This is a genomic window from Betaproteobacteria bacterium, assembly GCA_016720925.1.
Taxonomy (GTDB): domain Bacteria; phylum Pseudomonadota; class Gammaproteobacteria; order Burkholderiales; family Usitatibacteraceae; genus UKL13-2.
This window is the reverse complement of the sequence record JADKJR010000022.1, coordinates 1-57,671: the sequence shown is the minus strand read 5'-3', so window position 1 is coordinate 57,671 and position 57,671 is coordinate 1. Positions and strand designations below refer to the sequence as shown.

48 protein-coding genes, 2 tRNA genes and 5 pseudogenes (1 of these 55 running past the window's edge) are annotated in these 57,671 nt (G+C 58.1%); 28 read left to right on the top strand and 27 right to left on the bottom strand.

What is annotated here, in order from left to right:
* On the bottom strand, positions 1 to 476 hold the 5' portion of the coding sequence (locus IPP88_20375) for an arylesterase (GenBank protein MBL0124966.1). It extends 145 nt beyond the left edge of the window; 476 of the gene's 621 nt are visible here — the first part of the coding sequence; its start codon is at positions 474 to 476; its stop codon lies beyond the left edge, outside the window.
* A 217-nt stretch (positions 477 to 693) separates the two neighbouring features.
* Here IPP88_20375 and IPP88_20370 point away from each other — a divergent pair, with 217 nt between their 5' ends.
* Together IPP88_20370 and IPP88_20365 are read left to right on the top strand one after the other, a co-directional pair.
* Positions 694 to 1,431 (top strand): ABC transporter ATP-binding protein, encoded by a 738-nt coding sequence (locus tag IPP88_20370; protein ID MBL0124965.1) that lies wholly within the window; start codon positions 694 to 696, stop codon positions 1,429 to 1,431.
* Positions 1,431 to 3,932: an FtsX-like permease family protein gene (locus IPP88_20365; protein ID MBL0124964.1), complete on the top strand. Its 2,502-nt coding sequence runs from the start codon at positions 1,431 to 1,433 to the stop codon at positions 3,930 to 3,932. The genes IPP88_20370 and IPP88_20365 overlap by 1 nt, the downstream gene beginning before the upstream one ends.
* 429 nt (positions 3,933 to 4,361) lie before the next feature.
* On the opposite strand, the gene IPP88_20360 is transcribed toward IPP88_20365, so the two are convergent.
* From IPP88_20360 to IPP88_20315, 10 genes and pseudogenes are all read right to left on the bottom strand, one after another.
* Positions 4,362 to 4,438, bottom strand: a tRNA-Pro gene (locus IPP88_20360).
* Positions 4,439 to 4,476: 38 nt separating this feature from the next.
* Complete coding sequence (locus IPP88_20355; GenBank protein MBL0124963.1) at positions 4,477 to 4,839, bottom strand: MerR family transcriptional regulator; 363 nt, start codon at positions 4,837 to 4,839, stop codon at positions 4,477 to 4,479.
* Positions 4,817 to 5,123: pseudogene (locus IPP88_20350) on the bottom strand (integration host factor subunit alpha). The gene IPP88_20355 and the pseudogene IPP88_20350 overlap by 23 nt, the downstream one beginning before the upstream one ends.
* 11 nt (positions 5,124 to 5,134) lie before the next feature.
* Positions 5,135 to 7,508 (bottom strand): annotated as a pseudogene (locus tag IPP88_20345) (phenylalanine--tRNA ligase subunit beta).
* Between the two features lie 14 nt (positions 7,509 to 7,522).
* Positions 7,523 to 8,533, bottom strand: a complete 1,011-nt coding sequence (gene pheS / locus IPP88_20340) for a phenylalanine--tRNA ligase subunit alpha (GenBank protein ID MBL0124962.1) — start codon at positions 8,531 to 8,533, stop codon at positions 7,523 to 7,525.
* 129 nt (positions 8,534 to 8,662) lie between these two features.
* A complete protein-coding gene (gene rplT / locus IPP88_20335) occupies positions 8,663 to 9,022 on the bottom strand; it encodes a 50S ribosomal protein L20 (protein MBL0124961.1) in 360 nt (119 codons plus the stop codon).
* Positions 9,023 to 9,033: 11 nt separating this feature from the next.
* Entirely contained in the window at positions 9,034 to 9,231 is a 198-nt protein-coding gene (rpmI, locus tag IPP88_20330; GenBank protein MBL0124960.1) for a 50S ribosomal protein L35, read from the bottom strand.
* 127 nt (positions 9,232 to 9,358) lie between these two features.
* A pseudogene (gene infC / locus IPP88_20325) lies at positions 9,359 to 9,882 on the bottom strand (translation initiation factor IF-3).
* Positions 9,883 to 10,000: 118 nt separating this feature from the next.
* A complete protein-coding gene (gene thrS / locus IPP88_20320) occupies positions 10,001 to 11,920 on the bottom strand; it encodes a threonine--tRNA ligase (GenBank protein MBL0124959.1) in 1,920 nt (639 codons plus the stop codon).
* A 218-nt stretch (positions 11,921 to 12,138) separates the two neighbouring features.
* A tRNA-Val gene (locus IPP88_20315) sits at positions 12,139 to 12,215 on the bottom strand.
* 134 nt (positions 12,216 to 12,349) lie between these two features.
* On the opposite strand from IPP88_20315, the gene upp reads away from it, so the two are divergent.
* The gene (upp, locus tag IPP88_20310) at positions 12,350 to 12,979 is read left to right on the top strand and encodes a uracil phosphoribosyltransferase (protein ID MBL0124958.1); all 630 of its coding nucleotides are present in this window, start codon (positions 12,350 to 12,352) and stop codon (positions 12,977 to 12,979) included.
* A 118-nt stretch (positions 12,980 to 13,097) separates the two neighbouring features.
* Positions 13,098 to 13,649 carry a DUF599 domain-containing protein gene (locus IPP88_20305; GenBank protein ID MBL0124957.1) on the top strand — a complete coding sequence of 184 codons (552 nt, stop codon included), beginning with the start codon at positions 13,098 to 13,100 and terminating at the stop codon, positions 13,647 to 13,649.
* Between the two features lie 105 nt (positions 13,650 to 13,754).
* On the opposite strand, the gene IPP88_20300 is transcribed toward IPP88_20305, so the two are convergent.
* The 5 genes and pseudogenes from IPP88_20300 to rpoE form a co-directional block, all read right to left on the bottom strand.
* Positions 13,755 to 14,003, bottom strand: a complete 249-nt coding sequence (locus IPP88_20300; protein ID MBL0124956.1) for a glutaredoxin family protein — start codon at positions 14,001 to 14,003, stop codon at positions 13,755 to 13,757.
* Positions 14,000 to 15,509 (bottom strand): annotated as a pseudogene (locus IPP88_20295) (DegQ family serine endoprotease). The gene IPP88_20300 and the pseudogene IPP88_20295 overlap by 4 nt, the downstream one beginning before the upstream one ends.
* Positions 15,510 to 15,582: 73 nt before the next feature.
* Positions 15,583 to 16,548 carry a MucB/RseB C-terminal domain-containing protein gene (locus IPP88_20290; GenBank protein MBL0124955.1) on the bottom strand — a complete coding sequence of 322 codons (966 nt, stop codon included), beginning with the start codon at positions 16,546 to 16,548 and terminating at the stop codon, positions 15,583 to 15,585.
* Between the two features lie 222 nt (positions 16,549 to 16,770).
* On the bottom strand, positions 16,771 to 17,307 hold the full coding sequence (locus IPP88_20285) for a sigma-E factor negative regulatory protein (GenBank protein MBL0124954.1): 537 nt from the start codon (positions 17,305 to 17,307) through the stop codon (positions 16,771 to 16,773).
* Between the two features lie 28 nt (positions 17,308 to 17,335).
* Entirely contained in the window at positions 17,336 to 17,935 is a 600-nt protein-coding gene (rpoE, locus tag IPP88_20280; protein MBL0124953.1) for an RNA polymerase sigma factor RpoE, read from the bottom strand.
* Between the two features lie 326 nt (positions 17,936 to 18,261).
* Between rpoE and nadB the strand changes: the two genes are divergently transcribed.
* Together nadB and IPP88_20270 are read left to right on the top strand one after the other, a co-directional pair.
* Positions 18,262 to 19,854 carry an L-aspartate oxidase gene (nadB, locus tag IPP88_20275; protein ID MBL0124952.1) on the top strand — a complete coding sequence of 531 codons (1,593 nt, stop codon included), beginning with the start codon at positions 18,262 to 18,264 and terminating at the stop codon, positions 19,852 to 19,854.
* Positions 19,758 to 21,462 (top strand): annotated as a pseudogene (locus IPP88_20270) (NAD(P)H-hydrate dehydratase). Before nadB ends, IPP88_20270 begins: the two are co-directional and overlap by 97 nt.
* A 39-nt stretch (positions 21,463 to 21,501) precedes the next feature.
* Here IPP88_20270 and crcB read toward each other — a convergent pair.
* Positions 21,502 to 21,891: a fluoride efflux transporter CrcB gene (gene crcB / locus IPP88_20265; protein MBL0124951.1), complete on the bottom strand. Its 390-nt coding sequence runs from the start codon at positions 21,889 to 21,891 to the stop codon at positions 21,502 to 21,504.
* A gap of 11 nt (positions 21,892 to 21,902) precedes the next feature.
* The gene (locus IPP88_20260) at positions 21,903 to 22,328 is read right to left on the bottom strand and encodes an acyl-CoA thioesterase (GenBank protein MBL0124950.1); all 426 of its coding nucleotides are present in this window, start codon (positions 22,326 to 22,328) and stop codon (positions 21,903 to 21,905) included.
* 60 nt (positions 22,329 to 22,388) lie between these two features.
* Here IPP88_20260 and IPP88_20255 point away from each other — a divergent pair, with 60 nt between their 5' ends.
* The 5 genes from IPP88_20255 to IPP88_20235 all read left to right on the top strand — a co-directional run bounded on the left by IPP88_20255 (position 22,389) and on the right by IPP88_20235 (position 26,754).
* Positions 22,389 to 24,035: an electron transfer flavoprotein-ubiquinone oxidoreductase gene (locus IPP88_20255; protein MBL0124949.1), complete on the top strand. Its 1,647-nt coding sequence runs from the start codon at positions 22,389 to 22,391 to the stop codon at positions 24,033 to 24,035.
* A 61-nt stretch (positions 24,036 to 24,096) separates the two neighbouring features.
* A complete protein-coding gene (locus IPP88_20250) occupies positions 24,097 to 24,525 on the top strand; it encodes a CBS domain-containing protein (GenBank protein ID MBL0124948.1) in 429 nt (142 codons plus the stop codon).
* A 2-nt stretch (positions 24,526 to 24,527) separates the two neighbouring features.
* Positions 24,528 to 25,109, top strand: a complete 582-nt coding sequence (locus tag IPP88_20245; GenBank protein MBL0124947.1) for a DNA-3-methyladenine glycosylase I — start codon at positions 24,528 to 24,530, stop codon at positions 25,107 to 25,109.
* Positions 25,110 to 25,153: 44 nt separating this feature from the next.
* Positions 25,154 to 26,290 (top strand): NAD(P)/FAD-dependent oxidoreductase, encoded by a 1,137-nt coding sequence (locus IPP88_20240; protein MBL0124946.1) that lies wholly within the window; start codon positions 25,154 to 25,156, stop codon positions 26,288 to 26,290.
* Positions 26,291 to 26,310: 20 nt separating this feature from the next.
* On the top strand, positions 26,311 to 26,754 hold the full coding sequence (locus IPP88_20235; GenBank protein MBL0124945.1) for a putative toxin-antitoxin system toxin component, PIN family: 444 nt from the start codon (positions 26,311 to 26,313) through the stop codon (positions 26,752 to 26,754).
* Positions 26,755 to 26,830: 76 nt separating this feature from the next.
* Here IPP88_20235 and IPP88_20230 read toward each other — a convergent pair whose 3' ends face one another.
* A complete protein-coding gene (locus tag IPP88_20230; GenBank protein ID MBL0124944.1) occupies positions 26,831 to 28,081 on the bottom strand; it encodes an MFS transporter in 1,251 nt (416 codons plus the stop codon).
* Positions 28,082 to 28,357: 276 nt separating this feature from the next.
* On the opposite strand from IPP88_20230, the gene IPP88_20225 reads away from it, so the two are divergent.
* The 3 genes from IPP88_20225 (at position 28,358) to IPP88_20215 (ending at position 31,143) form a co-directional block, all read left to right on the top strand.
* Positions 28,358 to 29,224 carry a hypothetical protein gene (locus tag IPP88_20225; protein MBL0124943.1) on the top strand — a complete coding sequence of 289 codons (867 nt, stop codon included), beginning with the start codon at positions 28,358 to 28,360 and terminating at the stop codon, positions 29,222 to 29,224.
* Positions 29,225 to 29,457: 233 nt separating this feature from the next.
* Positions 29,458 to 30,588 (top strand): polyphosphate kinase 2, encoded by a 1,131-nt coding sequence (gene ppk2, locus IPP88_20220; GenBank protein MBL0124942.1) that lies wholly within the window; start codon positions 29,458 to 29,460, stop codon positions 30,586 to 30,588.
* 234 nt (positions 30,589 to 30,822) lie between these two features.
* Positions 30,823 to 31,143, top strand: coding sequence for a hypothetical protein (locus IPP88_20215; protein ID MBL0124941.1), 321 nt, complete (start codon positions 30,823 to 30,825; stop codon positions 31,141 to 31,143).
* A gap of 77 nt (positions 31,144 to 31,220) precedes the next feature.
* Here the strand turns inward: IPP88_20215 and IPP88_20210 are convergent, their stop codons facing one another.
* The 3 genes from IPP88_20210 to IPP88_20200 are packed head-to-tail and all read right to left on the bottom strand — an operon-like array spanning position 31,221 to position 33,781.
* Positions 31,221 to 31,547, bottom strand: coding sequence for an Hpt domain-containing protein (locus IPP88_20210; GenBank protein MBL0124940.1), 327 nt, complete (start codon positions 31,545 to 31,547; stop codon positions 31,221 to 31,223).
* The gene (locus tag IPP88_20205; protein MBL0124939.1) at positions 31,504 to 33,459 is read right to left on the bottom strand and encodes a response regulator; all 1,956 of its coding nucleotides are present in this window, start codon (positions 33,457 to 33,459) and stop codon (positions 31,504 to 31,506) included. Before IPP88_20205 ends, IPP88_20210 begins: the two co-directional genes overlap by 44 nt.
* Entirely contained in the window at positions 33,452 to 33,781 is a 330-nt protein-coding gene (locus tag IPP88_20200) for a hypothetical protein (protein MBL0124938.1), read from the bottom strand. The genes IPP88_20205 and IPP88_20200 overlap by 8 nt, the downstream gene beginning before the upstream one ends.
* A gap of 575 nt (positions 33,782 to 34,356) precedes the next feature.
* On the opposite strand from IPP88_20200, the gene IPP88_20195 reads away from it, so the two are divergent.
* On the top strand, positions 34,357 to 36,339 hold the full coding sequence (locus IPP88_20195) for an EAL domain-containing protein (protein MBL0124937.1): 1,983 nt from the start codon (positions 34,357 to 34,359) through the stop codon (positions 36,337 to 36,339).
* Between the two features lie 317 nt (positions 36,340 to 36,656).
* Positions 36,657 to 38,639: a hypothetical protein gene (locus IPP88_20190; GenBank protein MBL0124936.1), complete on the top strand. Its 1,983-nt coding sequence runs from the start codon at positions 36,657 to 36,659 to the stop codon at positions 38,637 to 38,639.
* A gap of 133 nt (positions 38,640 to 38,772) precedes the next feature.
* On the opposite strand, the gene IPP88_20185 is transcribed toward IPP88_20190, so the two are convergent.
* Together IPP88_20185 and clpB are read right to left on the bottom strand one after the other, a co-directional pair.
* Positions 38,773 to 39,879 (bottom strand): ABC transporter substrate-binding protein, encoded by a 1,107-nt coding sequence (locus IPP88_20185; GenBank protein MBL0124935.1) that lies wholly within the window; start codon positions 39,877 to 39,879, stop codon positions 38,773 to 38,775.
* Positions 39,880 to 40,266: 387 nt separating this feature from the next.
* A complete protein-coding gene (gene clpB, locus IPP88_20180; protein MBL0124934.1) occupies positions 40,267 to 42,843 on the bottom strand; it encodes an ATP-dependent chaperone ClpB in 2,577 nt (858 codons plus the stop codon).
* Between the two features lie 85 nt (positions 42,844 to 42,928).
* Here clpB and nadC point away from each other — a divergent pair, with 85 nt between their 5' ends.
* The 5 genes from nadC to IPP88_20155 all read left to right on the top strand — a co-directional run bounded on the left by nadC (position 42,929) and on the right by IPP88_20155 (position 49,322).
* A complete protein-coding gene (nadC, locus tag IPP88_20175) occupies positions 42,929 to 43,804 on the top strand; it encodes a carboxylating nicotinate-nucleotide diphosphorylase (protein MBL0124933.1) in 876 nt (291 codons plus the stop codon).
* 59 nt (positions 43,805 to 43,863) lie between these two features.
* The gene (locus tag IPP88_20170) at positions 43,864 to 44,634 is read left to right on the top strand and encodes a VacJ family lipoprotein (protein ID MBL0124932.1); all 771 of its coding nucleotides are present in this window, start codon (positions 43,864 to 43,866) and stop codon (positions 44,632 to 44,634) included.
* A 5-nt stretch (positions 44,635 to 44,639) separates the two neighbouring features.
* Positions 44,640 to 44,873: a hypothetical protein gene (locus IPP88_20165; protein ID MBL0124931.1), complete on the top strand. Its 234-nt coding sequence runs from the start codon at positions 44,640 to 44,642 to the stop codon at positions 44,871 to 44,873.
* A gap of 115 nt (positions 44,874 to 44,988) precedes the next feature.
* On the top strand, positions 44,989 to 47,397 hold the full coding sequence (locus tag IPP88_20160; GenBank protein ID MBL0124930.1) for a fibronectin type III domain-containing protein: 2,409 nt from the start codon (positions 44,989 to 44,991) through the stop codon (positions 47,395 to 47,397).
* 500 nt (positions 47,398 to 47,897) lie between these two features.
* Positions 47,898 to 49,322, top strand: a complete 1,425-nt coding sequence (locus IPP88_20155; protein MBL0124929.1) for a chromosome condensation regulator RCC1 — start codon at positions 47,898 to 47,900, stop codon at positions 49,320 to 49,322.
* Between the two features lie 1,298 nt (positions 49,323 to 50,620).
* Here the strand turns inward: IPP88_20155 and IPP88_20150 are convergent.
* Positions 50,621 to 50,785, bottom strand: a complete 165-nt coding sequence (locus IPP88_20150; GenBank protein ID MBL0124928.1) for a hypothetical protein — start codon at positions 50,783 to 50,785, stop codon at positions 50,621 to 50,623.
* A 177-nt stretch (positions 50,786 to 50,962) separates the two neighbouring features.
* A complete protein-coding gene (locus IPP88_20145; GenBank protein MBL0124927.1) occupies positions 50,963 to 51,151 on the bottom strand; it encodes a hypothetical protein in 189 nt (62 codons plus the stop codon).
* Between the two features lie 20 nt (positions 51,152 to 51,171).
* Between IPP88_20145 and IPP88_20140 the strand changes: the two genes are divergently transcribed.
* The 3 genes from IPP88_20140 to IPP88_20130 all read left to right on the top strand — a co-directional run bounded on the left by IPP88_20140 (position 51,172) and on the right by IPP88_20130 (position 54,387).
* The gene (locus IPP88_20140) at positions 51,172 to 52,875 is read left to right on the top strand and encodes a fibronectin type III domain-containing protein (protein MBL0124926.1); all 1,704 of its coding nucleotides are present in this window, start codon (positions 51,172 to 51,174) and stop codon (positions 52,873 to 52,875) included.
* Positions 52,781 to 53,377, top strand: coding sequence for a hypothetical protein (locus IPP88_20135; protein MBL0124925.1), 597 nt, complete (start codon positions 52,781 to 52,783; stop codon positions 53,375 to 53,377). Before IPP88_20140 ends, IPP88_20135 begins: the two co-directional genes overlap by 95 nt.
* 68 nt (positions 53,378 to 53,445) lie before the next feature.
* Positions 53,446 to 54,387, top strand: coding sequence for a hypothetical protein (locus IPP88_20130; GenBank protein MBL0124924.1), 942 nt, complete (start codon positions 53,446 to 53,448; stop codon positions 54,385 to 54,387).
* Positions 54,388 to 54,536: 149 nt separating this feature from the next.
* Here the strand turns inward: IPP88_20130 and IPP88_20125 are convergent, their stop codons facing one another.
* Positions 54,537 to 54,674 (bottom strand): hypothetical protein, encoded by a 138-nt coding sequence (locus IPP88_20125; protein ID MBL0124923.1) that lies wholly within the window; start codon positions 54,672 to 54,674, stop codon positions 54,537 to 54,539.
* Between the two features lie 147 nt (positions 54,675 to 54,821).
* Here IPP88_20125 and IPP88_20120 point away from each other — a divergent pair, with 147 nt between their 5' ends.
* The 4 genes from IPP88_20120 to IPP88_20105 are packed head-to-tail and all read left to right on the top strand — an operon-like array spanning position 54,822 to position 57,661.
* Entirely contained in the window at positions 54,822 to 56,063 is a 1,242-nt protein-coding gene (locus IPP88_20120; protein MBL0124922.1) for a hypothetical protein, read from the top strand.
* Positions 56,029 to 56,289 carry a hypothetical protein gene (locus tag IPP88_20115; GenBank protein ID MBL0124921.1) on the top strand — a complete coding sequence of 87 codons (261 nt, stop codon included), beginning with the start codon at positions 56,029 to 56,031 and terminating at the stop codon, positions 56,287 to 56,289. The genes IPP88_20120 and IPP88_20115 overlap by 35 nt, the downstream gene beginning before the upstream one ends.
* Positions 56,286 to 56,789, top strand: a complete 504-nt coding sequence (locus tag IPP88_20110) for a hypothetical protein (protein MBL0124920.1) — start codon at positions 56,286 to 56,288, stop codon at positions 56,787 to 56,789. Before IPP88_20115 ends, IPP88_20110 begins: the two co-directional genes overlap by 4 nt.
* Positions 56,786 to 57,661: a hypothetical protein gene (locus tag IPP88_20105; GenBank protein MBL0124919.1), complete on the top strand. Its 876-nt coding sequence runs from the start codon at positions 56,786 to 56,788 to the stop codon at positions 57,659 to 57,661. The genes IPP88_20110 and IPP88_20105 overlap by 4 nt, the downstream gene beginning before the upstream one ends.
* Positions 57,662 to 57,671 lie beyond the last annotated feature (10 nt).

The following is a 57,671-nucleotide window of genomic DNA, read 5'->3' as shown; positions in this document are numbered from 1 at the left end:
ACGCCCTCAAGGAGAAATGGCGGCGGTAACACTCGGTTGCTTTTTGCGAGCTCAAAATACAGATCGCGGAATTGTCTTGAATAGTCAATTCCATAATTGGGCGGAATCTGAATCCCGATGAGCACTATTCTCGCCTTGGCCTTCTGAATGCTGTCAATCATCGATTGCAGATTCTTTTTTGTATCCGCAATCGGCAGACCACGTAGTCCGTCGTTTGCCCCCAACGCTAGTACGACTACGTTGGGTTTGATTTTCGCGAGATCGGTACTGATTCGACTCAGGCCGCCGTGGGTGGTCTCGCCGCTGATGCTCGAATTGACCACGATGATGCCTTCGGGCTTTAGCCTTACTTGTAGCAGACTCACCCAGCCATCATTCGGGTCGAGTCCGTACGCCGCTGACAAACTGTCTCCGTAAATCATGACGGTTTGTGCCGTCGCTGCACTTGCAATGGGGATCGCAAGGGCATATGCCATGGTCAGAACTGCGCCAAGAAAAAGCCTGTGCCACCTTGTCGATAGTGAGCTTGTAATACGGCATTCAGACGCAATCTTTATTATTTGGCGCAAATTCAAGTCATTTCCCAATATCGACAATTTGTCAGATTATCGCTGCATAACTGTGGGTGAGCTGGCAATATTCAAATCAATTTTTCAATTTTCACTCACTCCTCCCGACGAACAATCCATTTCAATGCCTGATTCCATGACGTTATCGACCAGTTTTTCCGCTCCGCCCACGAGCATGATCCGTGCTATTGATCTCAGTAAACGGGTCACGACCAATGATGGCGAACTTACTATTGTCAACAATGCGAATTTTAGCGTTGACGCCGGGGAAGCTATCGCGATCGTTGGCGCGTCGGGATCCGGTAAGTCCACTTTGCTGGGCCTGATGGCTGGATTGGACACGCCAAGTCAAGGCAAGGTTTTCATTGGCAATGAAGACTTGTTTTCACTCAACGAGGATGGACGCGCCAAACTTCGCGGACGATTGGTGGGGTTCGTTTTTCAGTCATTCCAGTTGCTGCCATCGTTGACGGCGCTGGAGAATGTCATGCTTCCCCTCGAACTACGCGGTGCCGTAGACGCCGGGAAGAGGGCGCGATCCATTCTTGAACGTGTCGGCCTCGGCGCCCGTCTCACGCACTATCCAAAGCAACTTTCCGGTGGAGAGCAACAGCGAGTGGCGATTGCCCGCGCCTTTGTTACCGAACCAAAGCTGCTATTTGCCGATGAACCCACGGGCAATCTCGACGCGAAGACGGGTCGTGCAATGATCGACTTGCTGTTTGAACTCAATCGCGAACGCGGTACGACATTGATTCTCGTCACTCATGACCTCGGAATCGCGACACGATGCGGTCGGCAACTGAATATCGATGCGGGCGTGGTTAGCACTGAAGCACATCGACAAGAGATGGCGATGTAATGAAACAATTTGCACTCGCATTGCGCATGGTGCGCCGTAATGGCAAATCAGGAGAGGCTCGTGTATTGCTGGCCGCTCTGTTCATCGCGGTCATGAGCGTCAGCACCGTGGCGTTTTTTGCCGACCGGGTTGAATCCGCGCTAAACCGGCAGGCCAATGAGCTCATTGCCGCGGATGCCGTGGTGATCTCGGATAAACCCGCGGCTGCACGCTTTCGTGATGTTGCCGCGCGGCTCAATCTGGCGACCGCGGAATCCGTGACGTTTCCCAGCATGGTGGCCGGTGCTGAAGAGAAAGGGCAGGGCGTCAATCTGGCTGAGCTCAAGGCCATCACACAGGGATTCCCGCTGCGGGGGAAATTCAACATCGCCGATGAGCCAGGCGTTCCCGGCCGCGAAACCAGCGATATTCCGGCACCGGGAACGGTATGGGTGCCGGCAGTCTTACTTGGGCGCACTAACATGAAAGTCGGGGACACGCTCAAGGTAGGCGCGACATCACTGAAGATCGTGGCCGTGCTCACCAAAGAGCCGGACAGCGTACTGGACTACTTTGGCATCGCGCCTCGGGTAATGCTCAACATGCAGGACCTTGCTGCGACGCGGCTGCTTCAGATCGGCAGTCGTGCAACGTATCGGTTTCTCGTTGCCGGCGAAAGCAAGTTGGTGAATGAATTTCGCCTGACATTTGCCGGCAAGCTGGAGCGCGGCGAACGACTGGAAAGTGTGCGTGATTCTCGCTCCGAGGTGCGCGTGGCGCTGGAGCGCGCACAGCGTTTTCTGGGGCTGGCGGCGCTTCTTTCTGTCGTGCTTGCCTCGGTCGCCGTGGCGCTCGCGGCACGTCGCTTCACTGATCGGCAAATGGATAGCGCTGCGATCATGCGCTGCCTTGGTGCGACGCAGGGCGATATTTTCATGCTCAATCTGTGGCAGTTCCTGTTGCTGGCATTTGTGGCCTGCCTGCTGGGAACACTCGCGGGGTTTGCGGCGCAAAGCGTGCTTGCAACCATGCTCACTGGTTTTCTTACGGTCGCGCTACCGATGCCCACGATCATTCCGGCCATTCAAGCCTTCGCAATTGGTCTGGTGCTATTGCTTGGATTTACGCTTCCGCCATTGTTGGCATTGCGTAAAGTGTCCACCCTTCGTGTGCTTCGACGCGATCTGGATCCGTTCGAGGCAAGTGCGGCCTTCGCCTACCTGCTGGGCTTTGCTACATTGGCTGGACTCATTGTCTGGCGCGCTGGCGAGTTCAAACTTGGCGCAATAGCCGTTGGCGGATTTGTCGTGGCGCTGGCCGCGGCCGCCTTGGCAGGATGGCTGCTCATTCATTTTGCCGGGAATCTGCGAGGCGCGACCAGCGGTTCGTGGCGCTATGGCATCGCCAACATGAAACGACGATCGGGCGGGAGCCTGATTCAAATCATGGCGCTGGGGCTGGGCATCATGGCCATGCTTTTGCTAACGCTCGTTCGAACCGACATGATTACGCGGTGGCAGGATAGTCTCAAGGAAGACATGCCGAACCGCTTTGTCATCAACATTCAGAGTGATCAACTTACTGATGTTAAAAGCTATTTTGCCGGTCGCGACATGGCAACGCCAGACCTGTATCCGATGGTAAAGGGAAGGTTAACCGCAATGAACGAAAGGGCGATTGCGCCCGCGGCGTTCGCGGATGAGCGCGCCAAGCGCCTCAGCGAGCGGGAATTCAATCTTTCATGGGCGACCAAGTTGCAGCCCGACAACCGGGTTGTCGCGGGCAAATTCTGGGGGCCGGATACTCGTGAAAAACAGTTTTCCCTGGAGGAGGGTATTGCCAAGACGCTGGACATCAAACTGGGCGATACCCTGACTTTCGATATCGCCGGTTCAAAATTCACTGCTCCCGTCACAAGCCTGCGGAAGGTTGAATGGGATTCCTTCAAAGCCAACTTCTTTGTGCTTGCCAGCCCTGGCGTGCTGGATGACTATCCGGCCAGCTACATAACCAGTTTTCATCTCAAGCCGGGCAATGAATCCATCGTGAACGGCCTCATTCGTCAGTTTCCGAATCTCTCTGTAATTGATCTGACGGCCATCATGAGTCAGGTGCGCGCGATTACCAACCAGGTGGCGAATGGTGTTTCTTTTGTGTTCCTCTTTGCGCTCGCCGCTGGTTTGGTCGTACTTTATGCAGCCATCGCGACCACACAGGATGAGCGTGTTTACGACGCAGCCATCATGCGTACTTTGGGCGCCACTCGCCGGCAAATGGTTGTGGTGCAGCTTGCCGAATTCTTGGCCATTGGCCTATTGTCCGGTTTGGTGGCCAGTGGCGGCGCGCTCTCCCTAGCCGCGATTCTTTCCGACAGGGTGCTTGGGATCCCATTCAGTATTAATTACTGGATACCGGTGATCGGCATTCTCGGTGGCGGAGTTGGCATTGCGATCGCCGGACTTTTTGGAACTCGCAAAGCAGCTGCCACGCCGCCGCTCGAAACGATTCGAGGTATCGCATGAAATATTTGGAATCGTGCACGTGTGAGAACGAGACCGGGCTACCACCTTGCAATTTAACATAATATAAATTATGCGTTACAATCGCGGGGCATTGGTTTCACCGATTTGATTGGTTATCCATTTAAAGGCTCTCGATTTCGCGGCGCTCGGTCAAGGCTGGCCTGCCGGCTTTGGCCTGAAGATCAAACACGAGAACTGGTGCGGCGCTCAGGCGATTTGTGCCCCGAAAGGCGCACCAGTACTTGCGTTTGGCGTTTACGCGAAGTCTATCGCCATTAAGTCGCCCAGTTTGAGCGCAGCAAATTCCGGAAATCTGGAATCTGGCAAGCTCGTCAACATGCCAGCAGCGCACGTTTCGGGAGGCAATCAACCGAAGTTGATCGCTGATAGAAAAATGGCCTGGCGAATATCGCCAAGCCATCAGTGTATTGGTCGGGGCGAGAAGATTCGAACTTCCGACCCCTTGCACCCCATGCAAGTGCGCTACCAGGCTGCGCTACGCCCCGACCGAACTGCGATTATAGCGTTGAAAGCGTGGCCAAGGCTACGCGCTTAGCATGGAGAGGATGCTTTTGAGTTCGCTTTTGACTTCCCTTAGTTCAATTTGTCTTTCCAATCGCAAACTCTTTGAGACCGCGCTGCCCGGTTCGTCAAGGCGATTTCTGGCGCCGTTGATAGTGAAGCCGTGTTCGTAGAGCAATTCCCTGATGCGGCGAATCAGCAGCACTTCGTGGTGCTGGTAATAGCGGCGATTGCCGCGGCGTTTCAGTGGCTTTAGCTGGGTAAATTCCTGCTCCCAATATCGCAGCACATGCGGCTTGACGCCACAAAGCTCACTCACCTCACCAATGGTGAAGTAACGTTTCGCGGGAATCGCCGGGAGGCTACTGGTGAGCAACGGTTCCATTGAACGACTTCTCCACGAGGCTCTTCAGTTTTTGGCTGGCATGAAATGTCACGACACGGCGGGCCGTGATCGGAATTTCTTCGCCAGTCTTCGGGTTGCGACCGGGACGCTGGGGCTTGTTACGCAACTGAAAATTGCCAAATCCGGACAGCTTGACGCTGTCGCCATTTTCCAATGCAAGGCAATCTCTTCAAAAAAGACTCCACCATATCCTTGGCTTCGCGCTTATTCAGGCCAACTTTTTCAAACATCAAGTCAGCAAGTTCCGCTTTCGTGAGCGTCATATGAATTCGCTTTATTTTCTTAGGGTTGCGCCACAAACCTGATTCAACACTTCAACTATTTCGGAAACTTTGGTATCCGCTTCCGAATCTGTCAAAGTCCTGTCAGTATCCTGCATAACTATACGAAGCGCAACACTTTTTTTCCCGTTTTCAAGGTTGGAGCCGCGGTAAATGTCAAAAGGTGCAAATTCGATGACGGACGCCAGTTTTCGGCTCAAAACGGCGTCAAGCATGGTCTGAATTTCAACCGATTCGTTGACTATCAGCGCGATGTCCCGGCGCACCGACTGCATCCGTGAGATAGCGTGATATTTTGGGCCCGATGAACGCGTTAGCGATTCAATGTCAATTTCGAACAAAATGGGCGCTTGCGGCAAGTCGTACTTTTGTTGCCATCGCGGATGTAGTTCACCCAGATTCCGATTTGCTTTCCGTCAATTCGGATTTGCGGAGCGACCGGGATGCAATGCGGGATGGGTGACCTTTTTCGAAGCGAGCAGAATCGTCATTCAGCAGGATTTCCAACGCGCCTTTGACCGTGTGGAAGTCGGCAAGCGCGCCCTTCTGACCGCCTTCACCCCATTGCTCCGGAAAGCGGGGGCCATAAGCTAGTCCGGCAAGTTTTTCGGGCTGCGAATGGATGCTGGCCTCATCGGCGAGAAAACATCGACCGATTTCGAACAGCTTCAGGCGCGCCTCGCCGTGGTTGAGGTTGTGCTTTAGCGATTCGATTAGCCCGCCAACAAGGTTGCTGCGCATCACGCTCATGTGGCCGGCAATTGGATTGGCCAACTTGAGCGGCGCAGTATTCGCCGCAAAATCGGTCTCCCAATCTTCCGGCGTGAAACTGTAGTTGACCACTTCCTGATATCCGAGATCCGCAAGTACATGGCGTAACGCATGACGTGAACGCTGGCCTTCAGGTATCGACATCATCGGCAGTGACGAAACCGGCGGTTTGGCGGGCACATTCTCGTAGCCGTGAACGCGGGCGATTTCTTCGATGAAGTCTTCTTCGATGTTCAGGTCAAAGCGGTATGAGGGCGGCGTAACAATCAGTTTTGTGTCCTCAACCACGACCTTGCATTGCAATCGCGTCAGGGCGCCAATCATGTCATTGACGGCGACCTCCATGCCTATCAGGCGAATGACTCGTCCCGGCCGTACCTTGACCGCTGGTCGCGCAGGCAGTTCGCCGAGCGCTTCGACTACCGGCCCTATTTTCGATTCAGGTGTGCCGCAAATTTCCATCGCCAAACGCGTGGCGTATTCAATGCCATCACGCGCGCCGTCGGGATCGACACCGCGTTCAAAGCGGTATGCGGCGTCGGAATTGATGCCGAGGGTGCGCGTCTTTCCTGGATCACAGCAGGATCAAAATGGGCCGATTCAAAAAACGTGCCGCGTGTCGCTGGTTACCATGCTTTCCAGCCCGCCCATGATGCCGCCCATGCCGATCGGGCCATTTTCGTCCGTGATCAGTAGCATGTCGGGTTGCAGCACGACGTGCTGCTCATTGAGAAGGTTCATTTCTTCGCCGGCCAGCGGAAATCGGACGTCGATTCGTCCTTGCAGTTTGTCATTGTCAAAGGCATGCATGGGACGTCCGCGTTCCAGCGTCACGTAATTGGTGATATCGACCAGCGGCGCAATCGAGCGGAAGCCGGCGCGTTCAAGGCGACGCTTCATCCACTCGGGCGTGGCGACGCGCGTATCGAGGTGTGAAATGACTCTGCCCAGATAGCGGCCACAGGCTTTCGGCGCCGAAATTGAAATATGACGCGCTGCGTCACCGGTAGCTGGATTCGTCGCAATTACTTGAAGCCTCAATGCGGCACCCGTGATCGCCGCGAGATCGCGCGCAATTCCGATCATGGAAAGGCAATCCCCGCGATTGGGGGTCATTTTTAACGTCAAATAGGCGTCGTCGAGATCGAGATATTTGCGAATGCTCTGACCGATCGGCGCGTCGGGCGCCAGCGACAACAAGCCTCCGTGATCATCCGAGAGCCCCAGCTCCTTTGCGGAACACAACATCCCGTTTGATTCGACGCCGCGCAGCTTCGCCTGCTTGATTTCAAGGCCGGGTAGCTTGGCCCCAACCAACGCACAGGGAACGCGCATACCTGGCGCAACATTCGGCGCACCGCAGACGATCTGCAATGTCGCGCCGGTGCCGGCATCCACGTCGCAAACCCGCAGCTTGTCGGCATTCGGGTGCGGAGCGGTACTTTTGACTTCAGCCACGACAATATGATCAAACGCGGCCACCACCGGGGAAATTTCTTCAACCTCGAGACCCGCCATCGTTAGCGTGTGGGCCAACTCATCGACCGACAAATTGATGTCGACCAACTCTTTCAACCAATTTACAGAAACCTTCATCTTTATTGACCTTGCTAACGGAATTGGCTGAGAAACTTCATGTCGTTTTCGAAGAACAAACGAAGATCGTTGACGCCGTACTTCAGCATCGCGAGTCGATCCAGGCCCATACCGAAAGCAAATCCCGAATATTTTTCCGGGTCGATGCCGCCGTTACGCAGCACCTGCGGATGGACCACGCCCGCACCGCCGATTTCCAGCCACTTGATCTTGCCGCCCTTGTTTTCCCACTCCATATCGACTTCGACACCCGGTTCGACGAATGGAAAAAACGAGGGACGAAAACGGATCTGCATGTCCTCGCGCTCGAAAAACGCCCTAAAAAACTGCGTGAGCGTACCTTTTAGGTCTGCCAGGCTGATGCCCTCGTCCACCCACAGCCCTTCGATCTGATGGAACATTGGCGAATGCGTTGCGTCGTGGTCGCAGCGATAAACGCGGCCGGGGCAGATGATGCGAATCGGTGGCCCTCCTTTTGCGATTGCGCCTGCATGTAACGAATCTGTACGGGAGACGTGTGTGCGCAAAACGTGTTCGGAGTTGGCGAGGTAAAACGTATCCTGCATTGAACGCGCAGGATGGTTCGGCGGGGTATTGAGTGCGGTGAAATTGTAGTAATCGGTTTCAATTTCCGGGCCATCGGCAACCGAAAACCCCATGGTGGCAAATAGCGCTTCAATTCGCTCCAGCGCGCGCGTGACGGGATGGAGGCCACCGAGGCCAGGATTGCGACCGGGTGACGTCACGGCGATGGATGCCGCCGCCAGTTTCATTTCGTGTTCGGCGTGCGCAATGCGAGCATCCGGGTCGTTGAGCAGTGTGTCGACCAGCGACGTGATCTCAGGGATCGCTGCGCCAGCGGTTTTCTTCTCTTCAGGGGGCAATTTGCCAAGCGACTTGAGTTGCTCGGTAATTGAGCCAGCCTTGCCGAGATACTTCGCCTTTATCTGCTCGAGCTCAGGCATCGATTTCACGGCACCCAAGGTTGCCGTGGCATCCGTCAATATGGCATGAAGCGTATTCATGGGGAACAATTCACTTTATCGTTGCGGGTCATCGTGCGGGTTCAACAAAAAACAAAAGGCCCGCTGTGGTTAGTCAGCGGGCCTTCTGCGTTTTGATTTTCGTACAAGGCAATTACGTTTTTTGTGCACCTACGCAGCAAGGCCAGCTTTGGCTTGCTCCATAAATCGCGCAAATGCCGGCTTGTCCATTACCGCCAGATCCGCCAGCACTTTACGATCGACTTCAATGTGGGCTTTTTTCAGTCCGTTCATGAAACGCGAATAGGTCATGCCGCCATTCCGCGCGGCCGCATTGATCCGGGCAATCCACAGCGCACGGAACACGCGTTTCTTGTTTCGACGATCGCGGTAAGCGTACTGGCCGGCCTTCATCACCGCTTCTTTGGCGATGCGGAATACGGTGCTGCGGCGACCGCGATAACCTTTGGCCAGATTGAGAATTTTCTTGTGACGGGCGCGGGCAGTTACACCACGTTTAACTCTAGGCATGGTGGCGCTCCTTACGCGTAGGGCAGCATGCGATGCACACTGACCAGATTGGTTGCATGAATCTCAGCCGTTCCACGCAATTGACGCTTGTTCTTGGTGGTTTTCTTGGTGAGGATGTGGCGTTTGAACGCCATGGAGCGCTTGATTGAGCCGCTGCCGCGCGGCTTGAACCGCTTGGCGGCGCCACTTTTGGTTTTCATCTTTGGCATATTTCTACCTTTTGACTACGTTGCCGCAGCAGGTGGTGGAACCATTCCACGCTTGTGACCTGAAGTCGACTTATGTGCACCGTTGGCCGCGGAAAATCGCGGCCGGAGCGGTACGCTCCTTGAGAAATCAGTGTTTCTTTCTTGGCCCGACCATCATCACCATCTGCCGGCCTTCCATCTTTGGAAACTGTTCCACCTGCCCCAGCTCCGTCAAATCTGCTTCCACGCGCTTCAGCAACGCCATGCCCAATTCCTGATGAGCCATTTCACGTCCGCGAAAGCGCAGGGTAATTTTGTTTTGTCGCCTTCTTCCAGAAAACGTTTCAGATTGCGTACCTTGATGTTGTAATCACCATCATCGGTACCCGGTCGGAATTTCACCTCCTTTACCTGAATCTGCTTCTGCTTTAGTTTGGCTTCGTGGGCTTTTTTGGCCTCGCGGTATTTGAATTTGCCGAAATCCATAATCCGGCACACAGGCGGCTTCGCCGTCGGGGCGATTTCCACCAAATCCAGTTCTTTTTCCTCCGCAAGCCGGTTGGCTTCCGCCAGACTTACGATTCCAAGTGGCTCACTTTCAGGGCCAAGCAGCCGAACCTCTGTCACATTGGTGATTTCAGTATTGATTCGGACGTCTTTTTCAGTAGCGATAAAACTCTCCCAGTTGTTGCTGTTTATCTTGGGCGATGATGGTCATCGCCTCAAGGTCGAATGCTGCAAATTTCGGAAAAAAGGCGGGGGAAAATGATGCGGCCACGCCATACTTCTCCTAGCGCCGGGCCGCGATTTCCGCTCTCAAATGCGAAATAAACGCTTCAAGGCGCATCGGCGGCAGGTTTTCACCGCCGCCTTTTCCATCTCGAACGCGTGCTGTTACGGTCTTTGCCTGCAGCTCCTTGTCGCCTAAGACCAGCAAAAAAGGAACTTTTTGCAAGCTATGTTCCCGTATTTTATAGGAAATTTTCTCGTTGCGCAAATCAGGCTGCACCCGAAATCCAGCGGCTTTCAGGCCGGAAACCACCTCATTGACATATGACGCCTGGTGTTCCGTGACATCAAGAGCAACGACTTGCACGGGGGCAAGCCAAACCGGCAGTGCGCCGGCGTGATTTTCAATCAGGATGCCGATGAAGCGCTCCAAGGAACCGACGATGGCCCGATGCAGCATAACCGGGGACCGGCGCGTACTGTGATCATCGACGTATTCAGCTCCCAACAGAATTGGCATGTTGAAATCTACCTGCATCGTGCCGCATTGCCAGACCCGTCCCAATGCGTCTTTCAGAGAGTATTCGATTTTTGGACCATAAAATGCGCCCTCGCCTTTCAGTTCTTCCCACGGCACGCCACAGGTATTGAGCGAATCTGCCAGGGCTTTTTCAGCTTTGTCCCAAAATTCATCCGAACCGACGCGTTTGTCGGGCCTCGTCGACAGTTTGTAGATGATGTCTTTGAAACCAAAGTCGGCGTAAACCTTCTGCAAAAGTCTAGTGAAATCAAGGCACTCCTGCTGAATCTGATCTTCTGTGCAAAAAATATGACCATCGTCCTGCACAAACCCGCGTACCCGCATGATGCCGTGCAAAGCGCCGGATGCTTCGTTGCGGTGGCAAGAGCCAAACTCGCCATAGCGCAGCGGCAAATCGCGGTATGAACGCAGGTCGGAATTGAAGACCTGGATGTGACCCGGACAGTTCATCGGTTTGATTGCATAGTCATGTTTCTCCGACTCTGTCGTGAACATGTTGTCTTTGTAGTTTTCCCAATGTCCGGATTTTTCCCACAACCCTTTCGCGAGAATTTGCGGACAGCGGATTTCCTGATAGCCGTTTTCCTGGTAAACCGTGCGCATGTATTGCTCAACCTGTTGCCAGATGGCCCAGCCTTTGGGATGCCAGAACACCATGCCCGGCGCCTCATCCTGCATGTGGAACAAGTCGAGTTGCTTGCCGATCTTGCGATGGTCGCGCTTTTCGGCTTCTGCGAGCATGTTCAGATGGTGGTCCTGCTCTTCCTTCTTCGCCCAGGCTGTCCCATATATTCGCTGGAGCATCTCGTTCTTCGAGTCGCCACGCCAATAGGCGCCGGCCACTTTCATCAACTTGAACACTTTCAACTTGCCCGTGGACGGCACGTGCGGGCCACGGCAAAGATCCGTAAAATCGCCTTCCGAATAGAGTGAAACGTCCTGGTCGGCAGGAATTGATGCAATGATTTCTGCCTTGTAGTGCTCACCGAGCCCCTTGAAAAACGCGACCGCTTCGTCGCGCGGCAACACCTTGCGCGTAACGGGAATATCGCGCTTGGCGAGTTCGGCCATTCTTTGCTCGATGGCGACCAGATCTTCCGGTGTGAACGGCCGTTTGTATGAGAAGTCGTAGTAAAAGCCGTGCTCAATCACAGGACCAATCGTCACTTGGGCGTCGGGAAACAATGATTTCACGGCATAGGCGAGCAGATGTGCCGTCGAATGGCGAATCAATTCCAGGCCGTCGGCGTCCTTGTCGGTGACAATGGCGAGCGTGGCGTCATTTTCGATGACGAAACTGGTATCGACCAGCTTTCCATCTACCTTGCCGCCGAGTGCCGCCTTGGCGAGGCCCGCGCCGATGCTTGCTGCCACTTCCGCAACTGTGACGGGATCGTCAAATTGTCGTACTGATTTGTCGGGCAAGGTGATGGAAATCATAGCGAGCTCCTGATTCTGAAAATAAAAAAGCGCGGATGAGCCGCGCTTTTTTGGAAGTTCGTCGATTTGCGAAAGACGAAAAGAAACCGCGCAGCCTGGCGTTAGAAAAACTCCCGTGTAGTCAGCGGTGTCATAACCATTTCGTTACCCGCCCGTCTTGCGACGTTTTGGCGGCCCTTTCAGTCGTTTTCGTCGTTTTCGTTCAACAAATCAAAAAATGGTAGGCACGATTGGACTCGAACCAACGACCCCCACCATGTCAAGGTGGTGCTCTAACCAGCTGAGCTACGTGCCTGCAAGTCGACCATTTTAGCCGACTTCACTCGGATGCTGCAACACGTGTGCGTCAACACGATGTGTTGGCAACAGGCTGAACAGGTTTGCGGGCCGTGAATGATTTATCCTGTCTACTACACTTTGGGAGCACTCATGGCCGTCATTGAAGTCAATCATCCCCTCGTCAAACACAAGATCGGCCTGCTACGCCGGGCTGACCTCAGTACTAAATCCTTCCGCGAATTGACTGCCGAGATTGGCCGTTTGCTTGCCTATGAAGCATGCAAGGATTTTCCACTGGAAAAGACGCACGTCGAAGGCTGGAGCGGCACGGTGGAGATCGATCAAATCAAAGGCAAGAAAGTCACGCTGGTACCCATTCTGCGCGCCGGTCTGGGAATGCTTGACGGTGTGCTCGACATGATTCCCAGCGCCAAGGTGAGCGTCGTCGGCATTTCGCGCAATCACGATACATTGCAACCCGAGCCCTACTTCGAGCGGTTCGTCGGGCACCTCGATGAACGCGTGGCGATCATACTGGACCCAATGCTTGCGACCGCAGGCTCCATGATCGCCACCATCGACATGCTGAAAAAGAATGGTGCGAAACAGATCAAAGGCCTGGTGCTGGTCGCCGCCCCGGAAGGCATCGCGCGACTCAACGCCACGCACCCGGACGTGGAGATCTTTACTGCCGCCATCGACAGCCACCTGAATGAAATCGGCTACATCATCCCCGGGCTGGGCGACGCCGGCGACAAGATTTTCGGGACCAAATTGTGAGCCTGCTCGGGCTGACTTCACTCGATGTGGTCGCCGCAATCTGGTTCGCCGCCTGCTGGGTCGGCTACTCGTTTTTTCCGAGTGGAACGGCCATCGTACCGCGAGCCTGCTTTCGCGCATGGATTTCTACCGGCGTGAATGGATGGGCCGCACCGTCCAGCGTGAAAACCGCATCGTGGACGCCGCCATTGTCCAGAATCTGTTTCAAGGAAATAACTTTCTCGCCTCCACGTCGATTCTGGTGCTCGGCGGACTCGCGGCATTGCTCGGCGCGTCGACCCAGGCGATCGTAGTGATGGCGTCACTGCCGCTGGCACAGGCATCGAGTGAGCGCGGATTCGAAATCAAGATCATGTTGATGATCGTGATTTTCATTTACGCGTTTTTCAAATTTACCTGGGCGATGCGCCAGTTCAATTTCCTATCGCTGATGATTGGCACCGCGCCGGCGAAAACGATAACCAGGCCGTCATCGATTCATTCATCAATCGCGCTGCCACCCTCGCTTCGCTTGCCGGCGAAAATTCCAATCGCGGCTTGCGCGCGTTTTACTTTGCGATGGGAGCGATGTCGTGGTTCATGCATGCGGCGCTATTCATGGCGGCGAGCGCGCTGGTGGTGGGTATTTTGTACCACCGTGAATTTCGCTCGCGCACTTTGCTCGCGTTGATGGAGAACGCAGGTGCAAGTGGCCTGGAAAAATAGTAAAACACTAGCACTGGCGCGGCACAGCGGGCCTTTTAGTTCGCTGATCCGCACCAGTGCTGGTGTTTGTTCATAAACTCAAGGCTAGGCGCAACGCTGCTTCATCCAAAAAGTAGTGGCAAATTTCCTGTTCGGCGTTTAGCAACACCGGTACTTTGTCGCCCCATTTCGCCTCAAGTTCCGGATGCTGATCGATATCGACGAAGTCGATGTCAAACGTCAATGAAAAACGGCCCCGGAAACTCTCCAGGGCCGCAATCATGTCATCGCAGAGATGACAGTAGCTTCGCGACAGAACTGTCAGTCGGCGCAAGTTTATTTGCTGTCGATACGCAACGTCACGAGGCGGGTGTCATTTTCGCGCTTGATCACCAGGGCAATTGCTTTCTTCGCGTCGAGCTTGTCAATCAGCTCGTTTAACTGCTTGCTTGACTTGACGTCTACGGTATTCACGGCGAGCACCACGTCGCCTTCGCGGATGCCGGCACGGGCAGCCGCACCTTCGACGTCGCTCACCAGCACGCCCTGCTCGACCTTCAATTCCTTGCGTTCGGTGGCGTCCAGATCGCTGAGCACGAGACCAATTCGATTCGGCTTGGCATCTTTCTTGTCGTCTTTCTTTTTGTCCGCGACCTTCACCGCCAGTTTTTCCGCCGGCGCTTCGCCGACCGTTACGCTGAGATCACGGGTCGAACCCTTGCGCCAGATCGTCATGACCACCTTGGTCGCTGGCGCCATGTTGGCAATGGTGCGGACCACGTCGGAATTTGAATCCATCAATTTGCCGTTGATTTTCAGGATGATGTCTTGCGCCAGCAGGCCGGCTTTTTTCGGCGGGGCCGTCTTTCTCGACCGACTGGACCAATGCGCCCTTGTCATTAGGCAAAGATAGTGCCTCGGCCGCGTCCTTGCTGACGGGGCCGATCAGAACGCCGATGCGGCCACGGTTGACCTTGCCGTTCTTGATCAGCTGGTTGGCGGTGCCGATGGCGATGTTGGCCGGGATCGCAAACGAAATGCCGAGGTAGCCGCCGTTGCCGGAGAAAATCTGCGAATTCACGCCGACCACTTCACCCTTCAGGTTGAACAATGGACCGCCGGAGTTGCCGGGATTCACCGCGACGTCGGTCTGGATGAACGGTGTAAGTGCTTCGCGGGATTCGCGCGCCTTGGCGCTGATGATGCCCGCCGTAACGGTATTCTCGAACCCAAAGGGCGACCCGATGGCCAGTACCCATTCGCCCACACGCACCCTGTCGGAGTCGCCAATATTGACTTTCGGCAGGCCGGTCGCGTCTATTTTCAGGACAGCAATATCCGTACGCTCATCGCTGCCGATTACCTTGGCTTTGAACTCGCGCTTGTCCGTCAACGTGACCGTGACTTCATCAGCCTTCGCGACCACATGCGCGTTGGTGATCACGTAGCCATCACCGGAAATGATAAAGCCCGATCCTTGACCGAAGTCACGCAGTGGCGGCTCCTGATCCTGTTGATTGCGCGGTGTATTGCGGCGAGGTGCGTTGGGATTCTGGGGCAACCTGGGATTCTGGCGCGGCTGCGCTTCAGGCGGCATGAATCGGCGGAAGAATTCATTTAGGTCATCGTTGTCGAACTGCGGCAGGCCCTGGTGCTGACTTCCCACGCGGGCTTTGGTGCTGACGTTGACGACAGCCGGACCGTGCTTGTCCACCAACTCGGCGAAGTCAGGAAGGTCTTTCGCTTGCGCCTGGCTGGTTGCGGCATTCGCAAAAGCAAGCGAAAACGCAGAAAGCAACACGGCGACAATATAGCTTGACGTCCAGGATCCGGCGCGCAAGTTCATTTGGTTACGATTTGACATATTTTCTCCATTTACAAAAAGTCACGCCGGACCAATGACTAGGGCGCCGGCGCATTTACTGCAATTCCATGTGACATCGAGCTCCGATGGGAGTGTCAGCGGTGCGGCGCGCCACTCCATCGGCAATCGTTTGAACGGCGGCCACAGGTACTTCGCCCATCACTGTTACCTGATGATCGTCTACCGCGCGCATGGCAAAGGAAGTAGGTCCATCTTCCGCCACGACCGAAGTAAATGAATTGGGGACGGTTTGCACGGTTTCAACAAATACCGAGACGCTTAATACGCCGTCGGAATAAACCAGGTGCGAAACGGGTTCGGGCCGGCCGATCAGGTTACGCGTCATTTCCATGATTTTTTTGAATCCCGCCGGCAGGTTCCCGACCTGCCAGCCGGTATCGGTATCTTTCACGGATTTCACGGCGAACTGCTTTTGCCAGCCTTGCGATTGTTCGTAGCGTGATTTCAGGGATTGCCTGGCCAAACTGCGATTGACGTCAAGCTGCGTGAACATGAATTGCTCAACCATCTGATTGCGGTTGTTGAACAGTTTTGCGCGGAGCAGCAGGCCCGTACCCATTTCCGCACATAGCTTCTGCATGTAACGCATCGCATCCTTGGGCTCAAGAATCACCCATTGGCAATCAAATCCGGCGATGCGTTCCACGCTGCCCAATTTGACGCGATAGTATTCGGCAATGGACTTGGCGTTACCCGTGATCACGGACGGAAAAAAACGCCCCGTCGCGCGCCGATCAATGCTCACGGTGCGGGAATCGGGTTTATAGCAGGTCATCTCCTCATTGCGGCGGATGATCTCGGTAAGCGGGCCATCCATCGGCTCGAGCTTTTCAAGCTCGACCCCTTGCCGGTCCACCAAGTGGGTAATACGCGAGGTGCTTGCACCATCCGCCGTCTGATGAACAAACACGCCGGTATAGGGAAGCTCTCTGGCGGAACGGCAGATTCGCTCAAGCCATTCGATGGCAAGATCGCCCTGCATTGGGCTGGTGTACGGCAAGGGGCACCGGCGCCAACGGAGAGGGTTGAGGTTGCGCCTGTGCCGTTAGACCCACAACACCGAGGATTGCAGTGGCCGCGGCAAAGATTTTCATGCTTGGGGGTGCGAGAGTAGTTCCGAGGCAGTTCATACGCAACAAATCACGTCGTGAGTAAGTCCATGGGCAAGCATTATCGACTAGAACACTATCGGACCGCGGCGCGCCGGGCGGCGTCCGCCGTGTCACGGGCAACATCGCGCGGTTGGTTCAGGGTGGCCGCCTGAAAAGCGCCCGGATTGGCAAACTGCCGATGCACCACAAGATAGTCGTTGACCCTCAGATCCGCCTGCGCACGTTGCAGTGAGGCGTCGGCCACCGGTTGCGGTGCCACCTGTTGCACCAGCGATACCGGCGCAACCGTTGCACCTTGCTGCTGCTTGAAGGCAACCACACCCACAGCGGACACCGTGACGACTGACGCAGCCATTGCCAAGGCCATCCGGGTTCGGCTTTCCACGCGCGATGGTTTCTGATCGAGGCCGGCGCCAGAACCGTTGGCTCTGCCGCCAATCGCGCGAAGATCGCTTCGGTGCAGTGTTGCGTGGCGACGCTTTGGAGCCGGCGTTGCCAATCGCGTCCCCACGCAAACATGCGCCGATCAAATGATAGGCACCCCAACTCTCGCGTTGCGTATAGTCGCTGCCGAGTTTCTTGATGACGCCCTGGGCTTCATCGCGGGCCAATTCGCCATCCATCAGCGCGGACAATTTTTCGTTCATGTTTGCATCCTTCAATCCGGCAACATCATTACCACCTGTGGTCCTTCGACGTGCCCATTTGCGGGCGCAATTGCTCCGCAACCGCTTCCCGCGCGCGAAAAATTCTTGAACGCACTGTTCCGATCGGGCACTCCATTATCTGTGCAATTTCTTCATACGACAGGCCGTCAATCTCGCGCAGCATGATCGCAGTTTTTAGTTCTTCGGGCAATTTGTCGATGGTCTGATTGACGATCTGCGCGATTTGCTTGGACATCAATTGTGCCTCGGGGGTTGCAATATCGCGCAAACCGGTCGCGTCTTCAAAACCTTCAGCTTCCTCCGCGTCATAGCCGGTGGAGGTCGGTGCGCGCCGCCCCTGACTCATCAGGTAGTTCTTTGCCGTATTTACCGCGATTCGATACAGCCAAGTATAGAAAGCACTGTCGCCGCGGAAGTTGGCCAGCGCGCGATAGGCTTTGATAAACGCCTCCTGCGTAACGTCCTCGATCTCTGCCTGGTCGCGGATCAGACGTGAAAGCAGGCGCTCGACCTTGCGTTGATATTTGATGACGAGCAGCTCGAAGGCGCGCTTATCGCCAGCCTGAGCACGCACCACCAATTGTTGATCGACTTCGCGATCACTCATCAACACCCTTCCCTGATCAACCGGGCGGTCGGTGTACTTCTCCTTTGCGAGCGTTGCCGCCCGCGCATTCGCATTCGCTTTCAAACCGACCGCGCGTTCGCGAGCCGAAACGCTGCTCTTGGAGATGCTTTACCGTTAAATCCGGTTACGTCGGGTATTATAAACGTCAACTCCGTCATTGCCCTTCTCCCAAGTCATTTTCGACTGGAAATTTGCCGCTCGAAATGCTTATCCGACAGGGACTTGTTTAACACCCACGTACTGACCGGATGGATGCGAATAAGTTCATTCGTGCGCAACGTGTTCTACGCCAAAAGAGTATCAATATGAAGCAATATGACGTTCTCATCATAGGCAGCGGCTTGGCAGGCATGTCGCTGGCATTGCGTCTCGCAGCGACAAAGAGAGTCGCGCTGGTGACCAAAAACGAGCTGCTGGATGCCGCAAGCGCTTGGGCGCAGGGCGGGATCGCCGCCGTACTCGGCGCCGATGATTCCCCGGAAAATCACATCCGCGATACCCACGTTGCCGGCGCCGGGCTCTGCAAGGATGAGGCGGTGCGTTTTGTCGTGGAAAATGGCCGGCGCGCCGTCGAGTGGCTGGTTGAGCAAGGTGTCCCGTTTACGCACGACGACATAAATCAGGCGGAATTGCACCTCACACGCGAAGGCGGGCATTCGCACCGCCGCATCGTGCATGCGGCCGACGCGACCGGTCGCGCGGTGCAGAAAACGCTGGCGCAACAATTGAAATCGCACCCGAACGTCGAAGTGCTTGAGCACCACTTGGCGGTCGATCTCATCACCTCAAACAAGCTTGCCCGTGATCTGGCCGTGCCGATTGAACCCAATCGCTGCCACGGCGCCTATGTACTCAACAACTTGACCGGAATGGTCGCCACGCTCGGCGCCCAATTTACCGTTCTTGCCACGGGCGGAACGGGCAAGGTCTATCTCTATACGTCCAATCCGGACGTGGCAACCGGCGATGGCCTGGCGATGGGCTGGCGCGCCGGCTGCCGGGTCGCGAATATGGAGTTCATCCAGTTTCATCCGACTTGTCTGTATCACCCGGCGGCCAAGTCATACCTGATCAGCGAGGCGGTGCGCGGCGAAGGTGGGCACCTCAAAATTCCGACAACGGGTGAACGCTTCATGCTTCAACACGATGAACGCGCGGAATTGGCGCCACGCGATATCGTCGCCCGCGCCATCGACTTCGAAATGAAAAAGCGCGGCCTCGATTTCGTGCATCTGGACATCACGCATAAGCCCGCGAATTTCCTGAAGGCACATTTTCCCAATATTTATGAAAAATGCCTGTCGCTCGGCATCGATATCACGACAGATCCTATTCCGGTGGTGCCGGCGGCGCATTACACCTGCGGGGGGCTGGTCGTCGATTTGAATGGGCGTACCGACATTGATGGCCTTTATGCGATCGGCGAAGTGACCTGTACTGGGCTGCATGGCGCCAATCGGCTGGCCAGCAATTCGCTGCTCGAGTGCCTGGTCTTTTCCGAGGCGGTTGAAAAGGACATGCGGGCACAACCAGCGTTTGAGACGCCGGTGCTACCGTATTGGGATGAAAGCCGCGTGACCAACGCGGATGAGGAAGTCATCATCTCGCACAACTGGGATGAACTCAGGCGTTTCATGTGGGACTACGTCGGCATCGTGCGCACCGACAAGCGCCTCGAGCGCGCGCTTCGCCGCATCGATCTCCTCAAGGGAGAAATTCACGAGTATTACGCCAATTTTCGTATTTCCAATGATCTGATCGAGCTGCGAAACCTGGTACAGACGGCCGAGCTGATTGTGCGATGCGCGGCCGAACGAAAAGAGAGCCGCGGACTGCATTTCAGTCTCGATTATCCCAATATGGCGGTGGTTGCCAAGGATACGGTATTGACGCCGTGACAAATGCCGTGACGCCATGCAAGCGCGACGCGCTTTTTACCGCTGGTGAGATACGCGCGATCGAAGTCGCCCACGCGAAGAAGTATCCGAAAATTTCGCTGATGCAACGCGCCGGTGACGCCGTCGCGAAGCTGGCATTGAAACTGGCGCTGACAGGAAGGCGGAAAGTCGCCGTGATCCTGGTGTTGGCGGGACCGGGGAATAACGGCGGCGACGCCTGGGTTGCGGCGGCGGCGTTACAAAAGGCCGGCCAGCGCGTGTTCCTGGTTGCACTCGGCGATCACAAGTTCGGCGAACCCGCGGCAAAGCGTGCGCATTCCGCGTATTTGCGCGCAAAGGGTGGTAGTGCGCAAGGATATTCCCAAGGATGAAACTTTCGATCTCATCATCGACGGCTTGTTCGGTATTGGGCTGGTGCGCCCGCCCGCGGGTGCTTTCGCCAATGTCATTGCACGCGCGAATCAGATGCGCGGTCAAGTTGGAAGTCCGGAAGGCGCACCGATTCTGTCCATCGACATACCGAGCGGCCTTTGCGCCGATACCGGTGTTGCGCTGGGCGCGGCTATCCATGCCGATCATACGATTACTTTTCTTGGCCTCAAGCCCGGTTTGTTCACCGGCGAGGGCAAGGACCATGCAGGCGAGGTGCATCTGGATATGCTTGGCGTCGCCGCGCCCAGTGAATCCGGCGGTTCGGGTGAACTGCTGACGGCGGAAAACGTTCGCGCGCTGATTCCGGCCCGGCGCCACCATTCCCACAAAGGTACCTACGGCAATGTCGGTATCATCGGTGGCGCCGAAGGCATGGTTGGTGCTGCGGTGTTGGCGGCACGTGCAGCGCTTTATATAGGGCCAGGCAAAGTTTTTGCAGGGATTGTTGCCAAGGATGTGCCTGCATACGATCCGTTGAACCCCGAGATCATGTTCCGCAGGGCTGAAGATCTCGCCATCGCAAACGAAATGACCGTGCTGGCGATCGGCATGGGATTAGGCGTGGATAAATCCGCGCCCCGACTTTTGTCAGCGGCGCTCGGCCGCGGCCTTCCCATGGTATTGGACGCGGACGCACTCAATCTGATCGCTGCTACTCCCAGCTTTGGTGTCACGCTTGCCGGATTGTCGGAAAAGTCAAGCACTGGCGCGACTTCCCGACCACAAATGCCTGAAACGCCTCGCCAGTGCTTGAGTTTCGTATTGACACCTCACCCGGGCGAAGCGGCGCGCCTGATGAATGTAACTGTCGCCCACCTGGAGGCCGATCGCGTGACCTCGGCGATTGCATTGGCGAAACGCTTCAACGGAATTGTCGTACTTAAGGGTGCGGGAACCGTTATAGCCGTGCCGGACGGCCGCTACTTCATCAACACATCCGGCAATCCCGGTATGGCATCCGGTGGCATGGGTGACGCGCTATCGGGCATGATTGCCGCGTTTCTCGGCCAGGGTTTGAATGCGCTTGATGCGGCCAAGCTTGCGGTCTATTTGCATGGCGCGGCGGCCGATGCGTGCATGGCCCACGGCATGGCGCCCCTTGGGCTCACCGCCTCCGAGGTGATATTCGAAGCGCGAGCCTTGCTGAACGCGGGACTGGAGCATCACGACCACTAATCAGGCTGCAATGTCGCGCAACGATTTTACGAATCGTTGTTACGTAACAACGTGCCGGTATACCCAGAAGCCCGCCGCCGTCAGCAGCAATGACGCCGCCAAATGTGACCCCGCCACGACCAGCGCCCAGGCGATTTCGCCGCGATCCATGAGGCCGACCACTTCGGCTGAATAGGATGAAAAAGTCGTGAGCCCCCCCAGAAATCCAGTGATGATGGCGATTCGCCATTCGGGCGGAAGCTCCGGGTGCCTCGTGAAATATGCCACTGCCAAGCCCACCAGAAAACCACCGGTGGCATTGGCCGCAAACGTGCCGTAGTAAAAAAGCGGATGACGATGATTCAGCCACATCGCCAATCCCCAGCGCGCCCATCCGCCAATCGCCGATCCACCGCCCACCGCCAGTGCGGCCAGCCACCATTTGTCCATCACGGGCCCCGTTATCCCTGTTTGCCTTCGAGTATCGCGCGCAGTTTTTCCGGCACCGGCACTGCCTTGTTTTGCATGTAGTCATACGAGACCATGACACATTCGCCGGTCGCGGATGGCTCGGTTTCGCCCTCAACGGTCAGTGTTTGCTGCATCGTGAAACTGGAACCGCCGACGCGTCCCGCATACAAATGGACCACGACATTGGCGGGATAGATGACCGGTTTCTTGAATGTCACGCTGACCTTGGCGAGGATCATCCCGGTCCCTTCCCCCCGCAAGCGCATGCCGTGGCTCTGCGTCCAGGAAACACGGCTTTCCTCAAAGTAGCGAAGGTACAGCGTATTGTTGACGTGCGCCATGGCATCCATGTCGCCCCAGCGAATGGGAAATCGCAATGTGTGGAGCAATACGCCGGATGTTTGATCTGGATTCATGATTTTGCCCGCCGTGAGAGATTCTTCGCCTCTATAATAAAGCCAACTTCACCGAAAAAGATGCGCATTGCCATGGCCGAACGCGAATCGATGGAATATGACGTTTTGATTGTCGGCGCGGGCCCTGCCGGGCTGGCCGCGGCGATCCGGCTGAAGCAGCAGAGCGCCGACGTGTCGGTGTGCATTGTCGAAAAGGGTTCGGAAGTTGGCGCGCATATTCTGTCGGGCGCGGTGCTCGATCCGATCGCGCTGAACGAACTGATTCCCGAATGGCACGCACAGGGTGCGCCGCTCAATCAGGCCGTGACCGAAGATCGATTCATGTTTCTGACTCAATCTTCCGCACGGCAACTTCCGACCTGGATGCTACCCGGCTGTTTCCAGAATCACGGCAATTACATTATCAGCCTGGCCAATTTGTGTCGCTGGCTGGGGACGCAAGCGGAAGCGTTAGGGGTTGAGATTTATCCCGGCTTTGCGGCGGCAGAAGTGCTGTTCAACGATGACGGTTCGGTCAAAGGGGTGGCGACCGGCGACATGGGCATCGGCAAGGGCGGCGAACAAACCGGACGCTATCAACGGGGCATGGAACTGCACGCCAGGTACACTTTTTTCGCCGAAGGTTGCAGGGGTAACCTCGGCAAGGAACTCCAGGAAAAATTCAACCTTCGCGATGGACGCGATCCGCAAGTCTATGGCTTGGGGCTGAAAGAACTTTGGGAGATCAAGCCCGACAAACACGTCCCGGGACTGGTGGTTCATAGCGCGGGCTGGCCGCTGCAGTCCGACACCTATGGCGGTTCCTTCATGTATCACATGGAAGGTAATCAGGTGGCGGTTGGCTTCGTCGTCGGGCTGGGCTACAAGAACCCCTATCTTTCGCCGTTTGAGGAATTCCAACGATACAAGACCCACGCGGCGATCCGCACTTTTCTGGAAGGCGGCAAACGCATCGCCTACGGCGCGCGCGCCATCACCGCCGGCGGCTTGCAGTCGTTGCCCAAGCTGACATTCCCGGGTGGCGTGCTGATCGGTGACGATGCCGGTTTTCTGAATGCGTCACGCATCAAGGGGACACACACCGCGATCAAGAGCGGCATGCTGGCGGCGGATGCGGTCGCGGCGGCGTTGAAAGCCGGCCGCAGCAGCGATGAACTGACCGATTTTCCGGTGAGCGTCAAAAAAAGCTGGCTGCATGATGAACTCCATAAGGCACGTAACTTCAAGCCTTGGATGTCCAAAGGACTCTACACCGGCACCATGATGGTCGGCATCGACCAGGTGGTGTTCCGCGGTAAGGCCCCGTGGACGCTGCATCACCAGCACTCGGATCACGAGACGCTGAAGAAGAAATCCGAGGTTTCGCCGATCACTTATCCAAAGCCCGATGGCGTGCTGACCTTCGATCGACTTTCCTCTGTGTTCATGTCGAACACCAATCACGAAGAAGACCAGCCCGCGCATCTCACGTTGAGGAATGCCGGCACGCCGGTGAACATCAATCTTGCGATGTATGATGGCCCGGAACAGCGCTATTGCCCGGCAGGTGTCTATGAATTTGTCGAAGCCCCTGATGGAAGCCGCAAACTGCAGATCAACGCGGCCAATTGCGTCCACTGCAAGACCTGCGATATAAAGGATCCCACGCAGAACATAAAATGGGTGGTTCCCGAAGGTGGCGGCGGGCCCAACTATCCAAACATGTAATATCGGTGCATCCCACCAACGCAACGAATTTGCAATAACCCACTGAATCGCGAGGAATGTCATGAAACCAGTCTCGGAACTGTTCAAAAATCGTCCCAATACACTCTGGAGCCTGCGCCCGGATCAAAGCGTATTCGACGCGATAAAGCTGCTCGCCGAAAAGAGCGTGGGTGCGCTGATCGTGATGGAAAATGGCAAGCTCGTCGGCATCATGTCCGAACGCGATTACACCCGCAAAATTGCCCTGCTCGGCAAGAATTCGCATGAGACCAAGGTGCGTGAAATCATGACCACCAGCGTGCTGATCGTTACACCGAAAACGCGCACACGCCAATGCATGGCGATCATGTCGGAAAAAGGCATCCGCCATTTGCCGGTCGTCGATGGCGATACGGTGGTAGGCATGATTTCGATCCGCGACCTGATGACCGACATCATCGCCGATCACGAATTCACCATCTCGCAGCTCGAAAGCTACATCAGGGCTTGAGTTTGTCGAAATTCCCGGCGCGCTGTCCCTGGTGCGAAAACTCGACGCTCGGCAAGCTCTACCTCGACTACCACGACAATGAATGGGGTGTGCCGGTTCACGATGACCGCACGCTGTTTGAATTCCTGATTCTTGAAGGCGCCCAGGCGGGACTGTCATGGTCCACTGTACTAGCAAAAAGAAAGAACTACCACCGCCTGTTTGCGGGCTTTGATCCGTCAAAGGTGGCGAGATTTTCTGATCAAAAACTCGAAGAGCTGCTGCTTGATCCCGGCATCGTGAGAAATCGCCTGAAGGTAAAAAGTGCCGTTATCAACGCTCTGGCGTTCCTCGCCATCCAGCGGGAGTTCGGTAGTTTCGATGCCTACATCTGGTCATTCACCGGCGGGGCGCCGAAACAAAACCGGTGGACCGCCATGTCCGGTGTCCCGGCGAAAACGCTCGAATCCGACGCCATGAGCAAGGACCTGAAAGCACGTGGATTCAAGTTCGTCGGCTCGACCATTTGTTACGCCTTCATGCAGGCAACCGGCATGGTGAACGACCATCTGGTGACCTGCTTCCGCCACAAAGCCTTGCGTTGAAAACTGAATTCGACGCCATCATCATCGGCGCCGGCGCTGCCGGCATGATGTGCGCCGCTGAGGCCGGGAAGCGAGGCAAATCGGTATTGCTGATCGACCACTATCACAGGCTCGGCGAAAAGATCCGTATCTCGGGCGGCGGGCGCTGCAATTTCACCAACCTACACGCCACGCCCGAGAACTTCATATCGGAAAACCCGCATTTCTGCCGCTCCGCCCTCGCCCGCTTTACGCCGCGGGACTTCATCAAGCTGGTCGAAAAGCACGGCATCGGCTATCACGAGAAAACGCTTGGCCAGTTATTTTGCGATGACAGCGCTATTCAGATCATCAACATGCTCAAGAGTGAATGCGATCGCGCGCAGGTGCAATGGTGCATGCCTTGCATAATTTCGAATGTGGCGCGCGCGCAAGACCGGTTCACGGTCAAGACTGACCGGGGTGAGTTCACCGCAAACGCGCTAGTGATTGCGACCGGTGGTTTGGCTGTGCCGAAAATCGGTGCAACACCGTTCGGATACAAGATCGCCGAACAGTTTGGTCTGAAGGTTGTGCCGCCGCGTCCTGCCCTGGTGCCGCTCAGTTTCGACCCGGAAAGCATGGCGAAATATGGCGACTTGTCCGGGCTCTCGCTCGATGCGGAAGTCTCCTGTCACGATGGGCAGTTTCGCGAAGGCTTGCTGCTGACACATCGCGGCCTGTCCGGCCCCGCCATTTTGCAGATTTCCACGTATTGGCAGAATGGTTCCGCCAAGGAGCCAGTTCATATCGACCTCTTGCCCGGACCGAGCGCGTCCGAATGGTTGCGCGAACACCAACATTCGAAGCAGCTACTCTCCAACGTGCTGGCGGAGCGCCTTCCCAAACGTTTTGCGCAAAGCTGGTGCGACGTACACGGCATCAACCTGCCCATGAATCAGTTCAGCGAGAAAAATCTGGTCGAGATCACGAGCGCTTTGCACGACTGGCAGGTGAAGCCTTCCGGCACGCTGGGCTACAACAAGGCCGAGGTCACACTCGGCGGCGTCGACACGCGCGCACTTTCTTCAAAGACAATGGAGGTCATGCAGGTCCGTGGACTTTACTTCATCGGTGAAGTCGTTGATGTGACGGGCCATCTGGGCGGATTCAATTTCCAGTGGGCGTGGTCGTCCGCGGTGGCAGCGGGGCAGGCGCTGTGACGTCAAGGCCGCGACTGGTATTGGATACCAACGTCGTCATCGACTGGCTAGTGTTTGATGATCCGTTCATGCGCCCGCTGCGCAAAGGTGTTGCCGACGGCCAAATCGTCGTGCTGACCCATGAACCGGCAATCGTGGAACTGAGGCGCGTGCTGGGCTATCGACAATTGAAACTTGATGCAGCCCGGCAAGCAGACGTGTTTGCACGCTATCAGGCGCAGGCAACGCAATTTTCCATGCCTGCCACATTTTCATTGAAGCAACTGTTGCTGCCCGGCGGATTTCCACGCTGCCGCGATCGCGACGACGAGCATTTCCTCGCCCTCGCCTACCATGCCAAAGCCGACGCGCTGGTCTCGCGCGACAACGCCGTATTCGGACTGAAAAGCCGCGCATCGAAATTCGGCATGACGATCCTGAATGTGCAGGAAATGATCGCGACCCTGTCCGGTATAAGTCAATGACTTTTTGCCAAACTCCAGCATTGACGGGCGTTTTCGGGCATAAACGGCTGGAAATGCGCTCCAGTGCTTGAGTTTGCTATATTTCGTGTACTTCCCGGCCCAGAGCCAACGCAGCGACGATCGCGCTGGCAAGCGTCATCGCGACGCCAATGAAAACCATTGAATACAGTTGCCGGTCGAGCAAGGTGCCGAAAGCGATCGGCGCCAACGCGAGCCCGACATCGAGTCCCGAATAGACCATTCCATACACGCGGCCATAGGCGCCTTCGCCGAGGCGCGCCTTGGTCGCGGCGCGCACCAGCAGGTCGCGCGACGGCCCGGCGATGCCAACGCCGAAGCCCATCAGCGCCATCGTCGGCAGTACCAGCCAGACTGGCATGGGCAACAGCGCCAGTGCAAGCGCAAAAAACACGCCGGACGCAAATGCGAACATCACATAGCGCTCGTGCTGGTTGCCCGGCTTCGCCAGAAATCCGCCAAGGACGAGGCCCGCCGATCCACCCAGCAAATAAATTGATAGCGCCGACGTCGAGGCGGCCAACGACAGGCCGAACAACTCACGCAGCAAAGGCGGTGCAAAATTCTGTAGCGCGCCGAAACCAAACGTCGAGAATAGAAAGAACAAGAATGCAAACCAGAGCATTGGCTCGCGCAGGAACGACCAGGTGCTTCGGGTGACTGTAACGGCCGGGTTTTCCACCGGATCGGCGCGAATTTCGTGCTGGAGTTGGTATTTCAGGAGATCGCGTTTCCATATCAACAGCGTCAGCGACACCGCACCGAAGAGCGCGGCACCGATGCCCGCCGCGCGCCAGCCGGCGGCGCTCGCAATGGCCGTCATGAACAGTGGCGCAATCGCCCAGCCGAGATTTCCGGATATGCCGTGCGTGGAAAAGGCATGGCCCATGCGCTGCTGGGAAACACGCTTCGCCAGAAGCGCGAAATCGGCCGGATGAAACACGCTGTTGCCGATTCCCGCCACGGCAGCCGCGGCCATAAGGGCAACAAAATTGGGAGCGATCGATACCACCAAACCCGAACAAGCCAACATACCCACGCCGGCGCACAGCACGCGATGGGCGCCGAACTTGTCCACCCAGATACCCGCAAGCGCCTGGCCAATGCCGGAGACAACGAAAAATACCGTCATGAGTACGCCAACCTGCGCGTAGCCGAGACCAAATTCCGGCATGAACCACGGAAACAGCGATGGCAACATCAGATGAAAAAAATGCGATGTGCCATGGGCGATACCGACCAGCGAAATGATGGTGGCATCGGATTTGAAGCTGGCGGGAGAAATTGTGGTGGGCGCGGCGGAGGGCATGCCGCGAGTTTACCGGAGTACAGCCCCGCCAGCGTCACCAGTCACTGGACAAGGCGGCCTTGACTTGGGCACCAGTTTGGCGTTCAATTTTCCTTCGCTTTCCGCCGCCGATCCTGCATTTTCTTCCGATTCGCTTGCCTTCTGTCCTTGTATTGTCACGAGGTTGTCTTCGATATCAGTCAATCTCTGCGGGTATCCCGTTTGTCGCACCCGCCGCAACACATACTTCGTCCAGACTCATCCCTCGAAACCTTCGCCGGAGACACCAATATGAAGATGATACGCCGCGCACTATTTATTCTCGCAACCTGCATCGGTGCATTGACCACGGGCGCCATGGCCGCAAACACCATCGACAACAGCGCCATCGGCAAACCTGAATTCCGCGAGCACAAGGCCACCTATGGACTCGTATACCGCCTTCCAAAGGATGTGACGGACATCCTCGACAACAAGATCTACCCGACGCTGCGCGAGCGCCTTATCGCGCTGGGGCTTGGCGATGAAGCGCGCACCTTCAACCTGCAACATGTGACGGTGATGCACCTCCATAGCGCCGATGCAACGACACCCGCGCAAATGCTGAAGGCACTGTCGAAAGTGCCGCCGGTGCTGAATCTGACTCTGAAAGGTTTCTACAATACCGAGGCATCCAAGGGAGCTGGTGCGCCATGGTGGTTCGACCTCGGCGTGGTGAAAAGCGGCCAGGGCTACACCGAGATGATGTCGTTCAACACTGGCGCCACCGCCGCGCTCACGCCCTTGCGCGATGGGCCTCTTCCCCGCTGCACGGGGCCGGTCTACGCAAACATGAGTGACGCCGCGAAGGAACTCACGCGCACGGTCGGCGTAAGCGGTGTCAATGTCATCAAGGACGGGAAGGAAACCGCCTCGCATAATCCGCACAACACCCTTGTGTACAGCATGACCAAATACGATGATCGCCTGCAGGCGGCGATGAAGGGTGTTGCCGAGGAAATGAACAAGATCCTGCCAGACGGCATTAACACCCAGTTCAAAGACGTGTCGATCGTCGAGATCGGCTTCATGGGCAACGTGCTGCGCGAGTTTTATCGCATCAACCTCATCGATGGCACGGCCTTCGATACCACCAGCGGCAAGGCGGTAAGGCTCGGCAAGTAATTCCGAGACACGTCCTTCCAAGCGGCCGGCGCCCAGTTCCCACTCGCGCTGCGACGGCGCGGGCAAACAAAACGAGCCTGTTTCGCGTGGGCACGCTGCATTTGTCGCGCATGGCGTGCACAATATTTGACGCGCATCAAATCCTCGGCGTTCTCCCGGGTGCAAAGTAAATTTAGCGCTCACCTTCAGTTACGAAGGGGGATTGCTTTGCGAAACCAAGGAGAACCCGTTACATGTCCCCACCTGCCGCCCGTCGTACTGCCACCCGTCCACCCGTAAAGCAAGAACCGGCGCCTCGCCCAAGTGTGCGGGCGGCCAAGCGTGGAGACATTGCACCTTCCACGGGGGCGCGTGCGCTCGAAGACTTCGTGGCGGCGGAAGCCACTGAAGCCGCACAGCGCAAGAAAATTGCCGCGGTCGAAGCGGTGATGGATCCCGCGTCGAAAACAGCAGCTCCCGAGCGTGCGAAAAGGATGCGCGCCATTCTGGAAGGCGCCTCGTCGGACGATTTGCGTGTTTTGCGCAACGCATTGCTGAATCCGGCGGGAATACAAACCGCCAACAGTGAAAATCCCGACGAAGAACTGGCGCCCGATTGGCGCGATGGCGGCTATCCCTATCGCAACCTCATGCGGCGCGCCAGTTACGAAAAGGAAAAATTTCGCCTGCAAGTCGAACTGCTCAAGCTTCAGGCCTGGGCCAAAGAAACCGGTCAGCGAATCGTGATCCTGTTCGAGGGGCGCGACGCCGCCGGCAAGGGCGGCACCATCAAGCGCTTCATGGAGCATCTCAACCCGCGTGGCGCGCACGTGGTGGCGTTGGAAAAGCCCTCCGAAACCGAGCGCGGCCAGTGGTACTTCCAGCGCTACGTTCAGCACCTGCCGACACAAGGAGAGATCGTGCTGTTTGACCGCAGTTGGTACAACCGCGCCGGCGTGGAGAAGGTGTTAGGGTTCTGCACCGATGCCGAGTACGCGGAGTTCATGCGCCAGACGCCGGAATTCGAGCGACACTTGGTGCGCAGCGGCGTGCACCTCATCAAGTTCTGGTTCAGTGTCAGCCGAAAGGAGCAGCGACGGCGATTCAAGGAGCGCGAGTCACACCCGCTCAAGCAATGGAAATTGAGCCCGGTGGACCTGGCCTCGCTCGACAAATGGGACGAATACACCCGTGCCAAGGAAGCGATGTTTTTTGAAACCGATACGGCCGACTCACCGTGGACGGTGATCAAGAGCGACTGCAAAAAGCGCGCACGCCTGAATGCCATGCGCTATGTGCTGCAAAAGCTGCCATACAAGAACAAAGACCTCGCCCACATCGGCAAGCTCGACCCGTTAATCATGGGCCGCGCACGTAGTCTATGAACGCGGTGAGACGCACGGCGTGATCATGTAACTCTTCCAATCCGGGCGAGCAAGTCTTCTGGCGCCAATGTGGTAAACACAAGCACTGGCGCGGCGTTTCAGGCATTATTGACCTGCGAGGTCCGCCAGTGCTAGTGGATGTCGTAGGCCAAACCACCCCGTACGCGAGCACGCTTCGGCGCTGGTCACATTGCGCGTCGCGCATTTTCCCTCGCTAAAACGATGCCCATGACGATGACTATCGACATCGACAAACTCACCGAAGCCGAGCTCATCGACCTGAATAACCGCGTTGACGCCCGACTGAAATTCCTGAACCAAATGCGCGCGCATGCTCGCATGCTTGATTTCAGCATCGGCGAGAAGGTATCGTTTCAGCCGGATGGACATCCGCAGCTGACTGGCATCATCACAAAATACAACCGCAAGACCGTCACGGTAATCACCGAGAGCGGACAACAATGGAACGTAGCACCCGCGTTCCTGCGCAGGGCTGCGCCGTCGGCGGGCGCGGGAACGGTGACGTTGCAGGCTATCAACGACGGCAAGAACTAAGCGCGAGTTGCTGTGAGCGCAGCGCGTGCACTGGGGGATTCTGGTTTCCGGACCGCTTTTTTCGCCTTTGCAGTTGCCTAAAGTTTTTCTTCCACGGGGTCAGGTGCTGGCGAGTCAGCCACCGCATATTGCTGCAGGCGTTCGCTGACGGATGCGAGCTCGATACGCATCGCATCTGCAATGGCGCGTGCGGTATCGAAATGGCCCTCACGCGAGGCCGCTTCAGCCTGGGCAGCGAGCCGCGAGAGCGCCAGAGCGCCAAATCGTGCGCTGGTGGACTTCAGCGAATGCGCGGCCCGCTCGGCGTCCTTGGCGGAATCAGTCGACGCACCCGCCACGCTGACGATGAGTTGAGGCGCGCTATCGAGAAACCGGCTCGTAAGCTTGGCCAGGAACCCCGGCATCTCGCGGTCCATCGACACCAGTTGTCCGAACAAAGGCGGGATCGAACGATATCGGGACCTCGGCAGGAGCGGATTCGGGAACAGCGACAGCTCCATGGCGAGCTGTGCTTCTCATTACGGTCGCGAGCAATGACGCGGTATTGAACGGCTTGGCCAGGAAATCATCCATGCCGGCGCCCAGGCAACGCTCGCGGTCCCCGGCCATTGCATTGGCCGTGAGCGCAACAATGTGGGTGCGCGCCGTGCTACTCGCCGCCTCGCGCGCACGAATGCTTCGCGTCGCTTCGAAGCCATCCATGACCGGCATCTGACAGTCCATGAGTACGCAATCAAAGTGGCCTCGCGTGCATTTGAGCACCGCCTCCGCGCCGTCGCCCGCCACTTCTACGCGGTGTCCGGCTTTCTGGAGCATGGCGCGCGCCACCTCCTGGTTGATCTCGTTGTCCTCCACCAGCAATATCTGCAGCGATGTGCCGGTTGCCGGCACGACGGTCAGAACTTCCGGCGGCATGGCGTCGGCAGACGAGCGCGCCAGTTCAAACGGCAACTCCACGCGAAATTCCGATCCGGCGCCGGGCGCGCTCTCGACCTCCACCGTTCCCCCCATGAGGTCGACCAGATGCTTGACGATAGTGAGCCCCAGTCCGGTGCCGCCAAATTGCCGCGTCGTCGAGCTATCGGCCTGACTGAAGGGCTGAAACAGCTTCGAGATCGTCTCATTGGTCATGCCGACGCCGGCGTCGCGCACAATGAAGCGCACCCATCGGCGCGCGTCTCCCGGACGAGCTTCGAGTGCTCGGGCGCCGAGTTCGATCCAGCCGTTCTCGGTGAATTTGATCGCATTGCCGAGAAGATTGGTGAGTACCTGTCGTAGCCGCAACGAATCGCCGTTTAGCCTGACGTAAGGCGGCAGATCGAAAGACGTCTGGAAAGTGTTGCCGCGCGCGCGCGCCAGTTCGCGGTAGGCAGTAACGAGATCATCGAGTAGCCGCGAAAGTTCAAAGTCCTCCCGCTCCAATTCAACCTTGCCTGCTTCGATTTTTGCCAGGTCCAGGATGTTGCCAATCAGTTCTCGCAGCGCATGGCCGGAGGCCTTTATCGCATCGCAATAGCGTCGCTGCTCATCGTCGAGCGTGGTGCCCTGCAGCAGATCCGCCATGCCCAATACACCGTTCAGGGGCGTGCGAATCTCGTGACTCATACTGGCGAGAAACTGGGACTTGGTTCGGTTCGCGGCTTCCGCCTGTTCCTTCGCAATGGCCAGTGTGGCGGTAGCCTCACGTTCGCGGGTCACGTCGCGCATCACGGTCAGCAGCGCCGGACCATCAGAGAGCGCCAGGCTCATTGTCAGGGCCTCAACCCGGCGCTCGCGCCCGCGTTTGTCCTTGAGTCGATACTCGGCGGACGAGTCGACGTCTTGCGCGCCAGACTTAGCGGCCGCAACGCGACCACTGGCGAATTCGCGATGCTCGGCAGGCAAGAGATCGTAGATGCTCATTCCAACCATCCGTTCCGGGGCCTCGAATCCTCTGGCCGCGGCGGCGACGCGATTGACCATCAAGACACGCTCATCTCGGTGCATGACGTAGCCGAATGGCGCCAATTCTATTAGCTGACGCAGATGCTGTTCTTGCTCGCTGGCTGCGTGCAGCGCCTCGTGCAAAGCCTTCGAGAACAGGAATAGCATGGCGCCGGTGGCGCTGAACAGGATGCAGTAGGTGATCAGGATGTTGAGCGGTTTGAGATTCCTGGCTGCGTCAGGGTCGATTGACCACCGGTTCCACTCGAAAACAAACATCACGATTACAGTGAGAATTACAACAGCCGATGCCCATAGCCCTGCGCGATGCCCGATGAGCAGGGCGGAGACAATGATGAGCAAGGCGAGCAAACCCGTGGTATGGCTATGCACACCCTAGACCGGTCACGATCATGTAGCTCACGATCGCAACGTACGTAACGGCCATTACCACGCTGGCCGCAAGCCTTGGTCGGCCTTGACGAGCCAGGAAGAAAGCCAGCATGCACGCGATGGAGACGGCGGTTGGCAACAACAGTAGCGGCACGTCTGCCGTGCCGGAATCCCGCGGACGCAGGATTGCAATCGCTGCGACAGTGATCAGGCTAAAAAAAGCGAGCAGCCAAAACGCCACCTTCTGGATGACGGCTTCAATGCGCTGCGTCTGCCCCATGGCTGGTGTTTTCAATCGTGTCTCGTCGTGGACGGGATTCATGTCGGAAAAATACCCAACCTCAATCTCACAATTTCCATCCTTTTATGATTGTCGTTATCGACAGTTTTCGGTCAAACAGTAGCCATGGCGCGCAAAGAAGTTTCGCTTTCCATTCAATGCATCTTGCTTGTCCAATGCGTACCTTTTGCTTCTCGCATTATCTCGTACTCGCGCGACCACAAACCATGCATTGACGCAAGAAATCACCTACCGAAAAGTGCGAGTCGTACGCTCGGCATCGCCGGGCATTGATCACTTACTGCGCATGAACTTCAGAGGAAGAACTGCCTGAATTTCAACATCTATTAATGTTCCCGATAAACATGCATACCAACTGTTCGGCTGCGGGTATCCGTTCTACGCATCCGGTCCATATTTCGTGGGGCCAGGGGACGCTTTTCTTCCCTGGTTGGCCGGTCTCGACGGTCAAGTGCGAACAGTCGCCAACGTCGCATTACGTACTACGCGAAAGTGTCGAGTGCACTTTCGCGGATCGCCAATCGCGATACAATTCCGCGGGCTTGCGTACCTTGATGTCGTAATCTGCCAACCAATTGAAGACCCCTCCGCAACTCATGTCACTGCCCAATGCCCCCGAATTGCCACCTGCCGTTTCCCAGCCCGATTGGCAAATGGCGGTTGCGCGCGGGCTCAATCGCGAGGCCGAACGGCTGATAGGTCCCAATCCGGCGTTGGCCCGCCAGCGCCTGGATGACGCGACACGCATTGCGCGCGAAATCGGGGCCAACAACGTGCTCGCAATGAGCCTGCTTCTGCGCGCGCGCCTTCACTATGCGGAAGCGCAGTTCGACGACGCGCTGCGGGTCTGCAATGAAGCAGCGATCATCGCGGTCTGCGATGGAGACGTTGCCGTGCAGGCACAAACCTTGTCAGGTCTCAGCGCGATATGGGCCAGCCTGGGACTGGGCGCGGAGGCCTTGCCGCATCTTGAAGCGGCGGCAGAGTTTCTGACTGACACCGAGGATGCTGCGGGGCTTGCGCTGGTACGTTCGCTGCTCGGCGGCGTCGAAGCGCAACTTGGGCGGTCAGAGGCCGGCCTGCGTCAGTTTGAACTGGCGCTTGCGGGTTTCCGTACGCTGGGATTACGGGATCGAGTGGTCGAAACACGTCACAACATCGCTTGCGTGTACAACCTGGACAAGCGTTTTTCCGAGGCGCTGGCCTTATCGATGCAAAACGCGGTCGAGGCGAAACGTTACGGCAATATCACCTTGCTTGCGCACATTGACGCTACCAGTGTTGAAGCATTTTGCGGGCTTGGCCGGTTTGACGAGGCGGTTGCGCACGCGAGAGCCGCGCTTTCGCAGGCACGCGCGGGCTCGCGGGGCGAACTGGACGTCATGCTGTGGCTTGGTATAGCACTCGACAAAGCGGGGAGCGCGGATGAGGCGTTTAACGTGTTGCGCGATACCTTGCAAAAATCGGAAGCTGCCGGCATGCCGGCAAACGGCGCGCTATTGAGTGCATTGGTGGGCATTTGCCGGAAAATGGATAACGCCATTCAGGCAAACCAATACGAAGGCATCATCGGACAAGGCACCCACGAAGAACAAACGCATGTGACACGTTTGCGGCTTAAGGCACTGGAGGCGTCGGTTGAGCTGCAAGGGACGCGACTGCGGTTTGGACATGCTGAAGCCGACCGCGCACGCCTGAAAGCGCAGCTTGAAACTAATGAGCGCCTGCTTGATGCGCGTGGCGCACCGGACCAAATCCGGCATTCGGTGCTCTTGCCGGAAACGGCCGCGGCGCCAATCGGTTTCGATCACTTGTTTGATGGCGCGGCATGCGGATTCAGACTTGCTTATCAGCCGATCGTCGACTTGAGTGTGGGAAATGTTACGGGCTTCAAAGTACTGTTGCGATGGAATCACCCCATGCGCGGAAACATGCTTCCGCTGGAATTTGTCAGCCATCTGGAAACCAGCGGAGAGATCACGACAATTGGTCATTGGGTGCTGCGCCAGGCCTGCGAGGATCTTGCGTTGTTGCAGCGCGAAACATCACGCGCGCTGAGAGTCTCGATCGACGTTTCACCGCGCGAGCTCGAGCGCGCGGGCTACGCGGCTGAAATGATCAAGGTTGTCCAGGAAGCGAATCTCGCCCCGTGCGCGGTCGAGTTGGACCTGACGGACGGCGGCACATTGCCTGTCCATGCGCAGGCGCTACAACAACTTCGGCAATTGCGTGGCGACGGACTTCGTTTTGCAATGAATTACCACGGCTCGGCCTTCACGGATACTGCCGTCGCGCTGCTTTCGCGCATCAAAATTGAGCGCAGGTCCGTCAGTGGTATTAGCTGTGACGAAAGGCAGGCTGCAAACCTGCGCGCAATCGTTCAGGCCGTCAGGATGCCACTCTTCGCCCACGGTATCGAAGGTGCGCATCAACTGGCCGCATTGCGCGCGCTCGGCTGCGAAGACGGTTTTGGGTTCGCGTTTAGCGCGGCGGTGCCTTTGGATATTGCCCGGTTGCTGGTGAATCGCAATTTTGTTGACTTCCCATGCTGCCGCTCGCCGCAAGCTGAATTGGCCTGATCTCGACGCGCAATCGTTTTTGCGGCAGACTCCTCCCTGCACGCAGATTTCTTGACGCAATAAGCGTGAATATTTGCGGTTGGATTGCACTTCGCTACATTGCCCGCTTGTACCGTATCGTCGCCACCAATTCAAACTGGGGAGTTCTTTTCATGATGCGCTTTCACCATGCCGCCCATTCGCTTTCTCGTTCCCTTTTTCGTCACCTTTCTTGTTCCTTATCGGCGCTATTGTTACTGACCTGCGTAGCGGGCCCCGCAGCTTCCGCGGATCGCCCTGTCACGGTCGGTCAGGACTCGACAGATACCGGCGCTAAATTGACGGATCTCGTGACGGAAAAGAAGTCCTCGGGCAACGACCCGCTCGGCCTGCCTTTCGAAGGCGGCAACGCGACCAGCAAATACATCATTAATCCTGAGTACAGCAAAGAAACCGGGGCCACCATGTCGGGCGCCTACGGCAAGATGTTTGGCGATAGCGCGGCGATCGGCGGCATATTGACGCTCGGCAGCCGCAAGAAGGAAGGCATTCTGAATCTGGGCTACAAGACCGGGAACCAGCAACTCATCGTCACGCTGGATCAGTTGCGCCAATCGCTGAATTTCGATTTCCTGTCCGGCCCCGAACGGGTTGAAATGACGCAGAACAGCGCGGCGGCGAGCTATAAATTCAAATTGGGGAAGGACTCACGAAGATTTGTTGAGTTCAATGCCTATCGCCTGAAAACCAATGGCCGCAGCCTGGATGACGTGATCATGATCACCGACACCGTTGACCTTTACGAATCCGCCAGCGTGCAACGTCGGGTGGCCAGCGGCAAGGTATCTGGTTTCCAGGGTCAATTTTCATTCGCGCCATTTTCAAGCAGCGTGTTCAAGACAAGCCTTGGTCAGGAGCGCCTGCAGTACGGGCTCGCTGCGGGTGAAAGCGCGGTACGCCGCACCACAGGGGGACTGGAATGGAACCAGCAACTCTTCAGCGGCTACAGCTTTACGGGTACCGCGAACCAGTTTGCCGCACAGAAGCGCTACAGCATCGGCGTCGAACGCTGCATCTCTGGCGGACAGCAGATCGGCCTCGATTTCATTCGTATCCGCGGGCGAGACGGCACGCCGGACGACAACCAGGTGAGATTGACCTGGGCCGCGAAACTCGGTGGCTCCCCCAACTGCGCGTCGCGCGTTCCCAGCCAGGATCCGGGTGACGATGCACCGACCTGGCGCGGCCGCGACTTGCTCGATCAGGTCGTATTGCGTCCGGATTTCCTGCCATCGCAAGTGGTGGCCAAGGTTGACGACACCGTCGTGCCGCGCCGGCTGATTGCGGTCAACAAAGGCGGCTTGCCGCCGGGTAGCACTGTCGGGCGCGATGGCACCATTGCCGTACCGCTGAGCGAATGCGTGGCCGTGGTGACGAGCGTGACACGCAATGGCGCCACTTTTACCAACAGTGGACAGTTCAGCGTGCCGTCCACCTGCACAACGCTAGTCATCAATCCTGGCGGCTTGCCGAGGCCGTCGGCGGGCTCAGTCGACACGTACGTGGTCAGCACTGGCACGGCAGGAAGTTGCAGCGTTGCGGCGACCGTGAACGTTTCCGCCAACGCCGTCACCGTGGGCAGCGTCACGACGGCAGGTTGCGATACCACCCCCAATCCATTCCGTTTCACGGCACAGGCCAACGTTTTGCTGAATACGCTGGTTGAGTCCAATGCCATCACCATCTCCGGCATCAATGCGCCCGCGCCCATTAGCGTGATCGGTGGCGAATACCAGATCAATGGCGGGCCCTGGACAACCGTGGCGGCATCCACCAACGGTTCGATCGCGGCGAAGGGGCGTCTCGGTGCGACGGGCGCCAAGGCCGGTACGGTTACCAACGGTCAGACAGTGAAAGTACGCCACGTTTCTGCCTCGGTAGGCAATGGCAGCGTCAATACCACGTTGACCATCGGCGGTGTTTCCGCGACCTTCACCTCGACCACTTCCGCGGCCAATGCGGCGCCGACGATTACCAATCTGCCCAACGTGACGGGCGTGAAGACCGCATCCTCCGTGCCGATGTCTGTGACTTTCGATGACGACAAGCCGTTCGCTGGACCTGCATCGGTGTCGGTCAACGCATCGGTGGGCAGTATCAGCGGCTTTGTCGGCGGATCCTACGGGATAAAGAACTTCGTTTACAACGCGCCTGCTGCTCAGACTGCCGGAGGGCCAGGACCGAGCGCCACCTTGACCTTCAGCGTGACCGACAGTGATGGCGTGACGACAACCGCTTTCGTGAATTTTGCGATCAACTGACCGGCAAATTTGAGCGCTTCATGAAAAAACATCGGCCGCATTTGCGGCCGATGTTTTTTCATGCTGGCGAGAGTTTGTTGTATTCGCGTCCGGCGCCGTAAAAATATCCCGAACGCCCGCGACCGCCGGATCTTCAATTCCGAAATTTTCCGTCCGAACTCGCGATGACCGTATCCACAAATTCCGCACCGTTGTGGGCCGCCGCACTGTAGCGGATCACTACGCCACCAAGATCCACGCGCGTCATGCCTTCAAACGCGGCGACGATACCATCAGTGGTTGCGCGTGTGGTGCGTTTCAGTCCTTCGGCAAGCGCTTTCGCGGTGATGTAGCCTTCCAGCTCACTGAATGACGGTGGCGTTGTTGCCTTGCTGATCGCGAGCGCCTTCCGGTATTCGGAAACAATCGGTGCGGAGTCGTTGAACGGAAATGGCACGACCTGGGTAAATACGATCCCTCTGCCGTCCTTTCCGAGCAACTCGACCATTTGCTGCGCACCGGAATTGACGGCCATGATTTGAAGGGCGGTATTCGTCTTGCGCAGGATGCGTATGATATCGGCGTACATCACGTACGATCCATGGTTGAACACGCCCATCGCCTGACTCTTGATAATCTTGTCTGCCATGGCGCGAACATCGGGCTTCCCATCGGCGCCCGGCGAAGCGGGAATGCTGATGACGTCGGCGATGCCGAGTTGCTTGGTCAACTTGCCGATATTGGTGAGGTGGGCGCGACCGTTTTCATTGTCGCCATGGACAAAGGCGACTTTCGTGAGGCCACTGCGTTTGGCGTAAATCAGGAGTTGTTCAAATTCGTCGTAGTGACCCGCGCGCACCGGAAATGAATAGCGGTTGAACGGGGCGCGCAAGTCCGGTGCGCCCGCGAGGCAACCTATCAGCGGCACCTGGGCTTCTGTCGCCACTTTCAATTGTGCGGTACATGGCCCGCCTTCGATTCCGCCGAATAGCGCAATCGCCTTGTCTTTCTCGATAAGCTGACGCGCGTTCTCGCCGGCACGCTTGGAATTGCCACCGTCGTCCAGCGTCTTCAGGATCAGCTTGTTTTTGCCCCATGCGTTCTTGTGAGTGCTGATAAAAAGATTGATACCCGATTGAACCGCTTTTCCGTGTGCCGAAGTGGACCCCGTGAGGTCAATGCTTTGCCCGACAATGATCTCATTCGCAAACACGCTGCCCATGGCGAATAGCGACAGCATTGGAATCAACATTTTTTTCATCAGAGATCTCCGGGCGCGAGTTTGAGCTGCAGATTGCCGTGCAAATGCGCGTACCTTGCTAAGCAAAAAGGCATGGCGACATGCGTCGTGTCAATTCATGGTGAATTTTAGTACGGCAGGTGCGCGAAAAATGCATCCGCAAATGTTAAATCGGGTTACGGCGTCGGGGTTACCCGTCGAATCGCCCCCGGCAACAATTGCTCACGGCCTGACGCCTGACTCCACACAGGCAAATCCTTCTCCGACGCGCCGGGCATGTACATTTTGTGGGCAGCTATCCTTTAGACCCCCCCCCCCCCCCCCCCCTGCCTTTGACTACCCCGAGAAGAACCGGAATTGTTGGAACGCGTCCGGTACCGTCACAACGTGGCAAAAGGTCGCGGCCTTTTACTTCCCAAAGGTAATCACTCCGTTCTTCAATCCGACCATAATCGTATCTTTCGCCGCGAACTTGCCCTCAAGCAGCGCTTTCGATAGGGGATTTTCGATTTCCTGCTGAATTGCGCGCTTCAGTGGCCGCGCACCGTAGACCGGATCGAACCCGGCCTTGGCAATTTCGGCGACTGCTTCGTCGCTGATCTTGAGGCCGATTTCCATCGCGGCCAGGCGCTTTTCGAGGCGCAATAGCTGGATTTTCGCAATCGCGGCGATCTGTTCTTCGCCAAGCGAATGGAACACCACGATTTCATCGATGCGGTTGACGAACTCCGGGCGGAAATGCGACTTGACCTCGCCCATCACTGCAAGCTTGATCACGCCGTAATCGGAACCGGCCATCGCCTGGATTTCCTGTGAACCTAGGTTGGAGGTCATGACGATGACCGTATTCTTGAAATCCACCGTGCGACCCTGGCCATCGGTCATGCGACCGTCGTCGAGCACTTGCAGCAGGACATTGAACACGTCCGGATGTGCCTTCTCAACTTCGTCGAACAGGATCACCGCATACGGTTTGCGGCGCACGGCCTCGGTGAGGTAACCGCCTTCGTCGTAGCCCACGTAGCCGGGCGGCGCACCGATCAGGCGGGCGACCGAGTGTTTCTCCATGAATTCGCTCATATCGATGCGAATCAGATGATCCTCTGAATCGAACATGAATTCGGCCAGCGCTTTGCACAATTCGGTCTTGCCGACACCTGTCGGGCCGAGGAAGAGGAAGGACCCATACGGACGATTCGGGTCGCCCAGGCCGGCCCGCGAGCGACGAATGGCGTCCGAGACGAGTCGCACAGCTTCGTTCTGGCCGACCACGCGCTTGTGCAGGTTGTCTTCCATCTTGATGAGTTTTTCGCGTTCGCCCTGCATCATCTTTGACACCGGGATGCCGGTCGCGCGCGAGACCACTTCGGCGATTTCGTCGGCGCCGACCAGCGTGCGAACCAGCCTGGTTTTGGTCGCCTTGCCTTCGGATTTCTCAGCTTGCTTCAATTGCGACTCAAGTTGCGGCAGCTTGCCGTATTGCAATTCGGCAAGCCTGTCGAACTGGCCTTTGCGCTGGAGGTCCACCATCTGCGCGCGGATTTTCTCGATTTCCTCGCGGATATGCTGTGTGCCCTGCACCTGCGCCTTTTCGGCCTTCCAGATTTCTTCCAGATCCGAATACTCTTTTTCCAGGCGGCGGATTTCATCCTCGATCAGGCTGAATCGCTTTTTCGACGCCTCGTCCTTTTCCTTCTTCACCGCTTCGCGTTCGATTTTGAGCTGGATCAGGCGCCGGTCGAGTTTGTCCATCACTTCCGGCTTGGAATCGATTTCCATGCGGATGCGCGCGGCGGCTTCGTCGATCAGGTCGATCGCCTTGTCCGGCAGGAAACGGTCGGTGACGTAACGGTTCGATAATTCTGCCGCGGCGATGATGGCCGGATCGGTGATGTCGACGCCGTGGTGCAGTTCATAACGTTCCTTCAGGCCGCGCAGGATGGCGATGGTGTCCTCGACGCTAGGCTCGCCCACCAGTACCTTCTGGAAACGGCGCTCCAGCGCGGCATCCTTCTCCACGTACTTGCGGTATTCATCGAGCGTGGTGGCGCCGATGCAATGCAGTTCGCCGCGCGCAAGAGCCGGCTTCAGCATGTTGCCGGCATCCATCGCGCCTTCGGCCTTGCCCGCGCCGACCATGGTGTGCAGTTCATCGATGAAGACAATGGTCTGGCCGGCATCCTGTTCGAGTTCCTTCAGCACGGCCTTGAGGCGCTCTTCGAATTCACCGCGATATTTGGCGCCTGCCAGCAATATCGCCATGTCGAGCGACAGCACGCGTTTGTTCTTGAGCGATTCAGGCACTTCGCCATTAACGATGCGTTGCGCCAGACCTTCGACGATGGCGGTCTTGCCGACGCCGGGCTCACCGATCAGCACGGGGTTGTTCTTGGTGCGGCGCTGCAATACCTGGATCGCGCGGCGAATCTCATCATCGCGGCCGATGACCGGGTCGAGCTTGCCGTTGCGGGCGCGCTCGGTGAGATCCACGGTGTATTTCTTCAGCGCCTCGCGCTGACCTTCGGCTTCCTGGCTCGATACGCCTTCGGTTCCGCGCACCGCGAGGATGGCCGCTTCCAGCGCCTGCTTGTTGGCGCCGAGTTCCTTGAAGATCCGACCGGTGTCGCCCTTGTCGCTGAGTAGCGCAAGCAGGAAAAGCTCGCTCGCAATGAATTCATCGCCGCGTTTGGTGGCTTCTTTGTCCGTGAGGTTTAGCAAGTTCGAGAGCTCGCGCGAGACGGTGATCTCACCGCCCTGCCCTTCGATCTTTGGTAACTGATGGACGATTTTTTCCAACGCGCTCTTCAATCGCGGTGTGGCCACGCCCGCGCGTCCGAGTAGCGAGGCCGTGCCGCCATCTTCCTGGCCGATCAGCGCGAGCAGCAAATGCGCGGGTTCGATGTAGCCGTTGTCGTTGGCCAATGCGGCGCTTTGCGCGTCCGACAGTGCCTGCTGAAATTTAGTGGTGAGTTTGTCGATTCTCATGGGTAAGGCCTAAAATGAGTTCAGTGAAGTGAATCCGTTAACCTGAACATAAGGCCATGTCCCTTGCTTTCAAGGGGTTATTACTATGTCTGACAAAAAGCACGATTTGGAAGAAGCCATTACGGAAGATGTAAGCCGCGCCATGCGCGAGGATGTGGGAAGCGGCGATCTGACCGCATTGCTGATTGCCGACTCCGCTCGCGGCCATGCGCGCGTGATGGCGCGTGAAGGCGGCGTGATTGCGGGCATTGAATGGTTTCAGCGATGCTTCGATGAACTCGATCCCGAATGCGAAATATTCTGGCACGTCGAGGATGGGAAACATGTGGCGGCCGGCGTGCAGTTTTGCGAGATTACCGGCAATGCGCGCGCCATGCTCACAGCCGAGCGGACGGCGTTGAATTTCCTGCAAACCCTTTCAGCGGTAGCCACCAAGACGCACCGATTCGTCGATGCTGTCGCAGGCACCAAAGCGAAAATCTTTGATACGCGCAAAACTCTTCCCGGGCTGCGCCGTGCGCAAAAATACGCAGTGCGCGCGGGCGGCGGATACAACCATCGTATCGGACTCTACGATGGCATTCTCATCAAGGAAAACCACATCATGGCGTCTGGCGGGATCGAACCGGCGCTAAAGGCCGCGCACGCCCTGGTGCAACACCAGGCGCCGCGCGATACCATGATCGAAATCGAAGTGGAGACGCTCGAACAATTGCGCGAGGCGCTCGACTGCGGCGCCAAACTGATCTTGATCGACAACATGACGACAGCGCAAATGAAGGACGCGGTGAAAATTGTCGCTGCCTCGGGACTGAGCGACGTGGAACTGGAAGCGTCCGGTGGGGTCACACTGCAGACAGTGCGCGCCATTGCGGAAACAGGTGTTGATCGTATCTCGGTCGGCGGTCTGACCAAGGATGTCAAGGCACTTGATCTGTCGCTTCGATTCAGTATGCACTGACAAATGCAAGTTTTATCCGTAATTTGTGCAATTCTAGAATAGCAACCGACCAAAAAATCATGAACCCAAGAATTGCGCTGATCATCACATCTCTGACTGCACTGGCACTATCTGGTTGTGCATCCACCAATGCGCCGAAAGCCGATCCGCTCGAAGGAATGAATCGCGCGACATTTGCGTTCAACGATACCGTCGATGCCGCCGTGCTCAAGCCGGTCGCAAAAGGGTATCAGGCGATTACGCCGCAATTCCTGCGTTCCGGCGTGAATAATCTGTTTACCAACGTCGGCGATGTTGCGGGTGCTGTCAATAGCCTGCTGCAAGGCAAGCCCACGCAAGCCGCGTCCAACGCCGGGCGGTTTCTGGTTAACTCGACGCTGGGCATCCTTGGCCTGTTTGACGTTGCCACGCCGATGGGGCTGGAGAAATACAATGAAGATTTCGGGCAAACACTTGGGACATGGGGTGTTGGCACCGGGCCATATCTGGTGATTCCATTCATGGGTCCATCAACGCTGCGAGATGTTTCGGGCCGCGGCGTCGATTCCTACCTCGGCTGGGCACGTCAGGTCGATCACATCCCGACTCGCAATAGCGCTTATGGCGTTGAGATCATCGATGTGCGCGCCAATCTCCTCGGCGCCGGCCAGGCGCTGGAAGAAGCCGCGCTCGATAAATATCAATTCCTGCGAGATGCGTATCTGCAGCGGCGATTGCGCGCGGTGTACGACGGCAAGGCGCCGCAGGAAAAACTCGATCAGCTCGAAGAAAATCTGGAGCCACCCAGATCCGCGGCACCGGCAAAGTCTGAACCATCCACCAAGAAGTAAGCGGGATGCTGGACGCCAGCCTGATCGCCATCATCGGGATTTTTTGCGCCATCATGTTTGGCGTGCTGGGTTTCTGCCTTCGTGAGCGCAAGAGTGCGCGCGCCAATCGCACGAACAACATCGAACGCGACCATGCGCAAGATACCCGGGTCGCCATTGTGCTATTCGGCGCGATCATTGCTGGTGCGGTGTTGGCGCTGATTACGATGTATCTGGTGTTTTTCAGGCAGTGGGAATAATGCGGTTACTGGGAGTACGTGGGCAAACGCTAGCACTGGCGGGGGTTGTGGCAAGATTATGGCTGAAACGCCGCGCCAGATATAGAGTTTGAAATATTATCCATCGCGAGAGCCAATGCGACTCGATCTTCGTTCTCACCTTGCGGCGGTTTTGCTCGCGTCATTCGCAGCAACCGCCCGTGCCGCGCCGCCGATGATTGGAGGCTGTCAGGTATTCCCGGCCAACAATTACTGGAACACGCCGGTTGATCAGTTGCCGCTGCACCCAAGTTCGACGGTCTGGCAGAACAACATGCGCACCAAGAGCAACACCAATTCCAATCCCGCGACCTTGTGGCCGGACTGGGGCAACGTGCTCGCGGACAACTACGGCATTCCATTCATCACCTCCGCGAATGCGCCGCCTGCGACAATTACGTTTGAGGTCCCTGAAGAGAGCGACGACAACCCGTACCTTATTCCCGCCAACGCGCCAGTCGAGGGCGGCGCCGGAAGTGGCGGCGACATGCATGTCCTCGCCATCGATACGGCGGGGTGCAAACTTTACGAGCTGTACTCCGCGACGCAGACTTCCAGCACGACCTGGAACGCATTTTCGGGTGCGATCTTTCCGCTGAATTCCAATGCATTGCGCCCTGAACCATGGACCTCCGCGGATGCTGCCGGCTTTGCGGTGATGCCGGGATTGGTGCGCTGGGACGAAGTTGCCGCGGGCGAAATCAATCACGCCATCCGTTTCACCGCACAGAACATTTGGGGATCGATAGCGGGCGGCAGCCACAAATATCTTTGGCCTGCACGTCACTGGTCTGGCGGGAGCACTAATTCGAACTTTCCCCCGATGGGCGCACGTTTTCGCCTGCGGGCTTCGTTCGATATTGCGGGATACGATCCGCGAACCCAGGTGATTTTGCGCGCCATGAAAAAGTACGGGTTGGTGCTCGCCGATGGCGGCAGCAACTGGTTCTTTTCGGGCACGTCCGACACCAACTGGCCGGACATCGTTCTCAGCCAGCTCAAGTCGATTGTGGTAAGTCCGGCTGTGCCGGGAAGCAATCCGGTGGTTTACGACCATAAGTTCGAGGTCGTCGACACGGGACTGCTTCAAATGGATCCGAATAGCGCGCAGGCCGTGCAGGTCCCAGGCGCACCCACCGGCATCACGGTCACGCCGGGTAATGGGCAGGCAACATTTGCTTTCACCGCGCCGCCGGATGGTGGCAAACCAATTGTCACTTACCGCGCGACGTGCAATCCCGGTGGGAAAATCGGCATGGCGCCGACTTCACCCGTCACGGTCAGCGGCCTCAGCAATGGCACGCCCTACACCTGCTCGATTGCCGCAGCCAACGTAACCGGCGCAGGCCCGGCGTCGGCGACAATCAGCGTCACGCCGGTACAAGCGGTGCTTTTTGCCGAGCCGCCGAACGTTGATTTTGGGCCAAGCCGCATCTCAACCGCCAGCGCGACGCGAACAATTACCGTGACCAATGCCGGTAGCGGCAATACATCGGCGCTCGGCGAAAATATGACTGGCGCCAATGTGGGCTCTTTTTCCCGAACCTCCGATTGCGACGGCGCATCGCTTGGCGCGGGCACGCATTGCACGATAGCGGTCACATTTAATCCGCCGACAACCGGTGCACATACCGCTTCTCTTACCCTGAGCGGCGCGACGACGAGCCCGATTACGATTCCGCTTTCCGGCATTGGCATTAATGTTCCGGGCGCACCGGTAATTGGTAGCGCGGTCGCCGGCAGCGGCAAGGCATGGATATTCTTTGCTGCTCCCGCTGCCGACGGAGGATCGCCGATCACGTCCTACAAATCGAACTGCGCACCCGGAATTGCGACGGCGAACGCAACTTTCCCGCCGATACTTGTTACCGGTCTCAATGACGGCACTCCCTACACGTGTTCCGTGACCGCAACCAATGACGCCGGGGACGGCGTGCCTTCCGCGGACGTCACCGTCACCCCTTCTGCAACGCCCGCGCTGGGATTGATCGGTGTGCAATCCCGAAAGTCTCACGCAGGCGTCGCGGATTTCGACGTGCCTATCAACAGCACCGTGCCGATCGACGGCCCTGTTTCGATGGAACCGCGCATCATCGGCGCCGGACATCGCATCGTCTTCCAGTTCAACCGACCGATTACCGATCCTGGCACCGCTGGCGCATTCAACGCGGCCTCATCGCTTCTGGGTACGGTGTACGCGGCAAAATCGGGCAATGACGTGGTCGTCACACTAACGGGAATCACAGACAATCAACGCGTACGCGTGACGCTGACCAATGTCAATGGCGCTGGCGCGGGCGGAAGTGCGACGGCATCGCTGGGATTCCTGGTGGGAGACGTGAACGGCACAGGCAAAGTGAACGCCAGCGATATCAGTGCGGTAAAGGCACATGTCGGTCAAGTGGCATCTGGCAGCAATTTCCAGTTCGATCTTGATGCCAACGGAAGTGTGACGCCGCGGGACGTTTCTGCGGTAAAAGCCAGATCCGGACTCGTATTGCCTTGATTGCCACCGCACAGGCAAGAAACCCAGCCTGGGCGCGGCTTTCCGACCACAATGTCGCCAACAGCCCCGCCAGTGCTTGCGTTTCTCTTTCCCCAACAATGCTTTTTCGGCGCGCCACAGTATTTGAAAAACTGTGCGCCACGTCACAGCACAGCCGCCGAGTCCCATGCATAGTCCGTCGAATAGAGTAAACGTGCATTCGTCTGCACGGGTAATACGGCATTCGGGTAGCATGGCAGGCCGGACACTTCAGGTTGTATAAACATGGCCCCGGCAAGAGAACCATACGACAAACAGCACGATAGAAAGTCCGCTATGCACGCTGCGCACCGTGCGCAAAATTCATTCACGTCCGTAAAAACTCGTTGCGCGTGGGAAATTGCGCCGTCTCGCACGAGTTTTGCGCAAGCGCCGACATGCACCTTGTCAAGATTTGGCAAAGGCAAACCTTTTGGTCGCATGTCACGTTGCTAGTTGCGCTAGCACTGGCAATGGCGCTCATGTCGACGGCCTCCTTTGTTCATGCACAACTTATTACCGCGGGCGGTGCGCACAATTGTGCCTCGACCGCGGCGGGTGGCGTAGTTTGCTGGGGCATCAATGCCAATGGCCAGTTGGGCGACGGCACCACCATCGCGCGTTCCACGCCGGCCAACGTTTCAAGCCTTCCCTTCGGCAGCATTGCGCTTGCCGCGGGCGCCTCGCATAGTTGCGCGGTCACCAGCACTGGTGCGGTGAAATGCTGGGGCGGGAACGCGCATGGCCAATTGGGTGATAACTCGATCATTCAAAGTCCTGTCCCGGTCGACGTTTCCGGTTTGTCCGGCATAACTAGAGTCATCGCGGGTGGAGACAGTTCCGGACAATCCTTCAGTTGTGCATTGAGTACCACAGGCGGCGTGCAGTGCTGGGGAAGCAACAATGACGGGCAACTTGGCAACGGCACAATCGCAGAGGCACATACTCCCGCGCCAGTATCGGGCCTAGGATCAGGCGTAACTGCCCTCTCGGCGGGCTATGCCCACGCCTGCGCAGTCAACGCTGGCGCTGCCGTTTGTTGGGGCGCGAATTACGGCCTTCAATTAGGCGATGGCTCTACTGCTAATTTTCAAATTGCACCAGTATCAGTGACAGGGCTGACATCGGGAGTTGCGTCCGTCGCGGCAGGCTCAGACCATAGTTGCGCGCTGTTGACAACGGGTGGCGTGAAGTGCTGGGGTGACAACGCTTATGGCGCGATTGGTATTGCCACGTCAGGAACCACCGAGCCGGCGCCAATGGACGTATTTGGACTGAATTCGGGCGTGTCGGCAGTTACCGCAGGCCAGTATCACACCTGTGCCCTGACTGTTGGCGGCGGCGTAAAGTGTTGGGGCCAAAATTCATCCGGACAGATTGGTGACGGCACCAATACGGACCGCAATACGCCCGTGGACGTTATCGCGTCCGGCGTGATCGCCGTAGCTGCCGGGGCGCAGCATACCTGTGCGCTTCTCAGCACCGGCGTAAGCAGCTGCTGGGGAAATAACCCGAACGGACAGATGGGCAATGGTACGTTCGGCGGGCAATCCTATGTGCCGGTGGCGACCCAGTATCCTGCCGCGACCAGTACCGCATTGGTGTCGAATCTGAATCCGTCGCTGTATGGCGAGAACGTTACCTTCACGGCAACAGTCACTGGCGGGCTAAACGGAACGGCGGTGGCTTTCCGGACGGGGAGTGAATATCGCTGGATGCGGTGCGCAGGCTTTGACCGCGGGTGCCGCCGCCTGCACCGTCGGCGTGCTGTTGGTGGGCACGCATTCAATCACGGCGATTTATCAAGGTACGGCAAGCACGCTCGCCAGTACATCTGCCGCACTTGCGCAGACCGTCAACAAAGCGGACCAGACGATCGCCTTCGACGCGCTTCCCAACCGAAATGACAATGACCCACCCTTTGCAGTGGCCGCAACGGCGAGCTCCGGCCTCACGGTGGTGTTCAGTTCCACCACGCCGAGCGTATGCACCGTCTCCGGCAGCACGGTGACGCTGCAGGCGAGTCAGGGAGGCAATGCCTGCACCATCGCGGCAAACGAAGCAGGCAGCACCAACTACAACGCTGCGCCCCAAGCAGCTCAAAGCTTCAATGTGTTGACAACTGTCCAACTGGAGCTGCTTTCCGTTGCTTCGAGGAAAACTCACGGGACCGTGGGCACCTTCGAAATTCCGATCAATTCTTTGACTGCAATTTCGGGTTTGGTTGATGTTGAGCCGCGAGTAATCGCCGCCGGACACACAATTGTTTTTCATTTCAACCTGCCGGTTTCGTCAATTGCTTCAGTCAATGCTGTTGATGCGGCGTCGGCGAGTATCGGGTCTGCATCATCTGCAATTTCCGGAAACGACATTGTCGTGACCCTCACCGGTGTTCCGGATGCCAAGCGAGTCAAGGTGAACCTCATTGGTGTAAACCCGGGCGGTCTTAATTTCTCCGCTTCAATGGGATTTTTCGTTGGGGATGTTTCGAACAATCGGCTCATCAATTCAAGCGATATTGGCTTGATGAAGGGGCGGTCGGGAACGGTGAATAGCGCAACCTTCAGGTACGACATCAACTTGAACGGTCTTATCAATTCGTCTGATATAGGCTTGGCAAAGGGCCGGTCTGGGGCCTTGCCATAATCAATGAGCAATGAGGCGGGGGTACTTTCTTGCTTTCTAAGTTGCCACCTCGCACATCAATAAAACATCGTAAGAATCGGAATGGCGAAATGAAAAAGACTGCACTATTTTTCTTCATGGCAACCGTATGGGTTCTCTTGCGGGAAACGCAAGCGCCACCGTGACAACGTTTTTTCGGCTGGCACCGGTGCACTGCTCCCGTTCCCGGTACAGCCAATTTTCGAGTGGAAGCTCCACCGTCGTTTCGCTATGTGTTACGACAACCTCTGCAGCGACGGAAGGCGTGTGTGGCGCGGTAATTTACCTTCAGGCAGCATCAGGAGAAGGAAATCGCTTTCAGGTCACATTGCGTGCAAAATGGCGCCGCGACCTTAGAAGCGTATGAATCTGCACCAGGTATCCACTGGCCATAAATAATCCAACGTCTTTTTGACTTCGGCGGTGTCCGAAGCGGATCCCCGGTCGCGCCTGCGCCATCTGTGGGTCAACTATTAGCCACATTCACCCTTTCTCCGCAACCCAGTGCAATAAATAGCTCGTACGTATTGGACCTAAGCACCTATTCAACAATCCTTTTGAAACCAACTGGCACGGCCTGCTTCCCTTCGGATCCCGACGTACCAATTTCTGCCAGCCTCACATTGAATCTTGGTATTACGCCGACGATCACAAGTGCGAGTGCGGCAACATTTTCTGTAAATTCGCCACTTAATTTTGCAGTCATTGCTACGGGAGCGCCCACCCCAACTATCTCGCAAACTGGCACGCTACCAACAGGGGTAACCTTCGGCGGCAGCGCTCTGTCCGGAACGCCAGCTTTGGGTACCGTGGGGATCTATTCATTGACCCTCGGGGCGATGAACAGCATTGGCTCGGATAGCCAATCTTTCACACTAACGATTCAAAAGGCCAACCAGGCAATCGCTTTCAACCCCATCGCCGATCGTCTTTTTAGCGCCACCAATCCATTTACGCTTCCGACGCCAACCTCAAATTCCGGCCTGACGGTCGCCCTTTCGTCGACAACCTCAACGGTATGTTCGATATCCGGCCTCAACGTCACGATGCTGACGGCGGGCATCTGCACCATCGCGGCCAATCAAATTGGCGATGCCAACTGGCAATGCGGCCGCAACAGCACCGCAAAGCTTCGTTATTTCCGGCACGGCGCCCGGCGCACCCACAATCGGCACCGCCACTGCTGGCAATACACAAGCGACGGTGACTTTCAGCGCGCCGGGTTCGAATGGAGGTTCAACCATTACCGGTTATACCGCTACATCCAATCCTGGCGGCCTGACAGGAACCTGCACCGCGCCCTGCACGTCTATCAACGTGACAGGATTGACCAATGGCACGAGCTATACCTTTACGGTTACCGCCACCAACAGCGCAGGCCCGGGTACGCCTTCAGCGGCATCTAACAGCGTGATTCCCAAAGCCAATCAGACAATCAGTTTTGGCGCCGCGCCAACGCCTACATATTCGCCTGGTGGAACCTTCAGTGTTTCTGCGACCGCGACATCCGGCCTCGCGGTTGCGTACACAACGCAAACTTCAGGCATTTGTACAGTAGATTTATCCAGTGGGTTGGTAACCATCGTTACAGGTGGGTCATGCACCATCGCTGCGAACCAAGCGGGTAGTTCTATCTTCAATGCAGCCCCCCAAGTTACACAACTCGTTAACATAGCAGCAGCCCCGCAGACCGTCACCTTCGCCCCGGCCTCGCCGGTGACCTTCGGCGTCACGCCGATCACGCTGACCGCGACCGCCTCCAGCGGCCTGACCGCGTTCACCTTTAGCACCAGCAGCGCGGCCAGCATCTGTACGGTGGCCACCAACCAGCTCACCATCGTCGGCGTTGGTACCTGTGTCCTCACCGCCAGCCAGGCCGGCAATGCCAACGTCGCCAGCGCCTCGGCCAACGCCAATGTGGTGATCAATCAGGCCAGTCAGACGGTGACCTTCGCCCCGGCCTCGCCGGTGACCTTCGGCGTCACGCCGATCACGCTGACCGCGACCGCCTCCAGCGGCCTGACCGCGTTCACCTTTAGCACCAGCAGCGCGGCCAGCATCTGTACGGTGGCCACCAACCAGCTCACCATCGTCGGCGTTGGTACCTGTGTCCTCACCGCCAGCCAGGCCGGCAATGCCAACGTCGCCAGCGCCTCGGCCAACGCCAATGTGGTGATCAATCAGGCCAGTCAGACGGTGACCTTCGCCCCGGCCTCGCCGGTGACCTTCGGCGTCACGCCGATCACGCTGACCGCGACCGCCTCCAGCGGCCTGACCGCGTTCACCTTTAGCACCAGCAGCGCGGCCAGCATCTGTACGGTGGCCACCAACCAGCTCACCATCGTCGGCGTTGGTACCTGTGTCCTCACCGCCAGCCAGGCCGGCAATGCCAACGTCGCCAGCGCCTCGGCCAACGCCAATGTGGTGATCAATCAGGCCAGTCAGACGGTGACCTTCGCCCCGGCCTCGCCGGTGACCTTCGGCGTCACGCCGATCACGCTGACCGCGACCGCCTCCAGCGGCCTGACCGCGTTCACCTTTAGCACCAGCAGCGCGGCCAGCATCTGTACGGTGGCCACCAACCAGCTCACCATCGTCGGCGTTGGTACCTGTGTCCTCACCGCCAGCCAGGGCCGGCAATGCCAACGTCGCCAGCGCCTCGGCCAACGCCAATGTGGTGATCAATCAGGCCAGTCAGACGGTGACCTTCGCCCCGGCCTCGCCGGTGACCTTCGGCGTCACGCCGATCACGCTGACCGCGACCGCCTCCAGCGGCCTGACCGCGTTCACCTTTAGCACCAGCAGCGCGGCCAGCATCTGTACGGTGGCCACCAACCAGCTCACCATCGTCGGCGTTGGTACCTGTGTCCTCACCGCCAGCCAGGCCGGCAATGCCAACGTCGCCAGCGCCTCGGCCAACGCCAATGTGGTGATCAATCAGGCCAGTCAGACGGTGACCTTCGCCCCGGCCTCGCCGGTGACCTTCGGCGTCACGCCGATCACGCTGACCGCGACCGCCTCCAGCGGCCTGACCGCGTTCACCTTTAGCACCAGCAGCGCGGCCAGCATCTGTACGGTGGCCACCAACCAGCTCACCATCGTCGGCGTTGGTACCTGTGTCCTCACCGCCAGCCAGGCCGGCAATGCCAACGTCGCCAGCGCCTCGGCCAACGCCAATGGTGATCAATCAGGCCAGTCAGACGGTGACCTTCGCCCCGGCCTCGCCGGTGACCTTCGGCGTCACGCCGATCACGCTGACCGCGACCGCCTCCAGCGGCCTGACCGCGTTCACCTTTAGCACCAGCAGCGCGGCCAGCATCTGTACGGTGGCCACCAACCAGCTCACCATCGTCGGCGTTGGTACCTGTGTCCTCACCGCCAGCCAGGGCCGGCAATGCCAACGTCGCCAGCGCCTCGGCCAACGCCAATGTGGTGATCAATCAGGCCAGTCAGACGGTGACCTTCGCCCCGGCCTCGCCGGTGACCTTCGGCGTCACGCCGATCACGCTGACCGCGACCGCCTCCAGCGGCCTGACCGCGTTCACCTTTAGCACCAGCAGCGCGGCCAGCATCTGTACGGTGGCCACCAACCAGCTCACCATCGTCGGCGTTGGTACCTGTGTCCTCACCGCCAGCCGGGCCGGCAATGCCAACGTCGCCAGCGCCTCGGCCAACGCCAATGTGGTGATCAATCAGGCCAGTCAGACGGTGACCTTCGCCCCGGCCTCGCCGGTGACCTTCGGCGTCACGCCGATCACGCTGACCGCGACCGCCTCCAGCGGCCTGACCGCGTTCACCTTTAGCACCAGCAGCGCGGCCAGCATCTGTACGGTGGCCACCAACCAGCTCACCATCGTCGGCGTTGGTACCTGTGTCCTCACCGCCAGCCAGGCCGGCAATGCCAACGTCGCCAGCGCCTCGGCCAACGCCAATGTGGTGATCAATCAGGCCAGTCAGACGGTGACCTTCGCCCCGGCCTCGCCGGTGACCTTCGGCGTCACGCCGATCACGCTGACCGCGACCGCCTCCAGCGGCCTGACCGCGTTCACCTTTAGCACCAGCAGCGCGGCCAGCATCTGTACGGTGGCCACCAACCAGCTCTACCATCGTCGGCGTTGGTACCTGTGTCCTCCGCCAGCCAAGGCCGGCAATGCCAACGTCGCCAGCGCCTCGGCCAACGCCAATGTGGTGATCAATCAGGCCAGTCAGACGGTGACCTTCGCCCCGGCCTCGCCGGTGACCTTCGGCGTCACGCCGATCACGCTGACCGCGACCGCCTCCCAGCGGCCTGACCGCGTTCACCTTTAGCACCAGCAGCGCGGCCAGCATCTGTACGGTGGCCACCAACCAGCTCACCATCGTCGGCGTTGGTACCTGTGTCCTCACCGCCAGCCAGCCGGCAATGCCAACGTCGCCAGCGCCTCGGCCAACGCCAATGTGGTGATCAATCAGGCCAGTCAGACGGTGACCTTCGCCCTGGCCTCGCCGGTGACCTTCGGCGTCACGCCGATCACGCTGACCGCGACCGCCTCCAGCGGCCTGACCGCGTTCACCTTTAGCACCAGCAGCGCGGCCAGCATCTGTACGGTGGCCACCAACCAGCTCCACCATCGTCGGCGTTGGTACCTGTGTCCTCACCGCCAGCCAGGCCGGCAATGCCAACGTCGCCAGCGCCTCGGCCAACGCCAATGTGGTGATCAATCAGGCCAGTCAGACGGTGACCTTTCGCCCCGGCCTCGCCGGTGACCTTCGGCGTCACGCCGATCACGCTGACCGCGACCGCCTCCAGCGGCCTGACCGCGTTCACCTTTAGCACCAGCAGCGCGGCCAGCATCTGTACGGTGGCCACCAACCAGCTCACCATCGTCGGCGTTGGTACCTGTGTCCTCACCGCCAGCCAGGCCGGCAATGCCAACGTCGCCAGCGCCTCGGCCAACGCCAATGTGGTGATCAATCAGGCCAGTCAGACGGTGACCTTCGCCCCGGCCTCGCCGGTGACCTTCGGCGTCACGCCGATCACGCTGACCGCGACCGCCTCCAGCGGCCTGACCGCGTTCACCTTTAGCACCAGCAGCGCGGCCAGCATCTGTACGGTGGCCACCAACCAGCTCACCATCGTCGGCGTTGGTACCTGTGTCCTCACCGCCAGCCGGGCCGGCAATGCCAACGTCGCCAGCGCCTCGGCCAACGCCAATGTGGTGATCAATCAGGCCAGTCAGACGGTGACCTTCGCCCTGGCCTCGCCGGTGACCTTCGGCGTCGCCCCGATCACCTTGACCGCCACCGCCACCAGCGGCCTGACCGCGTTCACCTTTAGCACCAGCAGCGCGGCCAGCATCTGTACGGTGGCCACCAACCAGCTCACCATCGTCGGCGTTGGTACCTGTGTCCTCACCGCCAGCCAGGCCGGCAATGCCAACGTCGCCAGCGCCTCGGCCAACGCCAATGTGGTGATCAATCAGGCCAGTCAGACGGTGACCTTCGCCCCGGCCTCGCCGGTGACCTTCGGCGTCACGCCGATCACGCTGACCGCGACCGCCTCCAGCGGCCTGACCGCGTTCACCTTTAGCACCAGCAGCGCGGCCAGCATCTGTACGGTGGCCACCAACCAGCTCACCATCGTCGGCGTTGGTACCTGTGTCCTCACCGCCAGCCAGGCCGGCAATGCCAACGTCGCCAGCGCCTCGGCCAACGCCAATGTGGTGATCAATCAGGCCAGTCAGACGGTGACCTTCGCCCCGGCCTCGCCGGTGACCTTCGGCGTCACGCCGATCACGCTGACCGCGACCGCCTCCAGCGGCCTGACCGCGTTCACCTTTAGCACCAGCAGCGCGGCCAGCATCTGTACGGTGGCCACCAACCAGCTCACCATCGTCGGCGTTGGTACCTTGTGCCTCACCGCCAGCCGCCGCAATGCCAACGTCGCCAGCGCCCGGCTCACACCCGCCAATGTGGTGCAACCAATCAGGCCAGTCAGACGGTGACCTTCGCCCGGCCTCGCCGGTGACCTTCGGCGTCACGCCGATCACGCTGACCGCGACCGCCTCCAGCGGCCTGACCGCGTTCACCTTTAGCACCAGCAGCGCGGCCAGCATCTGTACGGTGGCCACCCACCAGCTCACCATCGTCGGCGTTGGTACCTGTGTCCTCACCGCCAGCCGGCCGGCAATGCCAACGTCGCCAGCGCCTCGGCCAACGCCAATGTGGTGATCAATCAGGCCAGTCAGACGGTGACCTTCGCCCCGGCCTCGCCGGTGACCTTCGGCGTCACGCCGATCACGCTGACCGCGACCGCCTCCAGCGGCCTGACCGCGTTCACCTTTAGCACCAGCAGCGCGGCCAGCATCTGTACGGTGGCCACCAACCAGCTCACCATCGTCGGCGTTGGTACCTGTGTCCTCACCGCCAGCCAGGCCGGCAATGCCAACGTCGCCAGCGCCTCGGCCAACGCCAATGTGGTGATCAATCAGGCCAGTCAGACGGTGACCTTCGCCCCGGCCTCGCCGGTGACCTTCGGCGTCACGCCGATCACGCTGACCGCGACCGCCTCCAGCGGCCTGACCGCGTTCACCTTTAGCACCAGCAGCGCGGCCAGCATCTGTACGGTGGCCACCAACCAGCTCACCATCGTCGGCGTTGGTACCTGTGTCCTCACCGCCAGCCGGGCAATGCCAACGTCGCCAGCGCCTCGGCCAACGCCAATGTGGTGATCAATCAGGCCAGTCAGACGGTGACCTTCGCCCCGGCCTCGCCGGTGACCTTCGGCGTCACGCCGATCACGCTGACCGCGACCGCCTCCAGCGGCCTGACCGCGTTCACCTTTAGCACCAGCAGCGCGGCCAGCATCTGTACGGTGGCCACCAACCAGCTCACCATCGTCGGCGTTGGTACCTGTGTCCTCACCGCCAGCCAGGCCGGCAATGCCAACGTCGCCAGCGCCTCGGCCAACGCCAATGTGGTGATCAATCAGGCCAGTCAGACGGTGACCTTCGCCCTGGCCTCGCCGGTGACCTTGCGCGTCACGCCGATCACGCTGACCGCGACCGCCTCCAGCGGCCTGACCGCGTTCACCTTTAGCACCAGCAGCGCGGCCAGCATCTGTACGGTGGCCACCAACCAGCTCACCATCGTCGGCGTTGGTACCTGTGTCCTCACCGCCAGCCAGGCCGGCAATGCCAACGTCGCCAGCGCCTCGGCCAACGCCAATGTGGTGATCAATCAGGCCAGTCAGACGGTGACCTTCGCCCCGGCCTCGCCGGTGACCTTCGGCGTCACGCCGATCACGCTGACCGCGACCGCCTCCAGCGGCCTGACCGCGTTCACCTTTAGCACCAGCAGCGCGGCCAGCATCTGTACGGTGGCCACCAACCAGCTCACCATCGTCGGCGTTGGTACCTGTGTCCTCACCGCCAGCCAGGCCGGCAATGCCAACGTCGCCAGCGCCTCGGCCAACGCCAATGTGGTGATCAATCAGGCCAGTCAGACGGTGACCTTCGCCCCCGGCCTCGCCGGTGACCTTCGGCGTCACGCCGATCACGCTGACCGCGACCGCCTCCAGCGGCCTGACCGCGTTCACCTTTAGCACCAGCAGC

Excerpts from the sequence above, each read along its gene's own strand:
- IPP88_20185 (MBL0124935.1), bottom strand. The coding sequence starts at position 39,879 with ATGAAAAAAATGTTGATTCCAATGCTGTCGCTATTCGCCATGGGCAGC.
- IPP88_20225 (MBL0124943.1), top strand. The coding sequence starts at position 28,358 with ATGATACGCCGCGCACTATTTATTCTCGCAACCTGCATCGGTGCATTG.
- IPP88_20150 (MBL0124928.1), bottom strand. The coding sequence starts at position 50,785 with ATGACTGCAAAATTAAGTGGCGAATTTACAGAAAATGTTGCCGCACTC.
- IPP88_20155 (MBL0124929.1), top strand. The coding sequence starts at position 47,898 with ATGTCGACGGCCTCCTTTGTTCATGCACAACTTATTACCGCGGGCGGT.
- IPP88_20370 (MBL0124965.1), top strand. The coding sequence starts at position 694 with ATGCCTGATTCCATGACGTTATCGACCAGTTTTTCCGCTCCGCCCACG.
- IPP88_20240 (MBL0124946.1), top strand. The coding sequence starts at position 25,154 with ATGATGTGCGCCGCTGAGGCCGGGAAGCGAGGCAAATCGGTATTGCTG.
- rplT (MBL0124961.1), bottom strand. The coding sequence starts at position 9,022 with ATGCCTAGAGTTAAACGTGGTGTAACTGCCCGCGCCCGTCACAAGAAA.
- rpmI (MBL0124960.1), bottom strand. The coding sequence starts at position 9,231 with ATGCCAAAGATGAAAACCAAAAGTGGCGCCGCCAAGCGGTTCAAGCCG.
- IPP88_20210 (MBL0124940.1), bottom strand. The coding sequence starts at position 31,547 with ATGCCGGGGTTCCTGGCCAAGCTTACGAGCCGGTTTCTCGATAGCGCG.
- ppk2 (MBL0124942.1), top strand. The coding sequence starts at position 29,458 with ATGTCCCCACCTGCCGCCCGTCGTACTGCCACCCGTCCACCCGTAAAG.
- IPP88_20355 (MBL0124963.1), bottom strand. The coding sequence starts at position 4,839 with ATGGAACCGTTGCTCACCAGTAGCCTCCCGGCGATTCCCGCGAAACGT.
- pheS (MBL0124962.1), bottom strand. The coding sequence starts at position 8,533 with ATGAATACGCTTCATGCCATATTGACGGATGCCACGGCAACCTTGGGT.
- IPP88_20260 (MBL0124950.1), bottom strand. The coding sequence starts at position 22,328 with ATGAATCCAGATCAAACATCCGGCGTATTGCTCCACACATTGCGATTT.
- IPP88_20215 (MBL0124941.1), top strand. The coding sequence starts at position 30,823 with ATGACTATCGACATCGACAAACTCACCGAAGCCGAGCTCATCGACCTG.
- crcB (MBL0124951.1), bottom strand. The coding sequence starts at position 21,891 with ATGGACAAATGGTGGCTGGCCGCACTGGCGGTGGGCGGTGGATCGGCG.
- IPP88_20145 (MBL0124927.1), bottom strand. The coding sequence starts at position 51,151 with ATGGTGCAGATGCCCGCCGTCAGCATCGTGACGTTGAGGCCGGATATC.
- IPP88_20230 (MBL0124944.1), bottom strand. The coding sequence starts at position 28,081 with ATGCCCTCCGCCGCGCCCACCACAATTTCTCCCGCCAGCTTCAAATCC.
- IPP88_20115 (MBL0124921.1), top strand. The coding sequence starts at position 56,029 with ATGTGGTGCAACCAATCAGGCCAGTCAGACGGTGACCTTCGCCCGGCC.
- IPP88_20165 (MBL0124931.1), top strand. The coding sequence starts at position 44,640 with ATGCTGGACGCCAGCCTGATCGCCATCATCGGGATTTTTTGCGCCATC.
- thrS (MBL0124959.1), bottom strand. The coding sequence starts at position 11,920 with ATGATTTCCATCACCTTGCCCGACAAATCAGTACGACAATTTGACGAT.
- IPP88_20255 (MBL0124949.1), top strand. The coding sequence starts at position 22,389 with ATGCGCATTGCCATGGCCGAACGCGAATCGATGGAATATGACGTTTTG.
- IPP88_20195 (MBL0124937.1), top strand. The coding sequence starts at position 34,357 with ATGTCACTGCCCAATGCCCCCGAATTGCCACCTGCCGTTTCCCAGCCC.
- IPP88_20305 (MBL0124957.1), top strand. The coding sequence starts at position 13,098 with ATGGATTTCTACCGGCGTGAATGGATGGGCCGCACCGTCCAGCGTGAA.
- IPP88_20250 (MBL0124948.1), top strand. The coding sequence starts at position 24,097 with ATGAAACCAGTCTCGGAACTGTTCAAAAATCGTCCCAATACACTCTGG.
- IPP88_20140 (MBL0124926.1), top strand. The coding sequence starts at position 51,172 with ATGCCAACTGGCAATGCGGCCGCAACAGCACCGCAAAGCTTCGTTATT.
- IPP88_20200 (MBL0124938.1), bottom strand. The coding sequence starts at position 33,781 with ATGAATCCCGTCCACGACGAGACACGATTGAAAACACCAGCCATGGGG.
- IPP88_20160 (MBL0124930.1), top strand. The coding sequence starts at position 44,989 with ATGCGACTCGATCTTCGTTCTCACCTTGCGGCGGTTTTGCTCGCGTCA.
- IPP88_20365 (MBL0124964.1), top strand. The coding sequence starts at position 1,431 with ATGAAACAATTTGCACTCGCATTGCGCATGGTGCGCCGTAATGGCAAA.
- clpB (MBL0124934.1), bottom strand. The coding sequence starts at position 42,843 with ATGAGAATCGACAAACTCACCACTAAATTTCAGCAGGCACTGTCGGAC.
- rpoE (MBL0124953.1), bottom strand. The coding sequence starts at position 17,935 with ATGAGTGATCGCGAAGTCGATCAACAATTGGTGGTGCGTGCTCAGGCT.
- IPP88_20285 (MBL0124954.1), bottom strand. The coding sequence starts at position 17,307 with ATGAACGAAAAATTGTCCGCGCTGATGGATGGCGAATTGGCCCGCGAT.
- nadB (MBL0124952.1), top strand. The coding sequence starts at position 18,262 with ATGAAGCAATATGACGTTCTCATCATAGGCAGCGGCTTGGCAGGCATG.
- nadC (MBL0124933.1), top strand. The coding sequence starts at position 42,929 with ATGTCTGACAAAAAGCACGATTTGGAAGAAGCCATTACGGAAGATGTA.
- IPP88_20170 (MBL0124932.1), top strand. The coding sequence starts at position 43,864 with ATGAACCCAAGAATTGCGCTGATCATCACATCTCTGACTGCACTGGCA.
- upp (MBL0124958.1), top strand. The coding sequence starts at position 12,350 with ATGGCCGTCATTGAAGTCAATCATCCCCTCGTCAAACACAAGATCGGC.